At 60.5% G+C, this 57341-nt stretch carries 52 protein-coding genes and 1 pseudogene (1 of these 53 running past the window's edge); 14 read left to right on the forward strand and 39 right to left on the reverse strand.

Annotation, left to right across the window (positions count from 1 at the left end):
- Nucleotides 1-111 precede the first annotated feature (111 nt).
- Nucleotides 112-1383 carry an ABC transporter substrate-binding protein gene (locus AGR7B_RS14975; RefSeq protein WP_080857189.1) on the reverse strand — a complete coding sequence of 424 codons (1272 nt, stop codon included), beginning with the start codon at nt 1381-1383 and terminating at the stop codon, nt 112-114.
- Nucleotides 1384-1469: 86 nt separating this feature from the next.
- On the opposite strand from AGR7B_RS14975, the gene AGR7B_RS14980 reads away from it, so the two are divergent.
- Entirely contained in the window at nt 1470-2366 is an 897-nt protein-coding gene (locus AGR7B_RS14980; protein ID WP_208616057.1) for a helix-turn-helix domain-containing protein, read from the forward strand.
- Here AGR7B_RS14980 and AGR7B_RS14985 read toward each other — a convergent pair.
- Nucleotides 2363-3208: an AraC family transcriptional regulator gene (locus AGR7B_RS14985; RefSeq protein WP_080857191.1), complete on the reverse strand. Its 846-nt coding sequence runs from the start codon at nt 3206-3208 to the stop codon at nt 2363-2365. The two genes, AGR7B_RS14980 and AGR7B_RS14985, sit on opposite strands and share 4 nt — an antisense overlap.
- A gap of 123 nt (nt 3209-3331) precedes the next feature.
- Between AGR7B_RS14985 and AGR7B_RS14990 the strand changes: the two genes are divergently transcribed.
- Both AGR7B_RS14990 and AGR7B_RS14995 read left to right on the forward strand, forming a co-directional pair.
- Nucleotides 3332-4540 carry an MFS transporter gene (locus AGR7B_RS14990; RefSeq protein WP_078053639.1) on the forward strand — a complete coding sequence of 403 codons (1209 nt, stop codon included), beginning with the start codon at nt 3332-3334 and terminating at the stop codon, nt 4538-4540.
- An 85-nt stretch (nt 4541-4625) separates the two neighbouring features.
- Nucleotides 4626-5522, forward strand: coding sequence for a LysR substrate-binding domain-containing protein (locus tag AGR7B_RS14995; RefSeq protein WP_065656179.1), 897 nt, complete (start codon nt 4626-4628; stop codon nt 5520-5522).
- 24 nt (nt 5523-5546) lie between these two features.
- On the opposite strand, the gene AGR7B_RS15000 is transcribed toward AGR7B_RS14995, so the two are convergent.
- The 10 genes from AGR7B_RS15000 to AGR7B_RS15045 all read right to left on the reverse strand — a co-directional run bounded on the left by AGR7B_RS15000 (nt 5547) and on the right by AGR7B_RS15045 (nt 15886).
- Complete coding sequence (locus AGR7B_RS15000; RefSeq protein WP_020812270.1) at nt 5547-6827, reverse strand: TRAP transporter large permease; 1281 nt, start codon at nt 6825-6827, stop codon at nt 5547-5549.
- 3 nt (nt 6828-6830) lie between these two features.
- The gene (locus AGR7B_RS15005; protein WP_059757030.1) at nt 6831-7382 is read right to left on the reverse strand and encodes a TRAP transporter small permease; all 552 of its coding nucleotides are present in this window, start codon (nt 7380-7382) and stop codon (nt 6831-6833) included.
- A 129-nt stretch (nt 7383-7511) separates the two neighbouring features.
- A complete protein-coding gene (locus AGR7B_RS15010; protein WP_065656180.1) occupies nt 7512-8507 on the reverse strand; it encodes a DctP family TRAP transporter solute-binding subunit in 996 nt (331 codons plus the stop codon).
- Nucleotides 8508-8529: 22 nt separating this feature from the next.
- On the reverse strand, nt 8530-9432 hold the full coding sequence (locus tag AGR7B_RS15015; RefSeq protein WP_080857192.1) for an NAD(P)-dependent oxidoreductase: 903 nt from the start codon (nt 9430-9432) through the stop codon (nt 8530-8532).
- Between the two features lie 12 nt (nt 9433-9444).
- Entirely contained in the window at nt 9445-9747 is a 303-nt protein-coding gene (locus AGR7B_RS15020; RefSeq protein WP_080858110.1) for a putative quinol monooxygenase, read from the reverse strand.
- A gap of 17 nt (nt 9748-9764) precedes the next feature.
- Nucleotides 9765-11123 carry an NAD(P)H-dependent oxidoreductase gene (locus AGR7B_RS15025; protein WP_080857193.1) on the reverse strand — a complete coding sequence of 453 codons (1359 nt, stop codon included), beginning with the start codon at nt 11121-11123 and terminating at the stop codon, nt 9765-9767.
- Between the two features lie 262 nt (nt 11124-11385).
- The gene (locus tag AGR7B_RS15030; protein ID WP_080857194.1) at nt 11386-12399 is read right to left on the reverse strand and encodes a LacI family DNA-binding transcriptional regulator; all 1014 of its coding nucleotides are present in this window, start codon (nt 12397-12399) and stop codon (nt 11386-11388) included.
- Nucleotides 12400-12515: 116 nt separating this feature from the next.
- The gene (locus tag AGR7B_RS15035; RefSeq protein WP_080858111.1) at nt 12516-13526 is read right to left on the reverse strand and encodes a D-altritol 5-dehydrogenase; all 1011 of its coding nucleotides are present in this window, start codon (nt 13524-13526) and stop codon (nt 12516-12518) included.
- A gap of 16 nt (nt 13527-13542) precedes the next feature.
- Nucleotides 13543-14313 carry a galactitol 2-dehydrogenase gene (locus tag AGR7B_RS15040; RefSeq protein WP_065656183.1) on the reverse strand — a complete coding sequence of 257 codons (771 nt, stop codon included), beginning with the start codon at nt 14311-14313 and terminating at the stop codon, nt 13543-13545.
- A 259-nt stretch (nt 14314-14572) separates the two neighbouring features.
- The gene (locus AGR7B_RS15045; RefSeq protein WP_162934165.1) at nt 14573-15886 is read right to left on the reverse strand and encodes an ABC transporter substrate-binding protein; all 1314 of its coding nucleotides are present in this window, start codon (nt 15884-15886) and stop codon (nt 14573-14575) included.
- A gap of 312 nt (nt 15887-16198) precedes the next feature.
- On the opposite strand from AGR7B_RS15045, the gene AGR7B_RS15050 reads away from it, so the two are divergent.
- From AGR7B_RS15050 to AGR7B_RS15070, 5 genes and pseudogenes are all read left to right on the forward strand, one after another.
- Entirely contained in the window at nt 16199-17206 is a 1008-nt protein-coding gene (locus tag AGR7B_RS15050; RefSeq protein ID WP_162934166.1) for a tagatose kinase, read from the forward strand.
- Nucleotides 17203-18480, forward strand: coding sequence for a D-tagatose-bisphosphate aldolase, class II, non-catalytic subunit (locus AGR7B_RS15055; protein WP_080857196.1), 1278 nt, complete (start codon nt 17203-17205; stop codon nt 18478-18480). The genes AGR7B_RS15050 and AGR7B_RS15055 overlap by 4 nt, the downstream gene beginning before the upstream one ends.
- A gap of 66 nt (nt 18481-18546) precedes the next feature.
- Nucleotides 18547-19419 (forward strand): carbohydrate ABC transporter permease, encoded by an 873-nt coding sequence (locus tag AGR7B_RS15060; RefSeq protein WP_004445256.1) that lies wholly within the window; start codon nt 18547-18549, stop codon nt 19417-19419.
- A gap of 12 nt (nt 19420-19431) precedes the next feature.
- Nucleotides 19432-20255: pseudogene (locus AGR7B_RS15065) on the forward strand (carbohydrate ABC transporter permease).
- Nucleotides 20256-20267: 12 nt separating this feature from the next.
- Nucleotides 20268-21272, forward strand: a complete 1005-nt coding sequence (locus tag AGR7B_RS15070; protein WP_080857197.1) for an ABC transporter ATP-binding protein — start codon at nt 20268-20270, stop codon at nt 21270-21272.
- A gap of 3 nt (nt 21273-21275) precedes the next feature.
- On the opposite strand, the gene AGR7B_RS15075 is transcribed toward AGR7B_RS15070, so the two are convergent.
- The 10 genes from AGR7B_RS15075 to aztA all read right to left on the reverse strand — a co-directional run bounded on the left by AGR7B_RS15075 (nt 21276) and on the right by aztA (nt 31010).
- Nucleotides 21276-22352, reverse strand: coding sequence for an ABC transporter ATP-binding protein (locus tag AGR7B_RS15075; RefSeq protein ID WP_080857198.1), 1077 nt, complete (start codon nt 22350-22352; stop codon nt 21276-21278).
- Nucleotides 22353-22356: 4 nt separating this feature from the next.
- On the reverse strand, nt 22357-23187 hold the full coding sequence (locus AGR7B_RS15080; protein ID WP_035228147.1) for a carbohydrate ABC transporter permease: 831 nt from the start codon (nt 23185-23187) through the stop codon (nt 22357-22359).
- A gap of 3 nt (nt 23188-23190) precedes the next feature.
- The gene (locus tag AGR7B_RS15085) at nt 23191-24135 is read right to left on the reverse strand and encodes a carbohydrate ABC transporter permease (protein ID WP_121490427.1); all 945 of its coding nucleotides are present in this window, start codon (nt 24133-24135) and stop codon (nt 23191-23193) included.
- A 150-nt stretch (nt 24136-24285) separates the two neighbouring features.
- Nucleotides 24286-25545: an ABC transporter substrate-binding protein gene (locus AGR7B_RS15090; protein ID WP_078052483.1), complete on the reverse strand. Its 1260-nt coding sequence runs from the start codon at nt 25543-25545 to the stop codon at nt 24286-24288.
- Nucleotides 25546-25583: 38 nt separating this feature from the next.
- On the reverse strand, nt 25584-26756 hold the full coding sequence (locus AGR7B_RS15095; protein WP_080857199.1) for a PLP-dependent transferase: 1173 nt from the start codon (nt 26754-26756) through the stop codon (nt 25584-25586).
- Nucleotides 26753-27445, reverse strand: a complete 693-nt coding sequence (locus AGR7B_RS15100) for a FadR/GntR family transcriptional regulator (RefSeq protein WP_003525094.1) — start codon at nt 27443-27445, stop codon at nt 26753-26755. The genes AGR7B_RS15095 and AGR7B_RS15100 overlap by 4 nt, the downstream gene beginning before the upstream one ends.
- A 225-nt stretch (nt 27446-27670) precedes the next feature.
- Nucleotides 27671-28144, reverse strand: a complete 474-nt coding sequence (locus tag AGR7B_RS15105; RefSeq protein ID WP_080857200.1) for a ribonuclease H family protein — start codon at nt 28142-28144, stop codon at nt 27671-27673.
- Nucleotides 28145-28269: 125 nt separating this feature from the next.
- Nucleotides 28270-29295, reverse strand: a complete 1026-nt coding sequence (aztC, locus tag AGR7B_RS15110; protein ID WP_080857201.1) for a zinc ABC transporter substrate-binding protein AztC — start codon at nt 29293-29295, stop codon at nt 28270-28272.
- 28 nt (nt 29296-29323) lie between these two features.
- Nucleotides 29324-30190: a zinc ABC transporter permease AztB gene (gene aztB, locus AGR7B_RS15115; RefSeq protein WP_080858114.1), complete on the reverse strand. Its 867-nt coding sequence runs from the start codon at nt 30188-30190 to the stop codon at nt 29324-29326.
- Entirely contained in the window at nt 30183-31010 is an 828-nt protein-coding gene (gene aztA, locus AGR7B_RS15120) for a zinc ABC transporter ATP-binding protein AztA (RefSeq protein WP_080857202.1), read from the reverse strand. The genes aztB and aztA overlap by 8 nt, the downstream gene beginning before the upstream one ends.
- Nucleotides 31011-31306: 296 nt before the next feature.
- Here aztA and zigA point away from each other — a divergent pair, with 296 nt between their 5' ends.
- The gene (gene zigA, locus AGR7B_RS15125; RefSeq protein ID WP_080857203.1) at nt 31307-32512 is read left to right on the forward strand and encodes a zinc metallochaperone GTPase ZigA; all 1206 of its coding nucleotides are present in this window, start codon (nt 31307-31309) and stop codon (nt 32510-32512) included.
- Between the two features lie 156 nt (nt 32513-32668).
- Here zigA and AGR7B_RS15130 read toward each other — a convergent pair whose 3' ends face one another.
- The 3 genes from AGR7B_RS15130 to AGR7B_RS15140 all read right to left on the reverse strand — a co-directional run bounded on the left by AGR7B_RS15130 (nt 32669) and on the right by AGR7B_RS15140 (nt 34576).
- Nucleotides 32669-33106, reverse strand: a complete 438-nt coding sequence (locus tag AGR7B_RS15130; protein WP_003523340.1) for a YqaA family protein — start codon at nt 33104-33106, stop codon at nt 32669-32671.
- A 97-nt stretch (nt 33107-33203) separates the two neighbouring features.
- The gene (locus AGR7B_RS15135; RefSeq protein ID WP_080857204.1) at nt 33204-33473 is read right to left on the reverse strand and encodes a hypothetical protein; all 270 of its coding nucleotides are present in this window, start codon (nt 33471-33473) and stop codon (nt 33204-33206) included.
- Nucleotides 33470-34576: a CobW family GTP-binding protein gene (locus tag AGR7B_RS15140; RefSeq protein WP_236780914.1), complete on the reverse strand. Its 1107-nt coding sequence runs from the start codon at nt 34574-34576 to the stop codon at nt 33470-33472. Before AGR7B_RS15140 ends, AGR7B_RS15135 begins: the two co-directional genes overlap by 4 nt.
- Nucleotides 34577-34915: 339 nt before the next feature.
- Between AGR7B_RS15140 and ugpB the strand changes: the two genes are divergently transcribed.
- The 4 genes from ugpB to AGR7B_RS15160 all read left to right on the forward strand — a co-directional run bounded on the left by ugpB (nt 34916) and on the right by AGR7B_RS15160 (nt 39097).
- A complete protein-coding gene (gene ugpB / locus AGR7B_RS15145) occupies nt 34916-36226 on the forward strand; it encodes a sn-glycerol-3-phosphate ABC transporter substrate-binding protein UgpB (RefSeq protein WP_003523344.1) in 1311 nt (436 codons plus the stop codon).
- A 69-nt stretch (nt 36227-36295) separates the two neighbouring features.
- Nucleotides 36296-37177 carry a sn-glycerol-3-phosphate ABC transporter permease UgpA gene (gene ugpA / locus AGR7B_RS15150; RefSeq protein WP_078052474.1) on the forward strand — a complete coding sequence of 294 codons (882 nt, stop codon included), beginning with the start codon at nt 36296-36298 and terminating at the stop codon, nt 37175-37177.
- Between the two features lie 10 nt (nt 37178-37187).
- On the forward strand, nt 37188-38036 hold the full coding sequence (ugpE, locus tag AGR7B_RS15155; RefSeq protein WP_080854682.1) for a sn-glycerol-3-phosphate ABC transporter permease UgpE: 849 nt from the start codon (nt 37188-37190) through the stop codon (nt 38034-38036).
- Nucleotides 38036-39097: a sn-glycerol-3-phosphate import ATP-binding protein UgpC gene (locus tag AGR7B_RS15160; protein WP_080857206.1), complete on the forward strand. Its 1062-nt coding sequence runs from the start codon at nt 38036-38038 to the stop codon at nt 39095-39097. The genes ugpE and AGR7B_RS15160 overlap by 1 nt, the downstream gene beginning before the upstream one ends.
- A gap of 72 nt (nt 39098-39169) precedes the next feature.
- On the opposite strand, the gene AGR7B_RS15165 is transcribed toward AGR7B_RS15160, so the two are convergent.
- From AGR7B_RS15165 to odc2, 6 genes are all read right to left on the reverse strand, one after another.
- Nucleotides 39170-39613: a glyoxalase superfamily protein gene (locus AGR7B_RS15165; RefSeq protein WP_080857207.1), complete on the reverse strand. Its 444-nt coding sequence runs from the start codon at nt 39611-39613 to the stop codon at nt 39170-39172.
- Between the two features lie 209 nt (nt 39614-39822).
- A complete protein-coding gene (locus AGR7B_RS15170; protein WP_065655479.1) occupies nt 39823-40521 on the reverse strand; it encodes an OmpW/AlkL family protein in 699 nt (232 codons plus the stop codon).
- A gap of 310 nt (nt 40522-40831) precedes the next feature.
- Nucleotides 40832-42127: an MFS transporter gene (locus AGR7B_RS15175; protein ID WP_080820717.1), complete on the reverse strand. Its 1296-nt coding sequence runs from the start codon at nt 42125-42127 to the stop codon at nt 40832-40834.
- Nucleotides 42128-42216: 89 nt separating this feature from the next.
- Nucleotides 42217-42618 (reverse strand): MarR family winged helix-turn-helix transcriptional regulator, encoded by a 402-nt coding sequence (locus tag AGR7B_RS15180; RefSeq protein ID WP_020813347.1) that lies wholly within the window; start codon nt 42616-42618, stop codon nt 42217-42219.
- A gap of 147 nt (nt 42619-42765) precedes the next feature.
- Entirely contained in the window at nt 42766-43335 is a 570-nt protein-coding gene (locus AGR7B_RS15185; RefSeq protein ID WP_065655481.1) for a GNAT family N-acetyltransferase, read from the reverse strand.
- A 193-nt stretch (nt 43336-43528) separates the two neighbouring features.
- The gene (gene odc2, locus AGR7B_RS15190) at nt 43529-44662 is read right to left on the reverse strand and encodes an ornithine/lysine decarboxylase (RefSeq protein ID WP_035261035.1); all 1134 of its coding nucleotides are present in this window, start codon (nt 44660-44662) and stop codon (nt 43529-43531) included.
- 537 nt (nt 44663-45199) lie between these two features.
- Here odc2 and AGR7B_RS15195 point away from each other — a divergent pair.
- Complete coding sequence (locus tag AGR7B_RS15195) at nt 45200-46093, forward strand: LysR family transcriptional regulator (protein WP_065655482.1); 894 nt, start codon at nt 45200-45202, stop codon at nt 46091-46093.
- 56 nt (nt 46094-46149) lie between these two features.
- Here AGR7B_RS15195 and AGR7B_RS15200 read toward each other — a convergent pair whose 3' ends face one another.
- From AGR7B_RS15200 to AGR7B_RS15235, 8 genes are all read right to left on the reverse strand, one after another.
- A complete protein-coding gene (locus AGR7B_RS15200; RefSeq protein WP_020810860.1) occupies nt 46150-47103 on the reverse strand; it encodes a substrate-binding domain-containing protein in 954 nt (317 codons plus the stop codon).
- Between the two features lie 72 nt (nt 47104-47175).
- The gene (locus AGR7B_RS15205) at nt 47176-48177 is read right to left on the reverse strand and encodes an ABC transporter permease (protein ID WP_078052469.1); all 1002 of its coding nucleotides are present in this window, start codon (nt 48175-48177) and stop codon (nt 47176-47178) included.
- 50 nt (nt 48178-48227) lie between these two features.
- Complete coding sequence (locus AGR7B_RS15210; RefSeq protein WP_080857208.1) at nt 48228-49751, reverse strand: sugar ABC transporter ATP-binding protein; 1524 nt, start codon at nt 49749-49751, stop codon at nt 48228-48230.
- A gap of 201 nt (nt 49752-49952) precedes the next feature.
- Complete coding sequence (locus AGR7B_RS15215; protein ID WP_080857209.1) at nt 49953-50576, reverse strand: TetR family transcriptional regulator; 624 nt, start codon at nt 50574-50576, stop codon at nt 49953-49955.
- A 118-nt stretch (nt 50577-50694) separates the two neighbouring features.
- Nucleotides 50695-53829 carry a multidrug efflux RND transporter permease subunit gene (locus tag AGR7B_RS15220; protein WP_080857210.1) on the reverse strand — a complete coding sequence of 1045 codons (3135 nt, stop codon included), beginning with the start codon at nt 53827-53829 and terminating at the stop codon, nt 50695-50697.
- An 11-nt stretch (nt 53830-53840) separates the two neighbouring features.
- Nucleotides 53841-55031, reverse strand: a complete 1191-nt coding sequence (locus tag AGR7B_RS15225; protein ID WP_080858116.1) for an efflux RND transporter periplasmic adaptor subunit — start codon at nt 55029-55031, stop codon at nt 53841-53843.
- Nucleotides 55032-55452: 421 nt separating this feature from the next.
- The gene (locus AGR7B_RS15230) at nt 55453-56958 is read right to left on the reverse strand and encodes a sensor domain-containing diguanylate cyclase (RefSeq protein ID WP_080857211.1); all 1506 of its coding nucleotides are present in this window, start codon (nt 56956-56958) and stop codon (nt 55453-55455) included.
- A 166-nt stretch (nt 56959-57124) separates the two neighbouring features.
- A protein-coding gene (locus tag AGR7B_RS15235) for a bifunctional allantoicase/(S)-ureidoglycine aminohydrolase (protein ID WP_080857212.1) crosses the window boundary here: on the reverse strand, nt 57125-57341 show its 3' end. 608 nt of this gene lie beyond the right edge of the window; only the last 217 of its 825 coding nucleotides appear in the window; its start codon lies beyond the right edge, outside the window; it ends in the stop codon at nt 57125-57127.

The following is a 57341-nucleotide window of genomic DNA, read 5'->3' on the forward strand; positions in this document are numbered from 1 at the left end:
GATGGCTCTCGATTTATCACTAACGTCGCCCCCCCTCATCCCCGCTGCCGCGGACTTCTCCCCCCTCGGGGAGAAGAAATTTGTGGCACCCGCCCGGTCCTGGCCACCGGCTTACTGCCCGACGGGGAGCCCCGTCGCCGTTTCGATCTGCTTGGCCGCATCATCGAGCGCCGCTTTCGCATCGGGATAACCGCCGGCGAAATATTTTGTCTGCGTCGCCTTGTAGATCGCATCGGCATCCGACTGGAACGCCGTGCCGCGGCTCGGCACGATCTTCGGCAGGGTGGCGAGAATATCGGTCCACACCGCCTGTCCGCCCCAATAGGGCTGCTTTTCCTTGACGAAAGGATCGTCGATGGCGGACAGCAGCGAAGGAACGAGGCCGAAGGATTTCAGCATCGTCACCTGACCTTCATTGGTGGTGAGCGCGTAATCGATATATTTCCACGCGGCCTCCTTGTGTTCCGAGGTCGAGCTGATCGCCAGCGACGAACCGCCGAGGTTGGCGGCGTGAGGGCCATCCGACGTCAGGCTCGGCATCAGATAGACGCCCCATTTGCCGGAAAGATCAGGAGAGCCGGAACGAACCGTGCCTTCATACCAGGCGCCATACATCTGGCTGGCGGCCTTGCCGGCGGTATTGGCCTGGATTTTCTCATCCCAGATCGCCGCCGTGATGATGCCGGCGTCTTTCATTTCCTTGACCTTTTCAAGGGTCGCGACACAGGCGGGCTGGTTGATGGTGATGTTCTGGCCATCGGTCGAAAAGTAACCGCATCCCTGCTCATTGGCGATCATGCGAAACCATTCGCTATCGCCATTGAAATCGGCCTGCGCCATGACGGTGCCGGGATTGGCGGCCATGACCTTCTTGCCGGCGGCGATGAAATCATCCCAGCTTTTGATGGTGGCCGGATCGACGCCTGCCTTCTCATAGAAGTCGCGGCGATAAAATACCGCCACCGGACCGGAATCCCACGGCACCGCATAGGCGACGCCGTCAACCTCCAGTTCCGTGCGCTTGAAATCAGGGAAAAGCGCCTGTTTCTCAGGCGTATAGCCAAGCTCGGTCAGATTGGCGAAACAATCGGGAAAACGGCTCCAGAACAGTTCCGCCTCGAAATTTTCAATGGTGACGATATCAGGAAGACCATCGCCCCCGGCTGCGCAGGCAGCCAGCGTCTTGTCAAAAACCTGATTGTTTCCAAGGTCTTCAACGACGATCTTGATATCCGGATTTTGCTTGTTGAAGCCCTCTACCGTGGATTTCAGCGCGGAAGCCGCGACGTTCCAGCTCCAGATGGTAACGGTCTCGGTTTGCGCGAAAGCCGGGGCTGCGAGAAGCAGCATAGCCGTAGACGCGCCAAGAAATTTCAAGCACATTGAAAACCTCCCTTTTTCAATTGCCGTTCTTCAGCGAACATGGGCACATTAGCGGGGACAGGAAATCTGTCTCGTAAAAAGGGAACATCGATTTGGCGGAAAGTAAGATTGCCGAAAGAGCCTTCTACCAGCCGGGTGCGAGCAGCATCGAAGGCATGCCGACAACGCTTCAGCTTTTTCACAATCATCCGCCCATCATGCTCAGGCCCCACTGGCACGCGCAGGTGGAAGTGAATTATGTGATGTCGGGATCGGTGCATTACCGCATGGGCGACCATGACATGACGCTCAACGCCGGCCAGATGTGCATCTTCTGGGGCGGCCAGCCGCATCAGATGGACCACTCCTCCGACGATTCGTTTTACGCCGGCGCGCATCTTCCGCTCGTGCACTTTTTCCGCATGCGCCTGCCCGCTACCGTTTCGAGCCTGCTGATGGGCGGTGCGACGATGGTGAGTGCTGAGACGGACAAGGCAGACGCCGAAAATTTCGGCCGCTGGTTTCGCTATGTCACCTCCGGCGACCCGGCGAAAGCCCAGCACGCGGTGGAAGAATTGCTGCTCAGGGTCGAGCGGATGTTCCTCGAGCCATACTCCGTCATATCTTCCGCCGCCAGCGGCAAACGCAGAGAGAATGATGAGGGCATGGCGCCCTCCATCGGCGTGGTACGCATGTGCGATTTCATTGCCGCCAATTTCCTCGACGATATCGACGCAACCGAGATCGCCCGCGCCGCCGCGCTGCACCCGAAATATGCGATGAACCTGTTCCGCAAATCCACGGGCATGACGCTGATCAAATATCTGACCCTGCTCCGGCTTTCCCGCGCGCAGGCGATGCTTATGACCGGCAAGGACAATATATTGCAGATTGCCATGGAAAGCGGCTTCGGCTCGGTCAGCGCCTTCAACAAGGCGTTTCGCCAGATCGCAGGCATGTCGCCTTCCGATTTCCGCCGCGACATGCGGGCGACGGCGGCTTAGTCTTCATTATCGGCGAAAGCGGCGCTGCGCTGCCGCGCCGCCTGCCGATAGGCCCTTGGTGAACTGCCCAGCATTCGCCGGAACATGGTGGTGAAAGCCGGGATGTTTTCATAACCGGCATCCAGCGCCACATTCGTCACCGCCTCGCCGGCTGCCAGCCTCGGCAGGGAGGCGAAGATACAGGCCTGCTGGCGCCAGGTGACGAAACTCAACCCCAATTCCTTGCGGAACAGCCGCGTAAACGAGCGCCGGCTGATGCCCATGGCCGCCGCCCAGTCATCGATCTCCACCCGCGCCACCGGCTTTTTCAGGAAATCGCGGCACAGCGCCGCCAGCCGCTCGTTATCGGGAAAAGGCAATCCGAGCGGTCGGTCCGGCAGACGGTTGATCTCGTCCAGCAACAGCGCCCGCACCAGACCGCGCCGATGGAAAGCGGGTGGCTCATGCTCTTCGCCCAGCAGTTCGGCAATCAGGCTGGAGGCGAGATCGGTGATTTCCACCACCCGCGGCACTTCCGCCTGAAACAAGTCGGGATGCACGTAGATCGATTGCATTTCCACCGTCGATATTGTTTCCGACTCGTGTTCCAGGCCGGCGGGAATGATCAGCCCGTGGCCGGGCGGTATCATCCAGCGACCATCTCCGGTGCTGACCAGAACCACGCCCCGGCGCGCGTGCCAGATCTGCGCCCGCAGATGGCTGTGGACCGGTGCGCGATGTCCCTTGGCATAGGTGCGGGAAATCGCCAGCACCGGCTCGTTGGTGCCATCGATCAAATTCAGCATGTAGTTGTGGTCTTCGGCAGAAAAGGAGCCGAAGATCATGGAATTGTTTTTTGCCATTTGGCCCACTCACAAAGAAAATCGTCCAGAGCAAAGATGCAGGCCAGAAACAATATGAATAAAAGCGGGAAGAAATAAAGACATGTTTCCCGCCTTCCGCCGGGAACCGGAGAGGACTTCATCATGGCCACTGTCACCAGCGCCAGCACCAGCACCGGGTTCAACCCGCAACGCACGGCGTTTTCAATCATCGCAGCCGCCAGCTTCTGCCACATGCTGAACGACATCATGCAATCGCTGCTGACGTCGCTTTACCCGCTGCTGAAAGCCAATTACGCGCTCGATTTCGTGCAGATCGGCCTGCTTACCTTCGCCTTTCAGGTCACCGCCTCGCTGCTGCAGCCGGTTGTCGGCATGGTGACGGATCGCTGGCCGATGCCGTTTTCCCTGCCTGTCGCCATGCTGTCCACCTGCGCCGGCCTTATCACGCTTGCTTTTGCCCATAGTTTCGAGGTTCTGGTGATCGGCGCCTGCCTCATCGGCATCGGTTCGGCGATCTTCCATCCGGAAGCTTCCCGCGTTGCACGTCTCGCATCCGGCGGCCGCCACGGTCTGGCACAGTCCTTCTTCCAGGTGGGCGGCAATACCGGCACGGCCATCGGCCCGCTGCTCGCCGCCTTCATCGTCATCCCGCTCGGTCAGACGAGCCTCAGCTGGTTCTCGCTGATCGCGCTCGTCGGTTTTGGCGTGCTTTCCTGGGTTGGCGTCTGGTACACCCGCCACCGCCGCGCAACCGTTGGCAAGGCGCCGGCCAGCCGCACGCTTCCCCTTGCCCGTGGCACGGTGATCATGACGCTTCTGGTGCTGGTGGTTCTGACCGCCACCAAGAATGCCTATCTCGCCAGCCTGTCCAGCTACTTCACCTTCTACACCATCGACAAGTTCGGTCTTGGTGTTCAGGACGCGCAGGTTCTGCTGTTCCTCTTCCTCGGCGCTTCGGCGCTCGGCGTGTTCTTCGGCGGCCCGATCGGCGACCGTTTCGGCTCCCGCGTCGTCATCTGGTTCTCGATCCTCGGCGTCATTCCCTTCGCGCTGCTGCTGCCCTATGCGAACCTCTTCTGGACGGCCATTCTCGTCGTCGTCATCGGCTTCGTGTTCTCCTCCGCTTTCTCGGCCATCGTCGTGTTCGCGCAGGAACTGGTGCCGGGCCGCGTCGGTCTCATCGCCGGCATGTTCTTCGGTTTCGCCTTCGGTTTCGGCGGCATCGGGGCGGCGGTTCTGGGCGTTTATGCGGATAAGGAAGGCATCGAATTCGTTTACCGCATCTGCTCCTACATGCCGCTGCTCGGCCTGCTCACGGTGTTCCTGCCCAAACTGCCGAGCCACCGTTAAAAGCCTCGCGTTCAACGCTTTTCAACACGGCGGTCACCTGTGATACTCAGGTGACCGCCGTATTCCGTTGAGCAAAGCCCTACCCATGCAAATCCCGATAAAATCGATCCTCGTTTTCCACGCCGCGGCAAGGGCGGGCAGCATTTCACGGGCGGCGGAAGAGTTGAGCGTCACCCCTTCGGCCGTTTCCCAGCAGATCCAGTTGCTGGAAGGCCAGCTCGGCACGACCCTGATGGCGCGAACCGGCCGCAAGGTGACATTGACGGAAGCGGGCGAGCGCTATTTCTCGATGATCACCGCCCAGATCGAGCAGATATCGGACGCCACCGACAGTATTCGCGGCTTCCGCTCTGTCACCACGCTGACGATCCGGGCGACGCCGACCATATCCAACAAATGGCTGCTGCCGCGTCTCGGCTCGTTTCTGGAGGAGCATCCTGAACTGGAAGTGCGCCTTGACGGCACCAACGAGCCCACCGATTTTTCGCAGGAACTCGTCGATATAGAGCTGCGCCATGGAGATGGCCGCTGGCCGGGCCTCTTCGTGGAAGGGCTGGTGGAGGAGGAATTCCTGCCGGTCTGTTCGCCGAATTATAAGGGTGCGGGTAAATTTCTGCCCGAGGAATTGCAGAACCAGCGGCTGATCCATTCGGTGAAGGCGCAGGCGCAATGGAACCACTGGTTCCCTCTGGCCGGCGTGACAGCCGAAAAGCGCTGGCGGCGGGTGCTGTTCGACCGCAGCCACATGGCCATCGATGCCGCCGTTCTCGGCATTGGCGTGGCGCTGGAAAGCACCTTGATGATGGAGCGGGAGCTTCAGGACAAAATGCTGGTGCCGGCCGTGACGGACGCGCCGCGCATCAAGCTCGTCACCCAATGGATCGTCTGCCCGCATTCCCATCTGCGGCAGAGAAAAGTCATGCTGTTTCTGGAGTGGATGCGAAAACAACGCGACGAGTGGCAAGCCCGTCGCGTTGTCTGATGTTTCAGGCAATCCGTTTTCGCGTCAATAAAGCCCCATCAGCCGGATTGGCCCGAGCGTCAGCACCGGGAACAGCACCAGCGCGAAGATGGCGAGCGTCAGCACCGTCATCGGCGCCAGCGAACCGCGAATGACATCCTCGATCTTCATGTTCGCCACCTGTGCCGCCGCAAACAGGCAGACCCCCACCGGTGGCGTCACCAGCCCGAGCGTCAGCGTCATGACAGTCACGATCAGGAAATGGATCGGATCGATGCCCAGTGCTTCGACCGGCGGCATCAGCACCGGGATGAGGATAAACATGGCCGGGATCGCTTCCATGAAGATGCCGATGATGAGCAGGAACACAAAGATGACGAGCATGCCGGTCATTGGCCCGAGATTCATGGCCTTCAGGAGATCGGCGACCTGCTCCGGCAGGCCATCGAAGGTGAAGACCCAGGCGGCAAGCTGCGAGGTGGCGGCGATGAACAGGATCGTGCCGGAAATGCGCGCCGTCGAGATCAATATTTCCGGCAGTTCGCGTACCGGCAGGGTGCGGTAAACGATGACGCCGAGCACCGCGACATAAACCACCGCGATGGCAGCTGCCTCCGTTGGCGTGAACAGGCCGCTGGCAATGCCGATGATCAGGATCAGCGGGGTCAGCATCGGCAGGATGGCGCGCAGACCCGTGACGACCACCAGGCGGAAATTGAACGGTGTCGGCGGATTGTAGCCGTAATGCACCGAATAGAAGTGGTTGAAGACCAGAAAGGCGAAGGCGATGAAGAGGCCGGGCACCAGACCGGCGATCAGCAGCGTGCCGATCGACACATTGGCGATGGAACCGGCAATCACGATCAGGATCGACGGCGGAATGATCGAGGAGAGCGTGGACGTGCAGAGCGTCATGCCGACGGCATAACCCTTCGGAAAACCGTGGCGCTCCATGGCCTTGATTTCGATGGCGCCGACCGAGGCGATATCGGCGACGGACGAGCCGGAGACGCCGGAAAAGATGACCGACGAGATGACATTGACATGGCCGAGCCCGCCGGGAAGCCAGCCGACCATGGCCTCGGCGAAATCAAAGATGCGCTCCGCCACCCGCCCCCGCTCCATGACCGTGCCGACGAGAATGAACAGCGGCACGGCAACGAGCAGGAAGGAGTTCATCGACGAGAACATCGTCTGCGACAGCAGGTCCATGGGCATGGAGGTGAAGAGCCACAGCGTGCCGACACTCGCGAGCGCGAGCGCGATGGCAAGCGGCACGCCGAGCATGCTGAGACCGAAAAAAGCGACGAGAAGAAAGACCGACATGGCTCAATGTCCTGCTGAAATGGAGATATCGGCATGGGCGATCTCATCCGCCGGCAGACCAAGCTCGGGAAGCGCGATGAGCTCCCGGCGGCTGCGCAGCGATTCGATGATGGCCAGCACGGCGATGATGGCGGAAACCGGCAACACGATGCCGATGGTCCACATGGGGATCGGCAGGGTGGCGGCGGTCTCGTTCATCATGATCTGCTGGCGCACCAGGGTCAGGCCCGTCCAGCCCATCATGCCGAAGAAGAACACCGAGGAACCGACATAGATCGGCACCGCCAGCCGCCGGAAGAAGCGGTGAAACAGCACCAGAAACACCACGACACGGGCACTTTCAACGGTGCGGAAACCGGCCGCAAGGCCAAGGAAGACCATCCAGATGAAAAGAAAGCGGGTCGCCTCCTCGGTCCAGGGAAGCGGGCTGCCGGCAAGGCGGCCAATGACCTGAAGAAGAACGACGATGAGAATGCCGGCACAGGCTGCCCCTGCGGCCACATCGGCGATGAGTTTAACGATGGTGCCGAGCACCGAAGGTTTCGTATCGTTCATGACAATACCCTTCCACTGCTGAAACCGGATATCCGGTAAAACGAATGCCACCCTGCCTCTGCGGCAAAGCAACCCTTGCTGACGTTGGGGAAGGCCGGACCGAGATCCGGCCTTCCCTGCGCGAAAACGTCAGTTCGTCTTGAGGAAAGCCTGCGTCTTGTCGAAGAACGCCTGATCTTTCACCAGCGCGGAGAACTTTGCCGAAAGACCGGCCGCCACCGCCACGAAAGCCTTGCGTTCGTCGTCCGTCAGCGTGTTCACCTCCATGCCGTTCTTCTTCAGCGTTTCGAGCGACTTGTCGATATCGGCAGCGTCGTTCTGCGCTTTCCAAAGCTCGGTTTCAGTCGCCGCTTCCTTCAGCGCCGTCTTGAAGCCCTCGTCAAGACCTTCGAAGCGGGCCGGGTTCATACCCAACACCCAGGCGTCAGCAATGTGGTTGCTGATCGTCAGATATTTCTGCACCTCGTAAAGCTTGGCGCTGACAGGCACGTTGACCGGATTTTCCTGTCCATCGACGACTTTGAGCTGGAGCGCATTGTAAACCTCAGCAAAAGCCATCGGTGTCGGGGCAGCCCCCATGGCGCCGAAGAACTCGACCCAGAGCGGATTGTTCGGCACCCTCAGCTTCATGCCCTTGAGATCGGCCGGCGACTTGATCGGCGCCTTCGAATTGGTGATCTGGCGCAGCGGCCGCGACCATAGATCGAGCCCGAGAATGCCGATCTTGCTGAGATCGGTGGAAAGCTCCTTGCCGAGATCGCTGTCGAGATAGACCCTGAGCTGGTCGATATCGCGGAACTGGTAAGGAATGGCGATGGCCGTGAACTTCGGATTGAAGGTCGCGTAAAGCGAGGTCGAGTTCAACAGCATGTCCAGCGAACCGCCGGCCAGCTGCTTGACGCCCGCCGAAGGGTCGCCGCCATAAAGCGTGCCGTTCGGAAACACCTTGATCTTGAGCTTGCCATCGGTCTTTTTCGAAACGATCTCGGCAAACTTGTTGGCGGCAAGCGTGATTTCGGACGTATCCGCATCGGGCGTCGAAAGCGTCAGCGTTTCGGCCTGCGCGATGGATGCGACCAGCATGGTGGCGGCCAGAGCCAGCCCGTAAAGTTTTGAAATTTTCATGTGTTCCTCCCTTTGTTGTCTCTCAAACAGTTTCGAGCGTTCCTCCGAACGCATTCATGCGCTTAATCTCAAGGATCACACCGCTGTGATCAAGCTCGCCCGCGCCATGCTCGACCATGGAGCGGAACAGCCGGTCAACCTCCTCGCCGACCGGTAGTCTGAGGCCCCGGCTTCTGGCGAAGGCCAGCGCCGTGGACGTATCCTTCACCTGATATTTCGCCGGCCCGCCGGGACGGAAATCGCCTTCCACCATGCGTTTTCCGTGCTGGCGGAAGACGGTGGAATCGGCGAAGCCGCCAAGCAGCGCGTGGCGCACCTGCGCCGGGTCCGCTCCCCCCTCTTCCACGAGGGTCAGAGCCTCGGCGACGGCGCAGATTGTCGAGGCGACGATCAGCTGGTTGGCGAGCTTGGCCAGAGAACCGCAGCCCACCGGACCGACATGGGTGACGCGCCCCAGACAACCGAGGAGCGGCCGCAGCGCATCCACATCCTGCTGTTCGCCGCCGGCCATGATGGCGAGCGTTCCTTCGATCGCTCCCTTTTCACCGCCGGAAACCGGTGCGTCGACATATGCGACGCCATAAGCCTTGGCCACCTCTGCCTGTTCCCGTGCGCTGTCGACCGGGATGGAACTCATCACCAGCAGAATAGCACCGGGCTTCATGTTGGAAACGACACCCGAGGCACCGAGCAGAACCTCGTCACAGACCGGCCCGGAACTCAGCATGCAGATGACGACATCGGCTTCGGCCACGGCTTCGGCAGCAGTGGCCACCGGCTGCACGCCTTTTGCCGCCAGAACCGCAGCTTTTTCAGCGCTGCGGTTCCAGGCTTTGACGGAAAACCCGGCCTCCGCCAGACGCCTCGCCATGGGGGCACCCATAATACCCGTTCCGATAACGGCGATCCGGCGGATGTCTGCCATCGCTCCCATCCTTCAAAGCCATTGCCGGTTCAGGAAACGCACCGGCAGTTCTTCTTCGATAAGGGCGGGAAAGGCCTCGCGAAACCGGTCGAGATGCGGTGTCTTCAGGTGATCGTCGAAAGCCTCACGGCTGTTATAGACCTCGTAAAACACCACATTGTTCCCCGTTTCCGGCCGCACCACGTCGAATTGCTGGCAACCCGGTTCATCCTGAACCGAATGGGTGGCATCATCGCGTGCGGCGTCGAGAAAGGCATCCATCGCGTCAGGCTTCACCCGAAATTCCGCGATCACCACGAAAGCTCCTTTCGACATGTTCCGTTCTCCGTCCATTACGCAGCTGCGTCTTTTTGCGGACGGAAGCGGTTTTCCATGTCCTGACGCAACTTCACCACATCGAGATCATTGACCAGCTCCACATCGTCGAAGCTGACGATCTGGTCCTTCTTGATGGCGCGCTTCAGTTTGACATTATGGGCAAGGCCAATCGGCAGCGCCTTCATATCGAGGCTGCGGGTGGCCGGAATGGCGTTCGCCCAGACCGCGTATCCGCCCTCGCCGTCCAGCATCTCGCCCGGTGCCATATCCTTCTTCGCCGTGGCGACGGCATCGCCGCGGAACTCCTTGGAGCAACCGGTCGCTTCGTTGCGCAGCACGGCGGAAAGCACGCTGATCGAGGTTTCCAGCCCGATGATGTGGAACGGACGCCACATGGAGGCGTACCAGCCGGACGGATCCGTCAGCAGGCCATATTGCTTGAAGCAGGCGCGGGCATATTCATTGTGGGCCTTGAAGGTGACGAAAACACCATAGCGGATGTTATTGAACACCTCGCGTCCATCCGGCTCCTGGCTTGCGGCAATGTCGACGAGGCCGGAACGCGCCATGCGGCCGCCATCGGCGGCGGGACGGAAAACACGGGCGAGATCGTGCAGGCCGGCCGGCGGGAAGGCCAGACCGTCATCCGGGCAATCCAGCCCCGTGCCGTTGGCGACGGCCGCCATCTCGATGGCCGCCTTGGTGCCATCGGTGAAGGAATTATACATTTTCGGATTGAAGTCGCCCTTGGCCACTTCCTCGTCCGTCCAGCCGAAATAACCCCAGACCGTGTCCGGCGTCGAATAACGGTAACGTGGCTCGAAATTCATGCCCTTGCCGGCGGAGACGACCTCGAAGCCGGTGGCGCGCGCCCAGTCGACCAGTTCGCAGATCAGCGCCGGCTGGTCACCGTAAGCCATCGAATAGATCAGGCCCTTGGCCCGGGCCTTTTCGGCAAGGATCGGCCCGACCATGACATCGGCTTCGACATTGACCATCACGACATGTTTGTTGTGGTCGATGGCGCCGAGCGCGTGGCGCGCGCCGGCCAGCGGATGGCCGGTGGCCTCGATCACGCATTCGATCTCGCCGCAGGCGAAAAGCTCGTTCACATCGTCGGTCACATAGGTCTTGCCGCTCTTCAGCGCCTCGGCGCAGCTCTTCGCATCGTAACGCTCCTTCGGCCAGCCGACGCGATCCAACGATTCCTTCGCCTTGCCGACATTGAGGTCTGCGACGGCGACCATGTGGAAACCGGCAATGCGCTGCGCCTGCGCCAGCACCATGGAGCCGAACTTGCCGGCACCGATGAGACCCACCCGAACAGGCTTGCCGCCGGCTGTACGCGCTGACAGAAGAGAATAGAGATTCATGTTTTGACATCCTTCGCTGGGGAAATTGCTGGCGAGAATGTCCAGTCAGCCCGGCGAAGGCCATGCGACACCGAGGCAGCGAAGGCTTATCCCTCGCGGCACGGACGGCATGACGATCTAACGTTCCTCCCGGATACCGGCACGCCTTTGCGCCGGCTCTCGCGGTCGCCTCCCAAAGCAACCTTGAGAACAGAGTAGGAGCGTTCAAATATTAGTTCTATTTAGAAAATCAGATTCTTTGTTTAGCTTATCTAACAAATGATCAGGCCGATTTGCGCAGCATCAGATCGGCGCTGAGGAGAATGCGCTCGCGCATCCGCGTCGTGTCATCCGCCTCCTCGTCCAGCTTATGCAACAGAAGCTCAATCGACAGCCTGCCGATCTCGTTATAGTTCTGCGCTACCGTGGTAATCGGCGGACAGGCATAACGCGACAGCGGATGATCGTCATGGCCGGCGACCCTGAGGTCATAATCCGCACCATGGCCGACCCTGAGGCCCTTCTGGAAGGCGGCGGCGATGACGCCGAAGGCGATACGGTCGTTGGCGCATAGAATGGTGCGCGATGGCAGAGACCCCGCCCCTTCCAGCAGCCGGCCCGCCTCATCGAAGGCGAAACGCTCGAAATCCCAGGTGACAATATCCGGAACGTTGATCACCTGCGGCTCGAAACCAAGGCGCCGCATGGCCTCCTCATAGGCGGTGCGACGCGTGGCGGCATTGGTATTGACCTGCGGCATGTCGAAGAAACAGGGCGGCTCGCCCGAGCGGCAGAGATAATCCACCATCAGCCCGACACTCTGGCGGTTGTCGGTGCCAACAAAGGCCGAGGTCTCGTCGAGCGGCGAATCGACATAAACGATCGGAATGCTGGCGGCGAGTTGCTCCAGCGTGGCGCGGTGGGATTTGACGCCCAGCGGCGCGATGATCGCGCCGGCGACATTCATCGACTTGAAAGTGCGGATGGCGCGGTCTTCGATTTCCGCCTTGCCATCCGAGGACAGCACGAAGGCAAGGAAGCCCGCCTCGTTGGCGATGAGCTCGATACGGCTCGTCAGCGCCATATAGAACGGATCGGTGGAATTCGGGATGATGATGCCGATGATATTGGAGCGGCGGCGGTTGAGATTGACGGCGAAAATATTGGGCCTGAAGCCCGATTTCTTCAGCGCATCCTCGATGGCGTCCCGGGTCTTCTTGCGGACCGAGGCCGGATCATTGAAGTATTTCGAAACAGTCGGGCGCGAAAGGCCGACGAATTCCGAGAACTCTTCCATCGTCCTGATAGATTTGGCCAAAGTGCTTGCCCCCATGAAATATTACATGTGGTACTTTATATCGACCGGCCTTCGCACGAAAAGCCGGTCGACTGCGGTTATCAACCACCAAACGATCATTCGGCTGCAAATTGCACTTTCATGGTGGCCGGATCGGATGGTTTCTTCGTAAAGAACGGCAGCATCTCCGAAAGCGGCAGCCGGTGCGAGACGAGCCGCGCCATGACATCGCCATCCGTTTCCAGAATGGCGAGCGCCTGCGGTATGTTGCGGTTCAGCGAATGCGAACCGACGAGCTTGAGCTGACGCCTGAAGATTTCGAAGGGTGCGACCGAAATGCGGGCATCCGGCGCGCAGACGCCGAAGAACAGTGCCGTGCCGCCATCGGCAACCAACGGGATCATCGCTTCCGCTACGGGGGCGATACCCGTCGCATCCGCCACGACATCGAAAGACTTCTGTTGCCGCAGCAGCGCTTCCGAACCGGAAACTGCCACCTGAAGCCCGAGACCTTCGGCAAAAGCCAGCCTGCTTTCGTTGATGTCGGCAATCGTCACCGTCTCGACGCCGCGCGCTTTCAGCGACAGGGCAAGCAGCAGGCCGATGGGACCGGCTCCGAAAACCAGCGCATTTTCAGCCACCGTTCCGTTCTCGCCGATACCCGCGCTCTGCATGCCGTTGACGACGCAGGCAAGCGGTTCGGCCAATGCCGCGACATGATAGGGCATGGAGCCGATGCCATGCAGGTGATCGGCGTGTACGATGCTGAATTCCGCGAAACCGCCATTGTGGGAAACGCCATAGGCCTTCAGCGTGCTGCACAGATTGGTCAGCCCCTTCCTGCAGCTGGTGCAGGTGCCGCAGGGCAGATTAGGGTCGACCACCACCCGGTCGCCGGCCTTTATGCCCGTCACATCGGCGGCCACGGCCGCAACTTCACCGGCATATTCATGCCCCGGAATGACCGGAAAGGCGCCGTCGCCGTAACGCGCGTGGAGAACGTCGATATCGGTGTGGCAAAGCCCCGAAGCCTTGACCCGCACGAGCGCGTGGCCAGGCGGCAGATCGGCAACGGGAACTTCCGCCAGAACGGCCTGTCCCTTCTCGACGAATTGAATGGCATGCATGGTCATCTCCGGCTTTTCAGCTCATCCAGTTGCCGCCGTCGACATTATATGTCTGGGCGAGAATATAGTCGCTGTCGGAAGAGGCGAGGAAAACCGCGAGACCCTTGATGTCATCGGGCGTCGCAAAACGGCCGATCGGCACGGATTTCGCCACCGCCGCCTTCTTCTCACCCGGCTTCAGGCCTTCCCATTTGGCGAATTCCGCATCGACCACTTCCCAATGCTCGCCATCCACCACGCCCGGTGCAATGGCGTTGACATTGATGCCGTGCTTGACGAGCGCGAGCGCCGCCGACTGCGTGGCGGAAATGATCGCCGCCTTGGAAGCGCAATAAAGCGTGACGAGCGCTTCGCCGCGACGGCCGGCCTGGCTTGCCATATTGATGATCTTGCCACCGCGCGCCCGCTCGATCATCACATTGGAAACCGCCTTCATCATGAACAGCGGTCCCTTGAGATTGATGTCGAAGACCCGCTCATAACTCTGTTCGGTAATGCCATTGATCGGCGCCATGTCGAAGATCGCGGCATTGTTGACGAGAATGTCGATGCCGCCAAATTCCTCATCCACCGCCTTTACAACGGCGTCGATCTCGGAAAGATCGGTCACATCCAGCTTCACAGCCTTGACAGAAGGGCCGATGGCGGCGGCAGACGCCGTCGCGCGGGCGATATCGATATCGGCGATGATGACCTTTGCACCCTCATCGGCAAAAGCCTGCGCAAAACCAAGGCCGATGCCGCGGGCGGCGCCGGTAATCAGCGCGACCTTGTTGTTCAATCTCATGTCGATCTCCATGATGCATGGCGGGTAATCTGGCCATGCTCTTTTGTTGTTCGATGCTTTTCCTCACTCCCCTCATTCCTGCTTGTTGCAGGAATGCAGCCGACGCGGCTCTCACGCGGCAAGAGAGTTCTTCCAAACCAAGGACTTGGGCTGGCTAGATTCCTGTGACAAGCACAGGAATGAGGAGACGGGTGCGAAAGCCCCACCCATGCCGCCCGCCGCCAAAGTGACGAACGGGCGGCACGCCGGGAGGGCGCGGCTACTTGATGTAGCCCGCGCGGGTCATGTCACGCTCGACCTGTTTCTGTGCGCCTTCGAGCGCCGCATCGACGGTCTGCTGGCCGGAAAGGGCTGCCGCGATCTGCTGGCCGACAATCGTGCCGATAGACTGGAACTCCGGTATGGCGACGAACTGCACGCCGGTATAGGGCACCGGATCCTTGGTCGGCTTGGACGGGTCGGCAGACATGATCGCCTTCAGCACCGTATCCGCAAAGGGCGCCGCCTTCTTGTATTCCGGCAGCTCGTAGGTGGATTTGCGCGTGCCCGGCGGCACGGCCACCCAGCCTTCGCTTTCACCGACCGTTTTCACATAGTTCTTCGAGGTCGCCCATTTCACGAAGGACTTGGCGGTTTCGAGCTTCTTCGTGCTGTTGGGGATTGCAAGGTTCCAGGACCACGACCAGCTCGAACCGTTCGGCGTTACCTCGACCGGAGCACGCGTAAACGCGGTCTTGTCGGCAACCTGGCTCTGCTTGGGGTCATAAACGCGGCCTGCTGCAGAGGTGGCGTCGATCCACATGGCGCAACGGCCGGAGGAAAACAGAGTCTGGTTCTCGTTGAAGCCATTGGCGGCCGCACCGGGCGGGCCGTAGGAGGTCATCAGCGCCACATAGTCAGAGATCGCCTTTTTCCACGGCTCGCTCGTCAGCTGCGGTTTCCAGTCCATGTCGAACCAGCGGCCGCCATAGGTGTTGATCATGGTGCCGAGGAAGGCCATGTTTTCACCCCAGCCCGGCTTGCCGCGCAGGCATATGCCATATTGCTGTTTCGACTTGTCGGTCAGCTTGGCAGCGAAATCCTTGATCTGGTCGTAGGTCGGATTATCCGGCATCTTCAGGCCGGCTGCATCGAACAGATCCTTGCGGTAAAGCGTGAACGAGCTTTCGGTGTAGAACGGCACCGCGTAAAGCTTGCCGTCGACAGTCAGGCCCTTTTTGATCGGATCGAGCAGATCGGCGTAATCGTAATCGTCGCCGAGATCGTCGACCGACGCCAGCCAGCCCTGCTTGCCCCAGATCGGCGCTTCGTAACCGCCAATGGTCATGATGTCGAACTGGCCGCCATTGGTGGCGATATCGGTGGTGACGCGTTCGCGCAGAACATTCTCTTCCAGCACGATCCAGTTGATCTTGTTGCCCGTCTCCTTCTCCCAGGCGCTGGAAAGCTTCTGCATGATGATCATGTCGCCGTTATTGACGGTGGCGATGTTGATTTCCTCTGCCTGCGCCAGACCGGCGAAAAGGCCGATGCCAACCACGGACGATGACAGAATTCCAGTTAATTTGCTCATGAGACCCGCTCCTCCTTTACGGATGTCCACGCATAACAATACATGCGTAAATTTTTTATCTCGCAAAGTACGCTCTCTTGTCAACGTCCGAAAATAAATCGGAGCATGGAGACATCGTCGCCCGCACCAGTAACCCACTGTTTTAAAGCGGATAATATCATAAAAAATTATTTCCAAAGGCGTTCCTCTTGCTGCGATGCAACAAAATTTTCGTCATATCATATATTGACGCGCGTAAATTTTTGAATGATATCCGAAAACCAGAAGCCCTCGGGACGGCGGGATTACCTCCGCCAAAAGGACGGGAGCCGAATGCATATGGAGGAGACGATGAGGCAGACATCCGCACTGGCGCCGCACACGAATGGCCCGACCATCACGGCCGGCGAAATCCTCGTGGAGATCATGGCGACGACGGTGGGAAGCGGCTTTCTCGAGCCACAAACGCTGATCGGCCCCTTCCCGAGCGGCGCGCCGGCCATCTTCATCGATCAGGTGGCGCGCTGCGGCGGAGCCGCCGGCATCATTGCGGCGGTGGGTGACGACGATTTCGGCCGTCTCAATGTCGAGAGGCTGCGCGGCGACGGCGTCGACGTCTCAGCCATCGCCACCATCCCCGACCGGCCGACGGGCAGCGCCTTCGTGCGTTACCGGGAAAACGGCGCAAGGGACTTCGTTTTCAACATCGCCCATTCGGCGGCCAGCGAAACGCATATGACGGCTGAAGCGCAGGCTCTCATCGAAAAAGCCGGCCATGTGCATGTCATGGGATCGGCCTTCGCGATTGCCGGCATTGGCGAAATCATTCTCGAAGCCATCAGACGCGTCAAGGCGCGCGGCGGCTCGGTCTCCTTCGATCCCAACATCCGCAAGGAACTGGCGCAGGGCGATGCCGGCCGCAGACTGATCGACGATCTGCTTGGTGTTACCGATCTTCTCCTGCCCTCCGGTGAGGAGCTTCACGCGGTCTCTGGGCTGAATGACGAGGAGGCGGCGATTGAAAAGCTGCTTGCCTCCGGTATCGGCGAAATCGTGCTGAAGCGCGGCGCGGATGGCGCAAGCCATTTCAGCCGCGCCCATGGGCGCATCGACGTCCCCGGCTTGCGGGTCCGCGAAATCGACCCGACCGGTGCCGGCGACTGTTTCGGTGCGACCTATCTCACCTGCCGCCGCCTCGGCATGCATCCGCAAAAGGCGCTCACCTATGCCAATGCCGCCGGCGCGCACAATGTCACCCGCCGCGGCCCGATGGAAGGCGCCACAAGCCTTTCCGAACTCGACGCCTTTCTAGCCGCGCAACTGTCGGAGGAAATCCTGTGACCCGTATTCTCGAAAATCTCGCCGCCGCGCGCCGCTCCGGCAAGCCCGCCGGCATCACCTCCGTCTGCTCCGCCCATCCCGTGGTTCTGCGCGCCGCAATCCGCCGTGCCGCCGCCGGCAAGACACCGGTGCTGATCGAGGCGACCTGCAATCAGGTCAATCATCTCGGCGGTTATACCGGCATGACGCCACGGGACTTCGTCAGCTTCGTCAACAGTATTGCCGATGAAGAAGGGTTGCCCCGCGAACTGGTGATTTTTGGCGGAGATCATCTCGGCCCCAATCCCTGGCGCAGGGAAACGGCCGAGGAAGCGCTGACAAAAGCTGCCGCCATGGTCGAGGCCTATGTGACGGCGGGTTTTCGCAAGATCCATCTCGATGCCTCGATGGGCTGCGCCGGTGAACCGGCGGCGCTGGACGACGACACGATAGCCAACCGCGCCGCCAAACTTGCGGCCGTCGCCGAAAAGGCCGCCACGGCTGCCGGCCTGCCGAGACCGCTTTATATTCTCGGCACCGAGGTGCCGGTGCCGGGGGGTGCGGACCATGTGCTCGACACCGTCGCACCGACGCAGCCGCAGGCGGCGCGCCAAACCATCGACCTTCACCGCGAAATATTCGCGCGACACGGCCTTTCCGATGCGTTCGAACGGGTCATCGCCTTTGTCGTGCAGCCCGGCGTTGAATTCGGCAGCGACAATGTCGTCGCTTACGACCCGCAAGCGGCCACCGCCTTGAGCGCCGTGCTGGACGCCGAACCGCAACTGGTCTTCGAGGCCCATTCCACCGATTACCAGACGCAGGCCGCCCTCACGACACTGGTATGCGATGGATATCCCATCCTGAAAGTAGGCCCCGGCCTGACCTTCGCCTATCGCGAGGCGCTTTACGCTCTCGACATGATCGCCTCCGAGATGATCGGCGATTATGGTGACCGTCCTTTGGCGCGCACCATGGAGGAGCTGATGCTTTCCTCACCCGGCGACTGGCGCGGACATTACCATGGCGATGACATCACGCTGCGATTGCAGCGCCACTACAGCTACAGCGACCGCATCCGCTATTACTGGACCAGGCCGGAAGCGCTTGCGGCCGTTTCCGCCTTGCATAAGGCGCTGGATGGGAAGACAATTCCCGAACCCCTGCTGCGCCAGTATCTCGGCGAGTTGCCGCTCGCGGCAGTTGCAGGAAAGGATATGGAGGAGGTTCTGGTCGCGGCAGTGGATCAGGTGCTGGCGACCTACCATGCGGCGACGGGCGAAGGCCGCCACTAAGACAATCGTTAAATTGGGATGCCCCGGCAGGAGACGTTGCGGGTATCGGTCAGGGAGGGGAAACTCATGGCAACCCGAAACACGAGCGGATTAGCGCGGGTCATGCTTGCGCCATCGGTGCTGTTGTTGCTGGTGTGGATGATCGTGCCTCTGGCGATGACGCTCTGGTTCTCGTTCCAGAACTACAATCTCCTCAATCCGGCCAATGTCAGCTTCGCTGGTCTGTTCAATTACCAGTATTTCTACACCGACCCGGCCTTCTTCCAGTCGATCTGGAACACGCTGCTGATCGTCGGCGGTGTGCTGCTGATCACGGTCATCGGCGGCATCGCCATTGCGCTTCTGCTCGACAATGACATTTTCGGCCAGGGCATCGTGCGCATCATGATCATCTCGCCCTTCTTCGTCATGCCGCCGGTGGCAGCACTGGTGTGGAAGAACATGATCATGCATCCCGGCTACGGCGTGCTGGCCGATCTGTCGCGCTTCTTCGGTTTCCAGCCGGTCGACTGGTTCGCGCAGTTTCCGCTCTTGTCCATCATCATCATCGTCGCCTGGCAATGGCTGCCGTTCGCGACGCTGATCCTCTTGACCGCCCTGCAGTCGCTCGATGGCGAACAGAAGGAAGCAGCCGAGATGGATGGCGCCAACTTCGTCAACCGCTTCATCTACCTGACGCTGCCGCATCTGTCGCGCGCCATCACCGTCGTCATTCTGATCCAGACGATCTTCCTGCTCGGCGTCTACGCGGAAATCCTCGTCACCACCAATGGCGGCCCCGGTTATGCCTCCACCAACCTCGCCTTCCTCATCTATCGCACCGCACTTCTGGGCTACGACGTCGGCGGCGCTTCGGCCGGCGGCATCATCGCCGTCATCCTCGCCAATATCGTCGCCATCTTCCTGATGCGCGCCGTCGGCAAGAACCTCGACCGGTAAGGGGGAAACATCATGGCCCGCAAGACAACCACTCGTGCGAAGATCGGCTTTTCCATCGCGGCCTGGGCCGTGGCGCTGCTGCTGTTCTTCCCGATCCTCTACGCCTTCCTCACCTCGATCAAGACCGAGCCCGAGGCAATCGCCGGCTTCAGCCTCATTCCGTCCGGCACGCTCGAGAATTACGTGACGGTCCAGACCCAGCGCGATTACTTCAAGCCCTTCATGAACTCGGTGGTGCTGTCGCTCGGCTCGACGATCATCGCGCTGATCATCGCCATTCCCGCCGCCTGGGCCATGGCGTTCTCGCCGACCAAGCGCACCAAGGACATTTTGATGTGGATGCTCTCCACCAAGATGATGCCGGCCGTCGCCGTGCTGGTGCCGATCTATCTGATCTTCCGCAATGCCGGCCTGCTCGATACCCGCATCGGGCTCACCATCATGCTCACCTTCATCAACCTGCCGATCGTCATCTGGATGCTCTACACTTACTTCGCGAAATCCCCGGCGAGATTCTCGAAGCCGCCCGCATGGATGGCGCATCGCTGTGGAACGAGATCGTCCATGTGCTGACCCCGATGGCGGTTCCGGGCATTGCCTCGACGCTGCTCCTCAACGTCATCCTCGCCTGGAACGAATCCTTCTGGACCATCCGGCTGACGACCACCAATGCCGCCCCGCTGACGGCCTTCATCGCCTCCTTCTCAAGCCCACAGGGGCTGTTCTGGGCAAAACTCTCGGCCGCCTCGATGATGGCGATCGCCCCCATTCTCGTCATCGGCTGGTTCTCGCAGAAACAACTCGTGCGTGGCCTGACCTTTGGCGCCGTGAAATAAGGAACGACAAACATGGGCAGCATTTCCCTTCAGAACGTGTCCAAGCTCTTCGGTGAGGCGAAAGTCATCCCGTCGATCGATCTCGATATCAACGACGGCGAGTTCGTCGTCTTCGTCGGTCCCTCCGGCTGCGGCAAGTCCACGCTGCTGCGCCTCATCGCCGGTCTGGAAGATGTTTCCGGCGGCAAGATCGTCATCGACGGCAAGGATGTCACCGAAAAGGCGCCGGCCGAGCGCGGCCTTGCCATGGTGTTCCAGTCCTATGCGCTTTATCCGCATATGAGTGTCAGGAACAACATCGCCTTCCCGCTGAAGATGGCCAAGCTCGACAAGGCGATCATCGATAAGAAGGTCGAAGACGCGGCCCGGGTGCTGAACCTTACCGATTATCTCGAGCGCCGGCCCTCGCAGCTGTCGGGCGGCCAGCGCCAGCGTGTCGCCATCGGCCGCGCCATCGTGCGCGAACCTTCCGCCTTCCTGTTCGACGAGCCGCTTTCCAACCTCGATGCGGCGCTGCGCGGCACCATGCGGCTGGAAATCTCCGAGCTGCACAACACGCTGAAGACAACGATGATCTACGTCACCCACGACCAGGTGGAAGCCATGACCATGGCCGACAAGATCGTCGTGCTCAACCGCGGCAATATCGAGCAGGTCGGCTCGCCGATGGAGCTTTACCGCTCCCCCGCCAACCTCTTCGTCGCCGGCTTCATCGGCTCGCCGCGCATGAACCTGGTGACCGGCGATTATGCCCGCCAAAAGGGAGCCACCACCGCCGGTGTGCGGCCGGAGCATCTGGTGCTGTCGAAGGAACGCGGGCTGTGGCAGGGCAAGGTGACCGTCGCCGAACATCTCGGATCGGATACCTTCCTGCATCTCGAGGTGAACGGCATCGGGCCGATTACTGCGCGCACGGACGGCGAGTTCGAGTGCAAACACGGCGATACCGTCTTCATCACGCCCGATGACACCAAGATCCACAGGTTCGATGAAAAGGGTAAGGCGATATCGGCCTGAGCCTCACGCCTCTCCTATTCTGACGCCATTCCTGTCGAAGACATGCAGCTTTTCCTGCGGGAAATCGACCCGCAGGGACTTGCCCGGCTGCAACAATGCCCGGTCTGAAGAAAACAGCTTGAACGGCAATCCATGCACGGTGAGGTGCAGGATAACGCCGAGGCCGGTCGGCTCGACCAGATCGACCGTCGCTTCCACACCGCCTTCAACCGGCGCGACGGTCACATGTTCCGGGCGGATACCGAGCGTGACCGGTTCGCCATCGGCCAGCTTCACATCGCGGCCAAGCGCCAGACGCGTGCCGTCACCCAGCACGACGAAACTGCCGCCATTCTCCTGCACGAGCCGTCCTTCGAGGAAATTCATGCCGGGCGAACCGATGAAGCCAGCGACGAAAAGATTGGCGGGACGATCATAAAGATCGAGTGGCGCGCCGATCTGCTGCACATGGCCGGCATTCATAGCGACGATACGTGAGGCAAGCGTCATCGCCTCGATCTGGTCATGGGTGACGTAAATCGAGGTGGCGCCGAGATCGGCATGCATGCGCTTGATTTCGGCGCGCATCTGTTCGCGCAGCCGGGCATCGAGGTTGGACAGCGGCTCGTCAAACAGGAAGGCCTTCGGCTGGCGCACGATGGCGCGGCCCATGGCGACGCGCTGGCGCTGGCCGCCGGAGAGCGCCTTCGGGCGGCGGGCGAGATAGGGATCGAGGCCGAGCTTGGCGGAAGCGCCGGCCACCGCCGCCGCGACGGTTTCTTTCGGGCTGCGGCGCAGGCGCAGGCTATAGCTCATATTGTCGGCGACGCTCATATGCGGATAGAGCGCATAGGACTGGAAGACCATGGCGATATCGCGATCCTTCGCCCGACGATCATTGACGCGTTCGCCGTCGATTGACAGGTCGCCGGACGTTATCTCTTCAAGCCCGGCGATCATTCGCAGCAGCGTCGATTTTCCGCAGCCGGAGGGACCGACGAGGACGATGAACTCGCCATCCCTGATATCAAGATCGACGCCATGCAGCACGGCGAGGTCGCCATAGGTCTTGCCGACATTCTTCAACTCGATGGAAGCCATTGGATTATCCTTTCACCGCGCCGGCCGTCAGGCCCTGCACGAGATAACGTTGAATGAGCAGGAAGAAGAGGCAGGCCGGAATGAGCGCCAGAACGCCCGCCGCCATCATCTGCCCGAAATCGACGGAGAATTTCGAAACGAAGGTCAGAAGCCCGACCGGGAAAGTGGCGCTCTGGTTGCCGGAAATCAGCATAAGCGCAAACAGAAGCTCGCTCCACGCGGCGGTGAAAACGAAACCAAGTGTCGCGGCTATGCCCGGCAGCGTCAGCGGCAGGATGATCTGGCGGAAGGCTGTAAAACGGCTCGCCCCATCGATCATCGCCGCCTCTTCCAGATCCTTCGGAATACCATCGAAGAACGACTGCATGAGGAAGGTGGCGAAGGGGACGTTGAAGGCGGTGTAGACGATGACGAGGCCAGTCAAACTATTGGTGAGGCCGAGGGGCGAGAGCATCTTGAAGATCGGCGCGACCAGCATGACCAGCGGAAACATCTGGGTGATCAGCATTAGCGCCACAATCCAGTATTTGCCCTTGAAACGGAAGCGTGACAGCGCGTAACCCGACAGCGAGGAGAGTATCGTTACGGCAATTGCCGTGGAGCCCGCGACGATGACGCTGTTCTTAAAAAACGTCGGGAAGGCACTGTTTTCTATTACGAAACGATAATGATCCCATGTCGCCCGCGATGGCCACATCCTCACACCTTCGCTATAGAGCAGATCATTCGGCGTCACGGACACCTTGAGGAGCCAGAACAGTGGGAACAGTGCAAAGGCGATATAGGCAAGGATCGCCAGACGATGGGCAAGGGTGAGAAATATCCTTGAGGTCATCGGTCAGTCCTTCTCGATCAGACGCTGGCGCAGCAGCACGATCAGCATGGAATAGGCAAGCAGCAGCACCAGCAGCACCAGCGCGATGGCCGAGGCATAACCGAAATCCAGCCGCCTGAAGGCCTGGGTGAAGATGTAGCTGGCGACGATCTGCGTGCGGTCGGCCGGCCCGCCATTGGTCATGACGATGATGAGATCGGCGAAATTGGCGATCCAGACGGTGCGCAACAGGATGGTGATGGCGATGGTGGGCGCCAGAAACGGCAGGGTGATGGAGGTGAAGCGCTGCAGCGGGTTTGCCCCGTCAATTTCCGCCGCCTCATAAAGATCGCGCGGGATGGCCTGAAGTGCCGCAAGCAAAGTGATGGCGAAGAAGGGAATGCCCCACCAGACATTGGCGATGATCGGCCCCCACATGGCAAGCTGCGGATCGGCGAGGATATTGTTGGGTGCGGATAACAGCCCGACCGAGACCATCCAGTGCGGCAGCGGCCCGATGACCGGATTGAACAGCCACGCCCAGTTGAGACCGGCAAGGAAAGTCGGCACGGCCCATGGCAGGAATACCAGCGCCTGCGCCAGCCCCCTGCCCGCAAAGGGTTTATCGAGCAGCAGCGCCAGAATGAGGCCGAAGAAGAATTGCAGGAACACGGAAGCGCCGGTCCACCACAACGTATTTTTCAGCGCCCGGTAAAAGGCCGCATCCTGCGAGAGCGTCTCCAGATGTTTGAGGCCAACGAAACCGCCGGAAAACGGATTGAGCAGCTGCACATCGCGAAATGCATAGGAGAGGCCAAGCACCAGCGGCACCAGCATGACGGCGACAATGAGCACCAGCACGGGCGCGCTGTAAAGCCACGGTTCGGCCCAATCGGCAAACCGCCGCATCGCGGGCTTGCCAGCCGGTTTGCGCGCAGCCACCGGCCCGGCGCCATGGGCATAGGACATTGTATCGCTCCCTGATCGGACGACGGAACGGACGGGTTTTCCAGCCTCTCGGCTTACCGATCCAAAAAATTTCTATGAAAAGGCCTGTCGCAGCGAAGGCCGGCAAGACCGCCGCACGGGCATGTGCGCCCGCACGGCCGATCAATGTCGTTACTTCGAGGCCAGGAACTTCTGCTGCGCCTTGGTCATGTAATCAGCCCATTGCTTGGCAAGGTCTTCCGGCGTGATATCGCCGAGAAGCGCTTCCTGCGACGTCTTGATCACAAGCGAATCCTTGAAGAAAGCGAATTCCTCAAGATAGGTCGGCATCGTCGTCGGCACGGCGTTCTTGTCGGCCAGCTCGTCGAACCAGCCCTTGAACTGCTCGCTGGCATAGAAGGGGTCCTTCTCCGCCGACTTGTGCACCGGCAGCGCACCGGTCTTCTTATTCCACTCGATATTGCCTTCCGGCCCTTCAAGCGTCTCGATCAGCTTCCAGGAAAGGTCCTTGTTTTCGGATTTCGACATCATCGACCAGCCAGCAAAACCGATCGTCGGGAAGGTCTTGCCGTCAGGTCCCTTCGGCATGGTCATGACGCCGAAATCTTCCGGCTTCATGCGCTGGGCAATGGCGATCAGCGCATCCGGGTCCTGATCGAGGAAAGCGCAGGTGCCGGAATAGAAGCCGGCAACGATTTCGTTGAAGCCCCAGTTGACGCTGTCCTTCGGCGCCAGTCCGTTCTTGTAGAGATCGATCACATAGGTCAGGCCCTTCACCCAGCCGGGGCTGTCGAAGGTGGAGGTGCCATCCTTGGTGAAGAACTCGTTCGAACCGGCCATGGATGCGCCGAACATGACCCAGCCGTTGAGGCCGCCCGGGCCGCCGCGAAGGCAATAGCCATATTTGCCGGGAAGGGCCGCGACCTTCTTCGAGGCGTCGGCGAATTCGTCGAGCGTCTTCGGCGGCTCCTTCACGCCTGCCTGTTCCAGCAGTTTCTTATTGTAGAACATGGCGCGGAGATAGAAGCCGTAGGGCAGCATATAGGCCGTGTTCTTTACGTCGCGACCGAGTTCGAGCGTGCGCTCGCTGAGCCCTGCCGTGTGTTCCCATTTGGCGAGGTAGGGCTCAAGGCTTTCGAGCATGCCGTTATTGGCGTAGAGCGACAGCCAGGTATCAGGCATTTCCATCACATCGGGAATATCGCCCGCAGAGACCATGGTGGCGAATTTCTGGAAAGCCTCGCTCCATGGAAGCGAGATGATTTCAACCTTGGTGCCGGGATTGGCCGCTTCGAATTTCGAAACGATGCCTTTCAGCGTTTCGGTGCGTTCCGGGCTGGTGATGACTTCCACCAGCTTCAAGGTCGTGTCCGCCAGCGCCGTTCCGGTCATCAGGGCGGTGAAGATTGCTGCTGTTACCAGTTTTTTCATGTCGTTCTCCCCTTTTTTGTCGTCAGTTTAAAAATGCGTCAGGCGGCGGTAGCCGCCTTGATCGCGGGTTCGAGATCGTTCCAGAGGGCTTCCGTGCCCTCCAGCCCGACATGCAGGCGCACCGAACGCGCGCTGATGCCGAAGGTGTGGGCGGAGTTTGGCTGCGCCTTCTGTTCAAGCACCACTTCGCCGGGGACGATCAGGCTTTCATGCCCGCCCCAGGAAACACCCAGTTTGAAAAGCTTCAGCCGGTCGGCAAAAGCGCGCACATCCACGCCTTCCTTGAAGATGAAGGAAAACAGGCCCGACGTGCCGTTGAGACCCGGCGGCAGGCGGTTCGCCAGCCCGGGATGGCAGACGGTTTCCACGACATCGAGCGCGTGAAGACGCGTTGCGATATCCAAAGCCGAGGCCTGATGCGCCTTCATGCGCAGTGGCAGGGTGCGTAAGCCACGGATGAGCAGCCAGGCATCGAAAGGCGACATCTTACCGCCGAGATAGGGATAGGTTTCCGCACGGATGCGGTCGATCATCGCCTTCGAACCGGCAACCACGCCGGAAACCACGTCGCTGTGGCCGCCGAGATATTTCGATGCCGAATGCACGACGAGATCGACGCCGAGCGAGATCGGCTGCTGGAAGACCGGGCTTGCCCAGGAATTGTCGATGACGGTGACGGCGCCGTGCCGCTTGGCAATGGCCGCCAGCGCGCCGACATCATGCGCCTCCATCACCCAGCTCGTCGGGCTTTCCATGTAAAACAGCTTCGCGCCCGGCATCGCCTTTTCAATCGCCGCCTCGTCGCGGCCGTCGACATAGACCACCTCGATATTCATGCGCTGCATGAAGGTGCCGAACAGGCGGAACGCATCGGGATAGACATGGCGCACCGCGACGATCCGGTCGCCCGGCGAAACGAAGGAGAGCACGGTGGAGGAAATGGCCGACATGCCGCTTGCAAAACCGAGCGCATCTTCCGCCCCTTCCAGCTTCGCCAGCATCTCCTCAAACAGCCGCACGGTGGGGTTCAGCCCGCGCGTATAGACCGGCCGCACCTTTTCGCCGCGATAGGTGGAGACCATCTCGTCATAGCTGGAAAAGGTGAAAAGCGAAGTCTGCACGATGGGCGGCACCACGGCCTCAAAGGCGTGGGCCTCGTCATGCGCAACGATAAATGAGGCGGGATCGAAGAGATCGTTGCCATGGTTCATTTCGACATGTCCTTGATATCTTCCTCGACGACAGCGAGGATTTTCAGTGTTTCTTCCCGCGCCGTCTCCGCATCCCCGGCGGCGATCGCGTTGAACAGCGTGCGGTGAAAGGGAAAGGAGCGGCTGGCGAAATCCGGCCGGTCAAAGGGTTTCGACCAGAAGCGTTCGAAACCTTCACGCATCTGCTCCAATAGCTGCTTGAACAGCGAATTATGCGTGGCGTCATAGATAGAGAGGTGAAAGGCGAGGTCCGCCTTGCCAGAGGTTCCCTCGGCCAGATGCACCCGCTCCATCTCATCGAGCCGCGCTTCCATGGTGGCGATATCCTCGGGCGTGCGACGGCGCGCGGCGGCCATGGAGGCCTCGACCTCGATGCCGCGCCGTACTTCCAGCGTCATCAGCAGCGCATCGCGCAGGCTTTCGGCATCGATGGAAATCGGCATATGCACGGTGGCAGCGGAAATCGGCTTCAGCAGATAATTGCCGCTGCCCTTGCGGCTGTCGATAACGCCGAGCGCCTGAAACTTGCGAATGACTTCACGGATGGTGGAGCGGCCGACACCCAGCGCCGCCATCAGCTCCCGCTCCGCCGGCAGCCGGTCTCCAGCCTTCAGCCCTGCCCGCTCCACATAGTCGGAAAGCGCGGCCTCGACCTGGCGCACGCGGTCGCTTGGCGGAATCGGCTGCATGAGTTCCCGGCTGGACCTGTCCAAGACGCACCCTCTAAATTGGTCTGACATCTTACCATTTCAAACGGGATGTCGATTGTCAACCGGCAGGCGGCCGTGCGTGCACACCATTCGGTTGGAGTGGCGAAAGAGTACCGTCGCAAGCTAGATACGGGAAAAGGTCAAGACGGGATGGCTGAAGTGAAGAGGTTAAAGCGCCGAATCACGACGACTGATGGCTGCCGGCTAAATCACCGTCGCATGGGAAACGCCACGCGCCAAAGCATCGGCATACTCGTTGCCGACGGTGCCGGAATGCCCTTTGCACCATTCTACAACCACGTGGGGATGCCGCTCCAGCAGGCTGTCGAGCTGCTGCCAGATGTTCCTGTCGGGGATTGGTCTTCGGCGGGTACGCTGATTAGGCGTAATCCGCTTCCAGCCATTGTTGCGCCAGATCGCCCTATATCGGTGGCAGCCTTCGATGACATGAACGGCATCCGTCCAGAGCGTGACTGCCCGCGTTGGCGCCTCGGCGGCGATCCAGGATAGTGCGTTGAGAACAGCGAGGACCTCGAACGTATTGTTCGATATGCCGACAGTCCTGCCTGAAGCGGAATGGACTTGGTGACCCGCTTCATGAACCACGAACGCCCATCCTCCGGATTTGGAAGCATCGTCGAAGGAGCCGTCGGTGAAGATGTGAAGCGCATCGGACATGAAGAGGCTTTTTAGCACCAATATGGAAATCGCTAAAGGAAGAGTTCCAGGGCCATTGCACGAACACAAAAGCAGAGAGGGCGGCACAAGCCACCCTCCCCGAACTCACAGCGATATGGTCCAACTTACTGGCCGAGCACGGCCGCCGTGATCGTCTCGATATTGTGGTTGATCATGTCGATATAGGTCGCAGCCGGGCCGTCGGCAGTCGAAAGCGCGTCGGAATAGAGCGTGCCGCCAACCTTCAGGCCGGTTTCGCTGGCGATCTGGTCGATCAGCCGCTTGTCGGTGATGTTTTCGACGAAGATCGCCGAGGCCTTGTCGTGCTTCACCTGATCCACCAGCTTGGCGACATCGGCGGCCGAGGCTTCGGATTCCGTCGATACGCCTTCAGGTGCGAGGAAATTCAGGCCATAGGCATGCTCGAAATAACCGAAGGCGTCATGCGAGGTGATGATGACGCGCTTTTCCGGCGGGATGGCGGCGATCTCGGTCTTCACCTTCTCGTTCAGAGCGGCAAGCTTGGCGATATAGGCATCCGAATTGGCGGCGTAGGTCGCGCAACCGGCCTTGTCGACCTCGCAAAAGGCGCCGGCAATGTTCTTCACGTAGATTTCGGCGTTCTTGATCGACTGCCAGGCATGCGGGTCGAACTCGCCGTGATGGTGATGTCCCTCATGGCCGTGGTCGTGATCATGGGCCTCAGCGGTCTCATGGCTGTGGCCGGCTTCCTCTGCCTTGTGGTCGTGACCTTCCTCTTCCTCGGCTTCCGGATGGGCGTGACCGGCCGGCTCTTCGGAAAGCTTGAGCGGCTCAACACCCTTGGTCAGTTCCACCACCGGCGCCTTGGTGCCGCTGGTGTCGATCAGCCGCTTCAGGAAGCCTTCGAATTCCAGACCGTTGACCAGCACCACATCCGCCTTGCTGACGGCGACGGCATCGGCCGGACGGGGTTCATAGACATGGGCATCGCCATCCGGCCCGACCAGCGCGGTGATTTCGACGCGGTCGCCGCCGACGTTCTTCGCGAAATCGGCGATGATCGAGAAACTGGCAACGACCTTGAGTTCGGCGGCGGACGCCTGCGCCATCAGAACCGGGGAGAGGGAAAGAAGGCTGGCGCAGGTGGCCAGACGGACGGTTTTGAACATGAAGGTTCTCCTTTTTCGAACGCTGTTTTCAGGCCGTCCTGTGACGGCCGGAACCGAGAAGATCGCTGAGCACGCCGCGCGTGCCGATGAGGATGGAGAGCGCATAAATGACGCCCGCGGAAAGGATGATCGCCGGGCCGGATGGCAGCGACGCGTGATAGGACAGAAGCAGGCCGGCAAAGCAGGACGCCATGCCGATGCCGATGGAAATGAAGCACATGGGCGCGACACGGTTGGACCAGAAGCGACTGGCGGCGGCGGGCAGCATCATCAGCCCGACCGAGAGCAGCGTTCCCAGCGCCTGAAAGCCGCCGACCAGATTGAGCACGACAATGGCAAGGAAGAGGAAATGCACCGGGCTGCCCCAATTGCTGACCGAGCGCAGAAACAGGGGGTCGAGGCATTCCGCCAGCAGCGCCCGCCAGAAGGTTATCATCACCACCAGCGTCACGATGCAGATGCCGCCGATCAGGCCAAGCGCCTCATTGTTCAGCGCCAGCACCGTGCCGAACAGCACATGCATGAGATCGACGCTGGAACCGCGCCACGAGACGAGCAGCACGCCGAGCGCCAGCGAAATGAGATAAAAGGCGGCAAGCGAGGCGTCTTCCTTCTGGATGGTGAAGCGTGACACAGCGCCTGCACCCAGCGCGACCAGAAGGCCGACGGCCAGCCCGCCGATGGTCATGGGCAGGATTTCCAGCCCGTAGAACAGAAATCCGACCGCCGCTCCCGGCAGGATGGCGTGGGACATGGCGTCGCCCGTCAGGCTCATGCGGCGCAGCATCAGAAACACACCGACCGGGCCGCAGCTGATGGCAAGGATCAGCGCACCGGCAAGCGCACGCTGCATGAAGACATATTGGACGAAGGGTTGGATGAAGATATCAGCCATGGACATTCGAATTCGCGTGGGAGTGGGCATGGGAATGGGCGGATGCCGCCTGCGGACTTGCCCCGACGATCTGCAGCGAAGGCGCCTCGGCCGGCTCGCACCAGGGCGCATTCTCCTCCCACGCCTCGTGGAAATGCCGCGCCTGTCGGATGTTTTCCGCCTTCAGGATATCGGCCGTCGGACCCAGCCCGACGAGCTTTCGGGCAAGGAACAGGGTCTCCGGAAAATGCTGCCGCACGAGCTGGAAATCATGAAGGACGACCAGAACCGTGCGCCCCTCCGCCACCCATGATTTGATGAGGACCATAAGGTCGGAAACGGTGCGCTCGTCGACGGCGTTGAAGGGTTCGTCGAGCAGGATCAGCTGCGCATCCTGCAACATGGCGCGGGCAAACAGGGCGCGCTGCATCTGGCCGCCGGACAGCGAGTCGATATTGCGCTTTTCAAAACCGGAAAGCCCGACCGCCTCCATCACGCGGCCCATCGCCGCCCGGTCTTCGGGACGGTGGCGGCCAAGCAGGCCGCGTTTCGGCCAGAGACCAAGCGCCACCAGATCCCGCACCTGCGCCGGAAAGGAGCGGTCGAGTTCCGATTGCTGCGGCAGATAAGCGACGGACAGATCTGGGCTTACCCGGCATTCGCCGCCGAGCGGCTTCAAAATGCCGGCAATGCCTTTCATCAGCGTCGATTTTCCCGAGCCATTGGCGCCGACCACCGCAGTGAGCGAGCCTTTGGCGATATCGCCATTCAGATGATGCACGGCCGCGCGGCCGGCATATCCAAGCGTCAGGTTTTTGAAGGCGAGGCACGGATCGCTCATCGATCCCTCCGGGGCAGGATGTCATTCGATGGCCCTTGATATGTAATGTTATTACATTCGTCAAACGAATATGTAATGAAATAACATTAACTATCGGAAAGATACGTTGCTCTTCGCGTAAGCCACAGCCCCCACATTGCGGAACGCTTTTTTTCTGTCGCCCGTTGACAGACGGCCAATATGTAATGTTATTACGTTACAAAACTAAGACGGGGCAGCATCGAACCCGTCATTTCCAGATCGTGTCCGTGGCCGCCATGAGGTCGACGCGAGCGTTGCCAAAGAACGAGGTCCATATGTCGCAAAAACTTCCCGTCACCGTACTTTCCGGCTTTCTCGGCGCCGGCAAGACGACGCTTCTCAACCATATTCTCGCCAATCGCGATGGTCTGCGCGTGGCGTTGATCGTCAATGACATGAGCGAGATCAATATTGACGCCGCACTGGTGCGCGATGGCGGCGCCAACCTCTCCCGCACGGAGGAGCAATTGGTGGAAATGACCAATGGCTGCATCTGTTGCACGCTGCGCGACGACCTCCTGACGGAGGTGCGGGCGCTGGCCGAACAGGGCCGTTTCGATTACCTTCTGATCGAATCCACCGGCATCGCCGAGCCGCTTCCGGTCGCGGCGACCTTCGATTTTCGCGATGAAAACGGCCGCAGCCTTTCCGATGTTGCGCGTCTCGACACCATGGTGACGGTGGTGGATGCCGCCAATCTTCTCAACGATTACGGCTCGTCCGATTTTCTCGCCGACCGGGGCGAAACGGCGGGCGATGGCGACAACCGCACCATCGTCGACCTTCTGGTGGAGCAGATCGAATTCGCCGATGTCGTCGTCCTCAACAAGATCGGCACCGCGACGCCGGAGGAGCGGGACGCCGCCCGCAAGATCATCGTCGGGCTGAACCCGGATGCGAAGCTCATCGAGGCCGATTTCGGCAAGGTGGCGCTGAAGGAGGTTCTCGGCACCGGCCGTTTCGATTTCGCCAGGGCCGAAGAACACACCCTGTGGTTCAAGGAATTGCACGGCTTCAAGGACCACATTCCCGAAACCGAGGAATATGGCATCCGCTCCTTCGTTTACCGCGCCCAGAAACCCTTCGACCCCGTGCTGTTCCAGCGTTTCATCGACCGCGCCTGGCCCGGCGTGGTGCGCGCCAAGGGCTTCTTCTGGCTGGCGACGCGTCCGCGTTATGTCGGCGAGATCAGCCAGGCCGGCGCGTTGGTGCGCACCGGCAAGATGGGCCTGTGGTGGTCCGCCGTGCCGAAGGAGCAATGGCCGCGCGAAAAGCAGTTCCTCGATATGATGAAGCCCTATCTCGATCCGGTCTTCGGCGACCGCCGACAGGAAATCGTCTTCATCGGCTCCGACCCGATGAACGAGGCGCGCATCCGCGCGCAGCTCGACGCCTGCCTGATCGATACCGAGGCATTCACACCGGATGCATGGCGGCACCTACCAGATCCTTTCGCAAGCTGGGACAGGCAGGCGGCTTGATCGATAGCTACCGATGCGAAGCATCTGTAAGCCGTCACCCCGGACTAGGTCCGGGGTCCAGCGCGATCAAGTACCTGATCGCGAGAGACTCTTTTCACGGCGCAGACGCGCCGTGGCTGGATGCCGGATCCAGTCCGGCATGACGGAGGAGAGGCTTTATAGAAAATTCAGCGTCACCAGCGCCAGAACGAGATAACGCCCGACCTTGGCGATGGTGACCAGCAGCAGGAAGACCGGCAGCGGTTCCTTCATGATGCCGGCGGCGACCGTCAGCGGATCGCCGATCAGCGGCGCCCAGCTGATGAGCAGGGACCATTTGCCGTAACGACGATACCAGTTCTGGGCGCGCTCCAGCGCCGCCTCCCCGACCGGAAACCAGCGTTCATGCCGAAAACGCTCGATACCGCGGCCAAGCAGCCAGTTCGCAAAGGAACCGGCGACATTGCCGGCGCTGGCCACGGCGACCAGCAGCCAGACGGGCTGTGATTTCAGAACAATGAGGCCGGCTAGTGCGGCCTCCGACTGCATGGGCAGAATGGTCGCCGCGATAAACGCCGTCAGGAACAAACCCGCATATACCGCCAGATCGGCCATCGCCCGCCCTTCATCATCCGTGAATCCTGTCGCTGCCCCTGAAGTGGCGGATGAGGGCGTCAGCGGTCAAGCGCATCTTGAGCCTGAAAACGGGTTCTCAAGCCGAATTCGCAGCGATGGCGTGCACGATATCGTCATGATCCACCGCGAGAAGCGGCTTGTGGATGGATAGTTGCCGGCTTGTACCGGAAGCCGCCAGGATGACGATCACCGTTTCGCGCGGCGGGCAATCCGGCAGGGCGCAGGAAAGCTCACTGACGGTGATAATGTCTTCGGGGCGGAGATGCAGCAGATCGCGGGACCATTGCTTCAGAAGTCGGGCCCGCGAGACGATTGCCGAGCCGCTGCGCGCAAGCGGATTGTTCATGCCCTGCCCTTTCGCCCCGCCTGCGAGGCCAATGTCTCGAAGAGAGCGCGGATCGGCTGCTGCGGCATGTCCATGCCGATCAGCACGATGCGCGTGGAACGATTGCCATCCGGCCAGCGCTCCAGGCGGGTCAATGGATAAAGCCGGTGCTGCACCGCATGGGCGACAACCGGCCGCTCCGGATCATCCGTCGCGCCGAAAATTCCCTTGAGCCGCAGCAGGCCGGAATGCACATTGCTGGTGACGAGTTCCAGAAACGTGACGATCGCCTGCGGATCGAAAGCGCCTTCAAAGGTCAGATCGAAAGCCTCGATCCCGACACCATGGCGGTTGATATCGTGCTGGTGGGCGGCATGAAGGCTCAGCCTGTCGGCCGCAAGCCACCCCGGCGCATCCTCCGGCTTGCCACTAAGCGAATAATCCGAGGCTGCAAACAATGACATCAGATCGAAATCGACGGCATTACGGTCATGAAACGAGGCCGCAGGATTGAGATCGGCGAGGCTATCCCGGTCCACGGCAGCGGCATCGGCAAGATCGGTTTTCGTCAGAACGATATGGTCGGCAAAGGCAAGCTGTTTCCAGCCTTCGATAAAGCTGTCGAGCATCGCCGGGCCGGCGACAACGTCGAAAGCCGTGACCACGCCTGAAAGGTGGAAATGCCGGGCCACGATGTGATCGCGCAGGCCAAGCGCCGGCGTGCCGCCGGCGATCAGGCTGTTGATGATCGGCGCGGGATCGGCAAGGCCGGTGGTTTCGATGACGACCCGCGATACTTGCGGCATCATCCCCTCCAGAAAGGCCTGATGCAGCTCGTAAAGCGAGGTGCGGATATCGCTGGTGGCCGTACAGCAGATGCAGCCCGTCGTCGTTCTGAAATATCGTTCAGAACCCGTTCGCACCAGACCGTGATCAATGGGCACCGAGCCGAATTCGTTGACGATGACCGCGGCATCGCGCATGGCCGGCTCAGTCAGAAGCGCGTTCAGCAACGTCGTCTTGCCCGCGCCCAGAAAACCGGTCAGCAGGGTAACCGGCACCGTGCGGACAGGTGGCGCGACGGCCGAATCGTCCCTGGAATCGACCGCTTTCTTCCGCTTCATTCCGAACACATCCGCACCTTCGACATTCATAAATTCGCCGAACCATAATACGTAATGTAATAACATATCAATGGCGATTATTGGATTTCCGGCGGGAGCTGATCCTGCGCCTGTATGCCCCTGAGGGGCGGGCGCATGAAAAAACCATGGAACGAAGGAAATGGAATAATAAATCCGTTTCCTTCACTTTCGTTTTAATCGTTCCACGTTCTCTTGCATTTTCGTTAGAGTTCGCTTTTAATCAGTAATGCTAATACAGAGAAGATCGCCCGCAGCCGGATCGAGGAGGAACCACTGCAATAAGGGGCTGTATCTTTTACTGTTTTCATAATGGGAGGAATGACCTTGAAAAAACTCAGCTACCGCCTCGCCGCGGCATCCGCGCTTTCGTTTTTTGTCACATCGAATGCATATGCAGTAACGGACATTCAATGGTGGCACGCCATGACCGGCGCCAATAACGAGGTCGTGGATACGCTTGCCAAAGAATTCAACGATAGCCAGAAAGAATACAAGATCACGCCCGTCTTCAAGGGCACCTATCCGGAAACGCTGAATGCCGGTATCGCGGCGTTCCGCGCCAAGCAGCCGCCGGCGATCATTCAGGTCTTCGACGCCGGTTCGGGCGTGATGATGGGTGCTGCCGGCGCCATCAAGCCAGTGGCCGACGTGCTGAAGGAAGGCGGCTACACCTTCAACAAGGCCGATTATCTGGCCGGCATCGTGGCCTATTATTCCAAGCCGGACGGCACCATGCTGTCCTTCCCTTACAATTCATCCTCGCCGATCCTCTATTACAACAAGGATGTCTTCCAGAAGGCCGGCCTCGACGCCGCCAACCCGCCGAAGACCTGGCCGGAAGTTTTCGAAGCTGCCAAGAAGATCAAGACCAGCGGTGCCGCGCAGTGCGGTTTCACCTCCACCTGGCTCACCTGGATTCAGACCGAAAACTTCGCCGCCTGGAACAACGTCTCCTATGGCAGCAATGAAAACGGCCTTGGCGGCACAGATGTGAAACTTGCGGTCAATGCGCCGCTCTTCGTCGAGCATTTCCAGGCGATTGCCGATCTCGCCAAGGACGGCACCTTCCGTTATGGCGGCCGCACCTCCGAAGCCAAGCAGCTGTTCATGTCCGGCGAATGCGGCATCCTGACCGAATCCTCTGGCGGCCTTGGCGATATCGTCAAGACGGGCATGAATTACGGCATCGGTCAGCTTCCCTATTATGAGGGCCATGGTCCGCAGAACACCATTCCCGGCGGCGCCAGCCTCTGGGTTTTCGGCGGCAAGAGCGATGCCGAATATAAGGGCGTGGCCGAGTTCTTCCACTTCCTCTCCCAGACCAAGATTCAGGCGCGCCTGCATCAGGTCTCCGGCTATATGCCCGTGACCATCGCGGCCTATGAGGAAACCAAGAAATCCGGTTTCTATGACAAGAACCCCGCCCGTGAAACGCCGCTGCTGCAGATGATGGGCAAGCCGCCGACAGAAAACTCCAAGGGCGTGCGTCTCGTGAACCTGCCGCAGGTGCGCGACATCATGAATGAGGAATTCGAGGCGATGCTGGCCGGCAAGCAGGACGCGAAAGCCGCCCTCGACAAGATCGTAGAGCGCGGCGATGCGGCCATCAAACAGGCTGCCGGCAACTAAACGATCCCCTGCCCCGCCCGCATCCTCAACAGGATGCGGGCGGCATTCCCATCTCATCAGGAGATCGCCGTGCAAAGCGTCGTATTCCCCAACAAGATCCTGCCCTATCTGCTGGTCGCGCCGCAGATCATCCTCACGGTGATCTTTTTCTTCTGGCCGGCAAGCCAGGCGCTCTACCAGTCGACCATGCGCGAGGACGCCTTCGGGCTGAGCAGCAATTTCGTCGGGCTGGCCAATTTTTCCGCCGTGCTCTCGGATGAAAGCTATCTGAACTCGCTGCAGGTCACGGTCATTTTCAGCATCCTGACCGCGCTCGTCTCCATGGGACTGGCGCTGCTTCTGGCGACGGCGGCGGACCGCGTGGTGCGCGGCAAGGGCTTTTACCGCACCATGATGATCATGCCCTATGCCGTCGCCCCTGCGGTAGCCGGCATGTTGTGGCTCTTCATGTTCAACCCTGCCATGGGCACGTTCTCCTACATTCTGCGCCGCAACGGCATCATGTGGGACCCGCTGCTCAACGGCGATCAGGCCATGCTGCTCGTCGTCGCGGCTGCTGCGTGGAAGCAGATAAGTTATAATTTCCTGTTTTTTGTCGCAGGCTTGCAGGCAATTCCTAAATCATTGCTGGAGGCGGCCTCCATTGATGGCGCGCGCGGTTCGCGGCGCTTCTGGACCATCGTTTTCCCGCTGCTTGCGCCGACAACCTTCTTCCTTCTGGTCGTCAACACGGTTTACGCCTTCTTCGATACCTTCGGCATCATCCATGCCGTCACCGGCGGCGGCCCGGCCAAGGCGACGGAAACGCTGGTCTACAAGGTCTATAATGATGGCTTCGTGAACCTCAATCTCGGCTCTTCCGCCGCGCAGTCCGTGATCCTGATGGTGATCGTCATCGCGCTCACCGCCTTCCAGTTCCGCTTCGTCGAGAAGCGCGTGCATTACGGCTGAGGATTTCACAATGATTGAAAATCGCCCGGTCGCCCGCGTGATCGCCCATCTGATGCTGGTACTCGGCATCATCATCGTGGCCTTCCCGATCTATTACACCTTCGTCGCCTCCTCCATGACGTCGACGGATATCATCCGCCCGCCCATGTCGCTTTTGCCCGGCGACCATCTTGGCGCCAATTACACCGAGGCCATGGTCGGCGGTGTCGAAAGAGTGGTCGGCGTCAGCCTCGAACGGCTGCTGTTCAACAGCTTCGTCGTGGCGCTCGCCATCGCCATCGGCAAGATCGTCATTTCGTTCCTGTCGGCCTTCGCCATCGTCTTCTTCCGCTTTCCCTTCCGCATGGGCTTCTTCTGGATGATCTTCATCACGCTCATGCTGCCGGTGGAAGTGCGCATCCTGCCCACCTACAAGGTCATCGTCGATCTTGGGCTGATCGACACCTATGCGGGACTGACGCTGCCGCTGATGGCATCTGCGACGGCAACCTTCCTGTTCCGGCAGTTCTTCCTGACTATTCCCGGTGAACTGGTCGAGGCGGCGCGCATCGACAACGCAGGGCCGTTCCGTTTCATGCGGGATATTCTGTTGCCGCTGTCGAGAACCAATATCGCCGCCCTTTTCGTGATCCTGTTCATCTATGGCTGGACCCAGTATCTCTGGCCGCTGCTCGTGACCAACGACGCCAAGATGAACACGATCATCATCGGCTTGAAGCGCATGGTGGATTTCACCGACGCCTCGACGCCCTGGAATTATGTGATGGTGACGGCGATCCTCGCCATCATCCCCCCGATTATCGTTGTGGTGCTGATGCAGCGCTGGTTCGTCAAAGGTTTGGTGGAGACCGAAAAGTAATGGCAAAAATTGCGCTGAAAGACGTCCGCAAGGTTTATGGCGGCAATGTCGAGGCCATCAAGGGCGTATCGATGGATATCGCCGACGGCGAAATGATCGTGCTCGTCGGCCCCTCCGGCTGCGGAAAATCCACCCTGCTGCGCATGATCGCCGGGCTGGAAGGCATTTCGGGCGGCCAGATCGTCATCGGCGACCGCGTCGTCAACGATCTCGAACCCTCCGACCGCGATATCGCCATGGTGTTCCAGAACTATGCGCTTTATCCGCATATGACGGTGCGCCAGAACCTTGCCTATGGCCTGAAGAACCGCAACACGCCGAAGGAAGAAATCGAGCGGCGCATCACCGAGGCGGCCAAGGCGCTAGAGATCGAGCAGTTCCTGGAGCGCAAGCCGCGCCAGCTTTCCGGCGGCCAGCGCCAGCGTGTGGCCATGGGCCGCGCCATCGTGCGCAAGCCGGCAGCCTTCCTGTTCGACGAGCCGCTCTCCAATCTCGATGCCAAGCTGCGCGTGCAGATGCGTGTGGAAATCCGTCGCCTGCAGCGCTCGCTCGCCACCACCAGCGTTTATGTCACCCACGACCAGATGGAGGCCATGACGCTGGCCGACCGGCTGGTGGTGCTGAATGCCGGCCGCATCGAGCAGATGGGCACGCCGATCGAGCTTTACGAAAAGCCGGCGACCACCTTCGTCGCCACCTTCATCGGCTCACCCTCCATGAACCTGCTGAGCCACGGCGCGACATCGGCAAACGGCTCTTCCGGCTGGTCGGTGCGGGGAACCGCAGCACTGCCGCAGGGCGTCGCCACGCTCGGCATCCGCCCCGAAGACATCACCCTTGCCGATGAAGCCCCCGCAGACGCCGCCTTCACCGGCACCGTGCAGGTGGACGCCGTGGAGCTGGTGGGGGCGGAAAGCTATGTGCATGGCTCCTTCGCAGACGGCACCACCATCGTTTTCCGCGTTCACGGCCGCTCACAGCTGCGCATCGGCGAAACACTGAAGATCGCCGCCCAGGCGAGGGATTTCCATCTGTTCGATTCGTCGGGAAAAAGGATCTAAACTTGCCGACGAAAAAGGGACACCCGCCACTCGGCGGGTGCTCGCACTATCGCAAGAATGTCCGGCGGCCCGTTACCAGACGAGTTCCACCTGCGGCCGGCCATTAGAGGTTTTCTCCACCGTACGGCCGGATGTGTCGACATTGCAGTGGACGCGCTGGCGAAAGGCGGGAAAGCTTTCGAAAGTCACCACATCCACCGGATCGTCGAGATGCAGGGTCAGCCGGTAGCGTTCGGGATCGCCGCCAAGCGCCTGCACGCCCAGCACCGAAGCCACGAAGGGTTGGCCGAGGTAAAAGCCTTCTACCCGTGAACCAAGAAGATAAGGATTGAAGGCAGGGCGATTGCCGGCTGATGCGTGGAGGGTGTTCCAGTCGCGGAAGCCATATTGCGCGGCGATGAGTTCCAGCGCCTTCGAATGGGTGATTGCCTGCCCCTCACCTTCAAGGGCGGCGCGCAGGCGTTTTGCCTGTTCTTTCAGCCCCTCAAGTGCGGGAAGCGGTTTGGACACGTTCATAACGGTTCTCCAACATGCGCATGCCGACTATTCCGAAGGGGGTCCGCGTTGCCATCGACGACATGCAAAACATGGGATGACCGTTATTAAAGAAAGAGCTTCACCAGGGGCGCAAACGCCTGCGGACGGCCGGGGCTCTTATGCCCGTGGCCGTCCCTATAGCTTAGAAAGCGCCGCCCGTCAAAGGCGGCGCTTAACCGATCCCCTAATCAGAAGCGATAGGTGATACCCGCGCCGATCAGCCAGGGATCGAGCTTCGCCTTGCCGCTGATCGGCGTGCCGCCGAGTTCCGCCGTCCAGTCGGTCTTGAGGAAGATCTTCTTCACGTCGAAGTTCACGCCCCAATGCTCGTCCAGCATATAGTCGAAACCGACCTGCACGGCTGCACCGACCTTGTTCTTGACGTCGAGATTGCTGAAACCGGGCTTTTCCGTCTGGTTATAGAACAGCGAATAGTTCACGCCCGCGCCGATATAGGGCTTGAAAGCACCGAAATCGGTGAAGTGATATTGCAGCGTCAATGTCGGCGGCAGCAGCCACGTCTTGCCGACCGGCGTGCCGGCCAGCACACCCTCGCCATTGATCTTGGCATAGGTGGTGCCGAGGATAAGCTCCGCGGCGAAGTTTTCGGTGAAGAAATAGCTGATGTCGAGTTCCGGGATCACGGTGTCCGAATAGGACAGGCCCGCTCCCGGCACACCGTCGACGCTGCCGCTGTCATGGGTGATGACGCCGAGGCCGCGCACGCGCAGCATCCACGGGCTTGCTGCCGCAATCGCCTCTTCGGCGGTGGGGGCCGGCGCTGCCTGGGCCAGATCGGCAGCCATCGCATTGGCGGATACCAGCATGGCCGCAACACCCACTGCGACACTGGCAAGCAAGGCGGTTTTTTTGTTTCCGTTCGTCATTCCATCTCTCCTATAGCGCACCGCAGCCGGGCAAGTCCCCGGAACCGGCTGATGACGGCGGGCTTTCGCGAATCTTCGCCTGCCGCAACCGCTTGGGGCCACTATGACGAAGGGAGAGGCGGGCCGATTGAGATGGATCAAACCGGGACGCCGATCATGGATCGGAACGATTTACCAGCAAGCATTGTGACAATTACGCAACAAGTGCCGTCCGGCGATCGTGGAGCTCGTGCACAACGCGCCCGGCAGATGCCGGAAAAATACGAAAAAGGCCTGCAAATGCAGGCCCCCTTCCAGTGCATCACGTCTATCAAGCGGCCTGGGGCGTCAGGGTTGCGGAGCCCGGCTTGCGCAGAAGCAGAACCGAGACGGCCGCGATCATGCACATCAGACCGGCAATCTGCAGCGCGGGCATATAGGTATCGAAGTCGCTTTTGAAGAAACCGGCGCCAAAGGCGGCTGTGGCGGCTCCCAGCTGATGGCCGGCAAACACCCAGCCGAAAACGAGACCGGCCTTTTCGCGGCCGAAATTCTCGGCAGCGAGCTTCACCGTCGGCGGCACCGTCGCCACCCAGTCCAGCCCATAAAAGACAGCGAAGACCGAAAGCTCCACGAAGCTGAACCCTGAGAATGAGAGATAAAGCAGGGACAGCCCGCGCAGACCGTAAAACCAGAACAGCAGAAAGCGATTGTCGAATCGGTCGGAAAGCCAGCCGGCGAAAATCGTGCCGAAGAAATCGAAAATGCCGATCACCGCCAGCGTACCCGCCGCCGTCACCGCAGCCATGCCGAAGTCGCCGCAGATCGAAATCCAGTGTGTCTGGATGAGACCATTGGTGGAAAGCCCGCAGACAAAGAAGGTGCCGAAAAGCACCCAGAACACCGGGTTGCCCGATACGCTCTTCAGGGTCACCAGCGGCGATACCAGTGTGGCGAGAAGATTGTGATCCTGCTTGACCGGCTTCGCCACCGCCGTCTCGCCATAGGCCGGCAGGCCGACATCGGCAGGATGGTCACGCATCAAAAGCAGGACGAGAACCATGGCGGTGGCGATTACCGCAACGGACAGGGTCAAGGCGGTTCGCCAGCCGTATGCTTCCGTCAGCGCCGCGAGCAGCGGCAGGAAAACCAGCTGGCCGGTGGCGTTGCTCGCCGTCATGAGGCCGATCACCAGTCCGCGACGCTTGGAAAACCAGCGTGTCGCCACGGTCGCGCCCAATACCAGTGCGGTCATGCCGGTGCCGACGCCGATCACCACGCCCCAGAGCAGCAGCAATTGCCACACCTCGGTCATGAAGAAGGAGGCGACAATGCCGCCCATGATCAGGGCAAGCGCGGTCGAAACCACCTGCCGGACGCCGAAATGATTCATGAAGGCGGCGGCAAAAGGTCCGAGCAGGCCAAAAAGCACCAGCCTGACGGCCATTGCGGAGGAAATATCGGCGATATCCCAGCCGAATTCCTGATGCAGCGGCTGGATCATCACCCCAGCGGACCCCATAGCACCGGCGGTGGCCAGCATGGTCAAAAAGGTGGTTGCAGCAACGAGCCAGCCATAATGCAGATTTCTGCCGGCCATCCAGCTGGCGAGGCGTGTGGAGAGCATGTTCAAATTCCCTTTCCAGCGGCCGCGGCCGATATTTTGCGGGTATATACCCCGTATTGCGGGCAGATACCCGCTTATGTCCCCAAAAATCACAGGGCTGCGAGCAGTTCCTGCAATTGCGCTGTCTTCTCAGGCCCAAGCCGGGCCTCGATTTCATCCTGCACCCCATCCCAGAGCGGCGCGCCCGCTTTCAGGATCGCGTGGCCTTCCTTCGTCACCGTCAGCATCGCTTCCCGCTGATCCTCGCCGTGGCCGATGGCCACCAGACCCATGCGAGCCAGCACCTTGGCATTGCGGCCGACGGTGGAACGATCCAGCTCCACCCGCGCGGCCAGATCGGTCAACGAAACCGGCGCCGTGCGATTGATGTTCCGCAACAGGCTGAACTGACCGATATTCACGCCGAGCGGCGCCAGGGCCTCGTCATAATAGGACGAAACCTTGCGGGATGCTTTGCGCAACAGGATGCAATGGCAACTATCGTTTGGCATTTGTCTCGGGTATATACCCGTAAATTTCTGTGCGCAAGAGGCGCTCCGAGAAATTATCGGCGGGCAACGGCCGACCCCAAAGCCATAGAGCAGAAACAATAAACCCCGGCTTTGGGCCGGGGTTTGATATCAGCAGCGAGGCCGGCCTCAGGCAGACAGCCTGCGCCCGCTTGCCACCAGCAGGCCGGCAGCGCCTTCAAGCCAGCCGGCTTTCAGTTCCAGCGCCAGGAAACGGCTGCGCTCGAACGGGCCGGGCATGATGAGGTGCTGGGCCTTGTCGGCGAAAAAGCCGAAGCGCTCGTAATAGGGTGCATCGCCCACCAGAAGAACGGCGCCGTGGCCGCGCTTGGTGGCTTCGGCAATGGCGGCGCGCATCAGCGCCGAGCCGATGCCCTTGCCTTCATGGGCGGCATCGACGGCCAGCGGGCCGAGCAGCAGCGCTTCTACGGCGCGGCCTTCGCGCGAGATGCCGGCCTCGACGTTCCATAGGCGCACCGTGCCGATGACATGGCCGTCCTCATCGCGGGCGACGAGCGCCAGGCCTTCGGCCGGAATGCGACCCGCGCGCAGCTTTTCGGAAGACTTGCGGCGGCGGCCGGCGCCCATGGCGCGGTCCAGCAGGTTCTCACGGGCGACGACATCGCCCGGATTTTCCTGATCGACTTGAAATGTCTGCGGCGTGAAAAATGCCCGTACCGAATTCAAAAGAGCGGCCATCCTTGGCCTCCCGTCACACTACCGCCCACACGCGGCCCTTGATGAAAAATTGGTGGAGCCGTTCCGGCCCGCCGACACGCTTTCCTCGGCTGGAAGAGGTGCAGCAAGCAGGGATTTGCGCATCAGCACAATCGGCAAAGCCGGAACGGAAGCTTGGTCGAGACGCCGCCCTGCTCAGCGGGCGGCGATCGGATCAGATGACGTAGGCCTTCAGCGGCTCGAAACCGTTGAACGCGACCGCCGAGTAGGTCGTCGTGTAAGCGCCCGTGCCTTCGATCAGAACTTCGTCGCCGATGGTCAGCGAGACCGGCAGCGGGTACATGTTCTTTTCATACAGCACATCGGCGCTGTCGCAGGTCGGGCCGGCCAGAACGCAGGGCTCCATCTCGTCCTGATCGCGTGTCGTGCGGATCGGGTAACGGATAGCCTCGTCCATCGTCTCGGCGAGACCGCCGAACTTGCCGATGTCGAGGAACACCCAGCGGTGGTTGTCATTGTCGGACTTGCGCGACACGAGAACGACTTCCGCCTTGATGACGCCGGCATTGCCGACCATGCCGCGGCCCGGCTCGATGATCGTCTTCGGGATCTGGTTGCCGAAGTGCTTGCGCAGCGCCGTGTCGATCGCCTGACCGTATTCTTCGGCAGCCGGAACGTCGCGCAGGTACTTGGTCGGGAAACCACCGCCCATGTTGACCATCTGCAGGTGGATGCCCTGCTTGGCGAGCGAAGCGAAGACGCGCTTGGCATCGGCCAGCGCCGCATCCCATGCGTCGAGGTTCATCATCTGCGAACCGACATGGAAGGATACGCCGTAGGACTCGAGACCGAGCTGGTGTGCGTAAACCAGAACGTCGACCGCCATCTGCGGCACGCAGCCGAACTTGCGCGACAGCGGCCATTCGGCGCCTTCGCCATCCGTCAGCACGCGGCAGAAGACGCGCGCGCCGGGAGCGGCACGGGCGACCTTCTCGACTTCCTCATGGCTGTCCACGGCGAAGAGATCGATGCCGAGCGCGTGGGCGCGTGCAACATCGCGTTCCTTCTTGATGGTGTTGCCGAAGGAGATACGGTCAGCCGTCGCACCGGCATCGAGCGCCATCTGGATTTCAGCCACGGAGGCGCAATCGAAGTTGGAGCCGAGCGAAGCGAGCAGCTTCAGGATTTCGGGAGCCGGGTTTGCCTTGACGGCGTAATAAATGGCGCTGTTCGGCAGGGAATGCCGGAAAGCGTTGAAATTGTCGCGCACGACGTCGAGATCAACCACGAGGCAAGGGCCTTCGGGACGTCGGGTCTTGATGAAGTCGAGAATGCGTGCAGTCGTCATCGATGTATTCCCTGTTAAACCGGCTCCGGAAAAATCCGGAGGACAAAGGACGCTCGAGATATGCATTCGAATCAGCCGGTGGAGGCGCAGAATCGATAGCATACGCTCAAGGCGCGAATGTGAACGATGCCCTGCCAGAGCATCATTCGGCTTTGTCTGCCATGGATTGGAGGGAATGACCCGACCGCACTTCAGGCAATGATGGTGTGCCTCTTTAGTACCCCGGCTGATGGAAAGCCGGCAGAGAACCAGAAAGGCCCGCACCGTCGTTGCTTCGTATGTCCTCGCATTTTCCGGTTGGCCGGAATAGCGACTGGAGGGGTTAGTTCCAGGTACCTTACCTAAATCCTCACCACATCGAGGAATCGGCGGACACACATGGGCACGTGCGACTTTGGGCAGCACGGGAGATAAGAATATTCGCAGTCATAATCAAGAGGATTTTTTCACCAAAGAGCGGATTTTTTCGGCAGTGAATTAAGGGTTGAACAGTCCGCGCTCGCCGTTCAATTATATGGAACGAACTGGAGGATTTTCATGGACACGCTCACCCGCATCCGCGCCTTTATCGATGTCGTCGAAGCGGAGGGTTTTTCCGCCGCGGCGCGCAAGACGGGGCGTTCCAAGGCGCTTCTGTCCAAATATGTCCGGGAACTGGAGGACGATCTCGGCGCGCTGCTCCTCAACCGCACCACCCGGCAGTTTTCTCTGACGGAAGCCGGGCACACCTATTACCGCACCGCTTCCGATATTTTGAAGGAGATCGATAACCTTGCCGATCTGGTGCGCGAAAAGAATGCCGATCTGAAGGGCAAGCTGAGGATTTCCGTTCCCCGCACCTTCATCGATGCCGATGTCGGCCAGAGTCTGATCGATTTCGCCAAGGAAAATCCGGAACTGTCGCTGGAGATCGTCGCGGAAGACCGATTCGTCGACCTGATCGAGGAGGGTTTCGATCTTGCGGTTCGCATAACCCGGCTGGAGGATTCCGGTCTCATCGCCCGCAAGCTTTCCGATTTCCGGGTCTATGCGGTGGCGACGGCGGATTTCGTGGCGCAGCACGGGCCGCTCGACGGGCCGCAGGATTTCTCCCGCGTTCCCTTCATCATCGACACCAATACGCGGTTTCACAATACGGTACGGTATCTGGAGCCGGATGGCGGTTCGAACTCCGTCACCATCAGCGGACCGATCGAGGTCAACAGCCCGCAGGCGACGCTGCGCGCCGCCCGCGCCGGGCTCGGCATTGCGCTCGTGCCCGATTTCATCGCCAGACCCTATATCCAGTCCGGCGAGCTGGTGACGCTGTTCGACGATTATATTTCCAAGGACAGGGGTATCTATGCGGTCTATCCGCATCGCCGTTACCTGCCCGCCAAGGTTCGCAGCTTCGTGGATTATCTCTCGGCCTGGTTCAGGAAGAACGGGTGAGCCACAAAATGAAACGCCCGCCTTGCGGCGGGCGTCGGTGTTAGCGGAAAATCAGATCAGAACGGCGAATCCGGGAAGTAGAACTGCTCGGCATTGTCCTTGGTGATGAGCGTCGCATCGAGGATATATTCACCCGCAACCGGCACCTGATCGTAGAAATGCCCGGCCGTCAGCTGCATGGCGGTCGCCACCATCGCCGGCGGATAGAGCACGTCGACCGGCACCAGCTTGTCGCCGTCCATGACCTTCTTGATCATGTCCTTGGAACCGGCGCCCGCAACGATATACTGGATATCGGTGCGTTTCGCCTGCTGGATCGCCTCCAGCACGCCGATAGCCATATCGTCGTCCTGACACCAGACCACGTCGATCTTTTTGTACTTGGTCAGATAGTCCTGCATCACGCGGAAGGCGTCGTCGCGGTTCCAGTTGCCGTACTGGCGGTCGAGAACCTTGACGCTGGAACCGGCGATACCCTTGTCGAAACCATCCTGACGCTGCTGGTCGATCGGGATCGGCAGACCGCGAATGACCACGACCTCGGCGTCAGGCGTCGTCTTCTTGATGTATTCGCCGGCCACCTGGCCAAGTGCGGGGTTGTTGCCGGCAACATAGAGATCGCGGATCGAATTGTCGTTGACGCTCGGCGCGCGGTCGACCAGCGCGACGAAGGTGCCCTTGTCCTTGATCTCCTTGATGGCGTTGACCAGCGGATCTGGATCGGACGGCAAGACGACCAGAGCATCGAGCCCCTGCACGGCAAGGTCCTGCAGCGCATTGGCCTGATTGGCGGCGTCCGGCGACGTCTTGACGATGACGTTGAGCCCCGGATGTTCCTGCATCAGCAGCTTCGCCACACGCTCGGCATGGTAGACGACGCCCGCCGTCCAGCCATGGTCGGCCGCTGGAATGGATACGCCGATGGTGACCTTCTTGTCCTGCGCATGCGCTGAAGCGGCAAGTACCGTGGCCAGCGCGGCAAAGGCCACGCCGATGAATTTACTACGCATAGTCTCTTTCCTCCCAAGACCGGGGCGTTCCTCCTTCGACCGCGCCTGCCCCACATGGCGCGGCGTGATACGTCACCTGCGGCTGAGCGAACGCTGCACCAGCATGGCGATGATGATGATGGCCCCCTGAATGGCGCCGATCAGATATTCGCTGACGAAGTTCGACAGGATCATGATGTTGCCGACGATCTCCAGAATGAAAGCGCCGCAGATCGTCCCCCAGATGCGCCCTACCCCGCCCCTCAGCGCCGTGCCGCCGACAACGACGGCGGTGATGGCCTGCAACTCCCACAACATGCCTGTCGTGGCCGAAGTGGAAGCGAGGCGCGGCACGTAAAGCAGCACCGCAACGGCAACACACAGCCCCTGCACCACATAAGCGATGGTGCGCACCCGCGCGACCGAGATGCCGGAATAACGCGCCACATCCTCGCTCGACCCTACTGCGGTCAGATGCCGCCCGTAACGGGTGCGGTAAAGCACGAAGGCGGCTATCGCGGCGGTTACGAAGATAACGATGACCGGCACCGGCACGCCCAGGACGTTGCCGAAATAGACCGGACGATAAAGCGTCTGGATTTCCGGATTGCGCAGCGTGATCGCCCCACCCTGCGACAGCCATGTGGTCAAGCCGCGATAAATGCCCATGGTGCCGAGCGTGGCGATGAAGGGCTCGATGCGGCCAATGGTGGTGATGAGGCCGTTCGTCAGCCCGCAGGCAGCCCCGATGGCGAGCGCCAGCGCCATGGCGGTAAGCAGCATTAAAAGCGGACTGGCGATGGCGCCGCTATTCATGAACAGGATCATCAGGCTGGCGACGAAAGCCACCATTGCGCCCACCGAAAGATCGAGCCCGCCCGATGTGATGACGTAAGTTGCGCCGAGCGCGATGATGGCGATGAAGGCGCTGCGGGTGATGACGTTCAGGAGATTATCGATGCCGATGAAATTGGGATTGGCGATGGTTCCGAGAACCAGCAGCAGGGCCAGCGCCACGAAAGGCGCGACGGCGCGCAGATCCCAGTCCTTCGAGGTCTTCGGCGTTTTGCCGTTGTCAAATGCGGCCTCAGTCATGTTTCCCCTCAGTCTCTTTTGTCAGGCCATGTTTCCCGGCACACGGGCGCTCAGGCGGGTTCCTGCGTATGAACGCCAGTCGCCAACGCCACGATGTCGTTTTCGGTCATGCGCTCACCTGTCACCTCGCCGACGATCCCGCCCGACCGCATAACCAGAATGCGGTCGCAGATGCCGATCAGCTCCGGCATTTCCGAGGAAACGACGATGATCGAGCGCCCCTCATCCGCGAGCCTGGCGATGAAGCGGTAAATCTGTTCCTTGGTGCCGATATCGATGCCGCGCGTCGGTTCGTCGATGATGACGATGGACGGATCGATGAGCATCATCTTGGCCAGAAGCAGTTTCTGCTGGTTGCCGCCGGAAAGCTGGCCCGCCAGCAGATCCTTGCGTCCGGTACGGATGTCGAAATCCCGGACCGCATCATCGAGCGCCGCCGTTTCCCGGCGGGTATCGATCTGAAACAGCCGGCTGAATTTCTTCAGCGAAGCAAGCGTGAGATTGACACGCAAATCCTTGGTAAGCAGCAGGCCCTTGCCCTTGCGGTCCTCGCTCAGATAAACGATGCCGGCTTTCAGGCTGTCTTCCGCCTTTGCGAAATGCACCGGCCTGCCATGATGTCGGACCGTTCCCCGGCCGGCGCGCAGGCCGAGTATTCCTTCCATGAGCTCCGTTCTGCCCGCGCCGACCAGACCGGCGAAACCGAGAATTTCGCCCCTGCGCAGGTTGAAACCGGCATCCTGAGCATAACCCGGAACAGTAAAATGCTCCACCTGCAGAACCGGCTCGTGCTCGCCGCCGGCGGCGCGGTCTGGATAAAGCTTGGCGACATCGCGCCCCACCATCAGCCGCGCCATATCGGCAGGCTCCAGCACCGATGCCGGATGGGAGGCGACCAGCCTGCCGTCTCGCAGAACCGTCACCCGGTCGGCGATCTCCTTCACCTCCGGCAGACGATGCGAAATATAAAGCACGGCCACGCCTTTCGCCCGGATGTCCCTGATGACATTCAGCAGCGCATCCGTTTCGATGGGCGTCAGGCTCGCGGTCGGTTCATCGAAAATGACCACACGATGCGGCACCAACAGAACGCGGGCGATCTGCACCAGCTGCCGCTGGGCAATCGACAGGCTGCCGACAATGGCGTCCGGATCGATCGTACCGCCGAGATCGGCGATTGCCTTGCGGGCGCCGGCGCGCATGGCGCGATCGTCCACCATGGCGCCCCGACCCACTTCGCGACCGAGATAAATGTTCTGCGCCACCGTCAAATCCGGGGCCAGCAATATTTCCTGATGCACGAGAACGATGCCGCGATGTTCGGCATCCACCGGACCGCTCAGCGTAACGGCTTCGCCATCGATGCGGATTTCGCCGCCCGACGGCTTTTCATTGCCGGCCAGCAGCTTCATCAGCGTCGACTTGCCGGCGCCGTTCTCGCCAATGATCGCGTGGACCTCACCGGCGCGCACCGCGATCTCTATATCCTTGAGAACCTGTACCGGCCCGAAAGACTTGGACAGCCCAACCGTCCGGATAAGGGCGTGGTCTGGAGATTCGTCAGCAAAAGCCATGTGCCGTCACCGGTATCCGGTGTGAACGGACGGCATTTGCCCCTTGATTTTATCTGAAACGACCATCTGCGAACTCCTCCCAAAGCTCGAGGAAGAAGCTAGCGTCCGTTTTGAGGTACGTAAAGCAAATTTCGCTGGTGTTTTAGAATACACTCAAATTTGACCACAGGAACCGCAAGCCAGAAGGTCGCGAAAGTCCCGTCATGACGCGGAGGAGCGCTGGAACCCCTTCATCAGACGGTGCACGGCTTCAGCGCCCTCCTTGGCCAGATCGAAGCGCTTGCCGAACAGCAGCCAGTCGGAGCACATGCCTTTCAGCAACCAGTAGAGCGCATCGAGCGCAGAGTCCGCCGTCCAGTTGTCGTTGAATGCGCCTTCCGCCTGCGCCCGCGCGAAAGCGCCCTCGAGCCGATCCTTGTGATACCGGTCCAGTTCCTCCTGCGCGTGCAGCACCGGGGCGAACTCATCAGAGTAATTGGTGCGCAGGCTGATGGTCATGATGCGCTGGCGTTGCTCATCTTTTGAAAGAAGCGTCAGCCATTTGCAGGCCGCTTCCTCGATCTTGGCCAGCAGAGCCAGGCCCTTGACGTCGGGGTCGCCGAAATCGAGCAGATCCGATTCCGGCAGGGAAACCGATTGATAGAGGCCGATAAAGAGATCGCTCTTGCTGGAAAAATGCCAGTAGATCGCCCCGCGCGTAACGCCGGCCGCAGCCGCCACCTCATCCAGAGAGCTGTTGGCCACGCCCTTCTTGAAGAACACCCGCTCGGCAGCGGCAAGGATCGCCTGACGGGTCTCTTCTGCCTCGGCCTTGGTTCGGCGCATGCTGATGTCTCCTTCCAGTCGCGGCACGGCGCTTTCGCACCGTGCCTTGTTTGCGGTGCCAGGCTGTCAGTCAGATGAACGCATTCACGTGACTTTTCGCCCAGCCGTCACACCCGTTTTATTCCGCCGGCGATACGGCGTCAGCAGCAATCTCATTCTCCTTCTTCCGATCCCCGAAAATCTTCATGACGAAGACGAAGAAGACGGGAACGAAGAAGATCGCAAGGATCGTCGCCGAGATCATGCCGCCGAGCACGCCGGTGCCGATGGCGTTCTGGCTCGCCGCGCTGGCGCCCGAAGCAATCGCCATCGGCAGCACGCCGAGCGAGAAGGCGAGCGACGTCATCAGGATCGGCCGGAAGCGCAGATGCGCCGCCTCCACCGTCGCATCATAGGTGGATTTTCCTTCCGCCCGCAAATCCTTGGCGAATTCGATGATCAGGATCGCATTCTTGGCGGACAGACCGATGATCGCGACGAGGCCTACGAGGAAATAGACGTCGTTCGGCATGCCGCGCAGCATCACCGCCGCCACCGAGCCAATGACGCCGAGCGGCACCACCAGCATGACGGAGAGCGGAATGGACCAGCTTTCGTAAAGCGCTGCCAGCAGCAGGAAGACGAACAGAACGCTGAGCCCGATCAATGCCGGCGCCTGCGAACCGGACTGGATTTCCTGCAGCGACTGGCCGGTCCATTCGAAACCGAAGCCGCTCGGCAACTCACCCGCTAAGCGCTCCATTTCGGCAATGGCGTCACCCGACGAATAACCAGGTGCGGACTGGCCGCCAATACGGACCGCCGGATAGCCGTTGTAACCGACCACCTGCGAGGGACCGCGCACCCATTCCACCGTGGCGAATGAGCTCACCGGCACCATGCCGCCATTGGCATTGCGGACGTTGAGGTTCAAAAGATCCTCCGTCTTCATGCGCTGGCCCTGTTCCGCCTGCACCGTCACGCGCTGCATGCGGCCGGCATTGGGGAAGTCGTTGACGTAGGACGAACCCATATTGGCCGAGATGGTGGCGTTGATGTCGCTGAAGGTGACGCCGAACGTATTGGCCTTCTCACGGTCGATGATGAGATTGACCTGCGCCGCATCCGGCATGCCTTCGATGCGAAGACCGGCAAGGATGGGGCTCTGACGGGCGGCGGCGATCAGTTGCGCACCAGCGGCGCTGAGAGCCGCCTGTCCCGCGCCCGAGCGATCCTGCAGACGGAAGGTGAAGCCGCTGGAATTGCCTAGGCCCTGGATCGGCGGCGGCGACAGCGCAAACGACATGGCGTCCGGAAGACCCCACAGCTTGGCGTTGACGCGCGCCGATATGGCGGCGGCGGAATCGTTCGGTCCGCGTTCGCTCCAGTCCTTCAGGGTGGCGAAGGCGAGACCCGCATTCTGGCCGGAGCCGGAGAAGGAGAACCCCGAAACTGCAATCACACGATCCACCGCCGGCTCTTCCATGAAGATCTTTTCGATCTGCTGGATGGATTGCAGGGTGCGGTCGCTGCTGGCTTCCGCCGGCGCCTGAATGTCGACGATCAGGTAGCCCTGATCTTCGTTCGGAAGGAAAGAGCTCGGCAGTTGCATATACGCCCAGCCAAGACCCACCAGCAAAGCCGCGTAAATGACCATGAAGCGGCCGGAACGCTTGATGATGCTGCCGACGGACGAGGAATATTTGTGCGATGCCTTGTCGAAGCCGCGGTTGAACCAGCCGAAGAAGCCCTTCTTCTCATGGTGCCCGGCCTTGATGGGCTTCAGGAACGACGCGCAGAGCGCCGGCGTGAGCGACAAAGCAAGGAAGCCCGAAAACAGGATCGACACCACCATTGTCAGGCTGAACTGCTGATAGATGATGCCGACGGCGCCCGGGAAGAAGGCCATGGGCACGAACACGGCGGTCAGCACCAGCGTGATGCCGATGATCGCGCCGGAAATCTGGCCCATCGCCTTGCGGGTGGCCTCCTTGGGCGACAGATGCTCTTCCGCCATGATGCGCTCGACATTCTCAACGACGACAATCGCGTCATCCACCAGAATGCCGATGGCGAGAACCATGGCGAACATGGTCAGAACGTTGATCGAGAAACCCGAGACATACATGATGGCGCAGGTGCCGAGCAGCGCCACGGGCACCACCAGTGTCGGGATGATGGTGTAGCGGATATTCTGCAGGAAGACGAACATCACCACGAAGACGAGGATGATCGCCTCGATCAGCGTGTGAATGACCTTTTCGATCGAAATCTTGACGAAGGGGCTGGTGTCATAGGGAATTTCATATTCCAGACCCGGCGGGAAATATCGGGACAGCTCTTCCATGGTGGCGCGAACGCCCTCGGAGGTCTGCAACGCATTGCCGGTGGGCGAAAGCTGCACGCCGATGGCGGCGCTCGGCTTGCCGTTCAGGCGGCTCGAGAAGTTATAGCTTTCGCCGCCCACTTCCACCCGCGCGACATCGCGCAGCCGTACGGACGAGCCGTCCGGATTGGCGCGCAGCACGATGGAGCCGAATTCTTCCGGCGAGGTGAGCTGGCCCTGCACGTTGACGGTTGCGGAAATCTGCTGGCCGATGGGATTTGGCGATGCACCGATGCGGCCGGCAGCAACCTGCGAATTCTGCGCCTGAATGGCGCCGATGACGTCGTTCGAGGTGAGGCTCAGGCCCAGCATCTTGTCCGGGTCCATCCAGATACGCATGGAGCGCTGGGTGGCGAAGAGCTGCGCGCTGCCGACGCCGGGAACGCGGCGCAATTCGCCTAGCACGTTACGGCTGAGATAGTCGCCGAGACCGATGGCGTCCGTGTTGCCGTCGACGGAGGTGAGCGCCACCATCATCAGGAACGACGTGCCCGCCTGCTCCACGCGCAGGCCCTGCTGCGTCACCGCCTGCGGCAGGCGGGGTTCGACGCGCGCAATGCGGTTCTGAACCTCCACCTGGGCTTCACCGATGTTGGAGCCCGGCGCAAAGGTGACGTTGATGGAAATTCGACCCGAGGATTCCGACGTCGATTCGAAATAGATCAGGCCTGGAACGCCGTTCAGCTCTTCTTCGATGGGACGCGTGACGCTCTGGTAAATATCCTCAGGCGACGCGCCCGGATAGGTCGTCGAAACGGAGATCTGCGGCGGGGCGACATTGGGATATTGCGCAATCGGCAGCATGGGAATGGCGAGCAGACCCGCCAGCATGATGAAGATGGCGACGACCCAGGCAAAAATGGGCCGATCGATGAAAAAACGTGCCATGAAATCGGTCCTTATTGCTTCGCAGCCGGAGCCGCGCTCTCGCTGTCAGCGGCGGTTGCGACATCGGCCTCATCGGACCACGGTTCCGGCTTCACTTTCGCGCCCGGAGCGGTCTTCTGGAAACCTTCGGCCACGACGCGGTCGCCGTCCTTCAGACCCTCGGAAATCACCCAGCGATCGCCGATGGAGCGGCCGACGCTGACACGACGCTGCTCCACCGTGTCTTCGGCATTGACGACAAGCACGCTCGCCTGACCGCCGGCATCGCGCTGAACCGCCTGCTGCGGCACGGCGAAGGCCGCTTTCTGGATACCCTGCTGGATCTGCACGCGGACATACATGCCCGGCAGCAGATCGCCGTTCGGGTTGGGGAATTCACCGCGCAGCGTCACCTGACCGGTGGTTTCATCCACCGCCGCTTCGGAAAACAGCAGGCGGCCGGGCAGCGGGTAACGGCTGCCGTCATCGAACAGCAGGTTGACTTCGGCTTCGTTCGGGCCGGTCATCAGCTTGCCATCCTGCAGGGCCTTGCGCAGGCGGATAAGATCGGCTGCCGGCTGGGTGAAGTCGGCATAGATCGGATCGAGCTGCTGGATCGTCGCCAGATTTTCCGAGCCGGTGGCGCTGACGAGGGCGCCTTCGGTAATGCGCGCACGACCGATGCGGCCGCTGATCGGGGCTTTGACTTCGGCATATTGCAAATTGAGCTTCGCTTCCGCGACACCGGCTTCGGCCACGGCCACCTCGGCATCGGCCTGCGCCAGCTGGGCGATGGCGTTGTCGAATTCCTGCTGCGAACCGACGTTTGAACGGCGCAGCTGCTGCTGCCTGTCGGCCGTCTGCCGCGCCTGAAGCTGCGCGGCCTGCGCCCGGCGCAACGTGCCCTCGGCGCTGTCGACACGCACCTGGAACGGCGCGGGATCGATCCGGTAGAGAACATCGCCCTCCTTCACCAGCGAGCCCTGTTCGAACACCCGCTCCACGATAATGCCGGAGACACGCGGGCGCACTTCGGCAAGCCGCGTCGGCGCAATGCGCCCCGGCAATTCGTTGGTGATGGGCAGTTCTTCCTGGCTCACCGTCACGACCTTCACCGCACCGGGCGGCGGCGCGCCGGGCGCGGACGCCTGCTCATCGCTACATCCGACCAGAACGATGCCCGTCAACAACACCGCCGCGATCTGCCCCAATCTCTTCGCCATACTGCGCTCCGAATCCATAAAAAATGTCACATTTACATACATACTAAGACGTATGTAAAATTTCAGCAATGAAATTGTTGCAGTGCAAAAGCCGTCTCACGCGCTTGTGAAGGTGCGTGAGACGGCTTGCGGAAAGCGCTGTAATAGGGGAATGGAGGACTAACTGGCGTTCGAGGCAGGACATATCGCGGCGAGCCGGAGGCGACAGCCGGACGGATGAAGCTTTCCGCTGTTTCCGTCGCGACCGAACCACCACTGCGCGGTTTAGATTCCGGGATAACATTCTCTCGACGTCATCCTCGGGCCTGTCCCGAGGATCTGCAACCGATTGATTTTATTGGACGTGAGTAAATCCTCGGCACGGGGCCGAGGATAGCGTCGGGGCTGAGGGAATGCCCCACGACGCCCTCACTACCCCCCTTTAGGACAGACGCTTCAGTGAGGAAGCTTCCGCCTGCGAGCCGGGTTTCGTCGTGTCGTTATTGTCGGCGGATCTGTTGCGCAGCGCCGCATAATAGGCGTTCTTCTGCTCGTACATGTTCATATCGGCGCGGCGTACCAGCGATTCCATCGTCTCTCCGACCTCGCTGGTGGCCACGCCCAGTGACAGGCTGAGCGGCGCGCTGGAATAGAACTGGTTGTTGATCTTCAACAGCTCATAAACGGTTTCGACCATGGCGGCGGCCACCTGCCTGTCGGCGCCGGGAAGAAGGATGGCGAATTCGTCGCCGCCGATGCGCGCGGCATGGTTCGGCGCGGTCACCACGCCATTCAGCACCTCGCCCACACGCCGCAACAATGCGTCGCCGGCATCGTGTCCCAGCCTGTCATTGGCGTCCTTCAGGCCGTTGAGATCGATGACGATGGCTGAAACCGGCCTGAGCGCGCTGCGCTCCAGCCGGTTCAGCTCGTCCGAATAGAAGGCACGGTTGTGCAGCTTGGTCAGTACATCGTGCTTGCCGAGATATTCGAGATAGGCTTCCGCCTTCTTGCGCGCGGTAATGTCCGTCAACGCCACCTGCACCAGCGACCAGTCGCGCTCATGGCCGGGGAAGACGGAAAAGTGCAGGAGCACATGCCGCTCCGAACCGTCAAGCGCGTAATTCACCACCTCGCGATGGTGGGTGAGATTGCCGTTCCAAAGCTCCATCAGCTGTTCCCGGAACGGCTTTTCCATCTCGCCACGGAAAATATCGCCGAGCCGCTGCAACAGAACCTGCCGGTCCGGCGCGCAGAACAGGTCGAGCGTGGCGCGGTTGACGTCGATGACGCGGATTTCGCTCATGCATTGCCGCACGAATTCGGGATGGACATCCATGAACACGCGGAAATCGATAATGCCGCGCTCCCTGACCTCCTCGATCAGCCGCCGCACCCGGCTGAAATCCTCCACCCACAGGGAAACGGGCGAATGTTTGAACATGCCTTCGGCGTAACGGCGGTTGAGAAGCTCCTTGCGGCGCGCCTCCTCCCGCTCCGTCACATCCTCGGTGGTCAAAAGCAGCCGCCCGAGGGTTTCTTCATGGCCGGGTATGACCGCGCCGCGCAACTGGATATCCAGCCGCTTGCCGCCGATTGAATAATTGACCGCGTTGCTGGTGAATTCCGTCTTGCCCGCCCAGAGCTCGGAAAGCTCGTTCACATGGCTCTCCAGCATGTCGTCACGAAAAATCCGGTGTAGATTGTCGACGAGATGCGCCTGATCGCGAGCCTCGAACAGTTCCAGCGTCCTGGCGTTGACCTTGATCACGCGGATTTTCTGCGAGCAGGCCGCCACCCTCGATAAATCTTCCAGAAGAAACGCCCGGATATCCTCGACGCCTTGCGATCGCCAGATATCGAACTGGCTTTTCACCTCGCTGAAATCCTCGATCCACATCGCCACGGGGGCAAGATTGAAGACATTGGTATCGATTATCTCATTCATACGGGAGGTCTTCTCAAGGATAGCAGGCGAATGCCGAAACGGTGCGCAACGGCGATAGCCGTCCGCATAACCGGATTTATTAGTGATATTCGATCTAACGCAAGCATTTATCGCGCAATCCGGCGGTTTGCGCGATAATTCATGGGTTTTGCCGATATGACGCCCGTTACCAGAGCTTCACGTGCCGGTTCACATCCTTATAGAGCAGGTAACGGAAGCGGCCCGGCCCGCCCGCATAGCAGGCCTGCGGGCAATAGGCGCGCAGCCACATGAAGTCGCCCGCCTGCACTTCCACCCAGTCCTCGTTCAGCCGGTAGACGGCCTTGCCTTCCAGCACATAAAGGCCGTGTTCCATCACATGGGTTTCCATGAAGGGAATGGTC

The organism is Agrobacterium deltaense RV3, assembly GCF_900013505.1.
Taxonomy (GTDB): domain Bacteria; phylum Pseudomonadota; class Alphaproteobacteria; order Rhizobiales; family Rhizobiaceae; genus Agrobacterium; species Agrobacterium leguminum.

Excerpts from the sequence above, each read along its gene's own strand:
- odc2 (WP_035261035.1), bottom strand. The coding sequence starts at position 44,662 with ATGACGACTGCACGCATTCTCGACTTCATCAAGACCCGACGTCCCGAA.
- AGR7B_RS15035 (WP_080858111.1), bottom strand. The coding sequence starts at position 13,526 with ATGCATGCCATTCAATTCGTCGAGAAGGGACAGGCCGTTCTGGCGGAA.
- AGR7B_RS15165 (WP_080857207.1), bottom strand. The coding sequence starts at position 39,613 with ATGAACGTGTCCAAACCGCTTCCCGCACTTGAGGGGCTGAAAGAACAG.
- AGR7B_RS15025 (WP_080857193.1), bottom strand. The coding sequence starts at position 11,123 with ATGAATCTCTATTCTCTTCTGTCAGCGCGTACAGCCGGCGGCAAGCCT.
- ugpE (WP_080854682.1), top strand. The coding sequence starts at position 37,188 with ATGATTGAAAATCGCCCGGTCGCCCGCGTGATCGCCCATCTGATGCTG.
- AGR7B_RS15230 (WP_080857211.1), bottom strand. The coding sequence starts at position 56,958 with ATGAATGAGATAATCGATACCAATGTCTTCAATCTTGCCCCCGTGGCG.
- AGR7B_RS15170 (WP_065655479.1), bottom strand. The coding sequence starts at position 40,521 with ATGACGAACGGAAACAAAAAAACCGCCTTGCTTGCCAGTGTCGCAGTG.
- AGR7B_RS15080 (WP_035228147.1), bottom strand. The coding sequence starts at position 23,187 with ATGACCTCAAGGATATTTCTCACCCTTGCCCATCGTCTGGCGATCCTT.
- AGR7B_RS15030 (WP_080857194.1), bottom strand. The coding sequence starts at position 12,399 with ATGGAAGAGTTCTCGGAATTCGTCGGCCTTTCGCGCCCGACTGTTTCG.
- AGR7B_RS15130 (WP_003523340.1), bottom strand. The coding sequence starts at position 33,106 with ATGGCCGATCTGGCGGTATATGCGGGTTTGTTCCTGACGGCGTTTATC.
- AGR7B_RS15075 (WP_080857198.1), bottom strand. The coding sequence starts at position 22,352 with ATGGCTTCCATCGAGTTGAAGAATGTCGGCAAGACCTATGGCGACCTC.
- AGR7B_RS14990 (WP_078053639.1), top strand. The coding sequence starts at position 3,332 with ATGGCCACTGTCACCAGCGCCAGCACCAGCACCGGGTTCAACCCGCAA.
- AGR7B_RS15140 (WP_236780914.1), bottom strand. The coding sequence starts at position 34,576 with ATGAAGCGGAAGAAAGCGGTCGATTCCAGGGACGATTCGGCCGTCGCG.
- aztC (WP_080857201.1), bottom strand. The coding sequence starts at position 29,295 with ATGTTCAAAACCGTCCGTCTGGCCACCTGCGCCAGCCTTCTTTCCCTC.
- AGR7B_RS14975 (WP_080857189.1), bottom strand. The coding sequence starts at position 1,383 with ATGTGCTTGAAATTTCTTGGCGCGTCTACGGCTATGCTGCTTCTCGCA.
- AGR7B_RS15020 (WP_080858110.1), bottom strand. The coding sequence starts at position 9,747 with ATGTCGAAAGGAGCTTTCGTGGTGATCGCGGAATTTCGGGTGAAGCCT.
- zigA (WP_080857203.1), top strand. The coding sequence starts at position 31,307 with ATGTCGCAAAAACTTCCCGTCACCGTACTTTCCGGCTTTCTCGGCGCC.
- AGR7B_RS15185 (WP_065655481.1), bottom strand. The coding sequence starts at position 43,335 with ATGGCCGCTCTTTTGAATTCGGTACGGGCATTTTTCACGCCGCAGACA.
- ugpB (WP_003523344.1), top strand. The coding sequence starts at position 34,916 with ATGACCTTGAAAAAACTCAGCTACCGCCTCGCCGCGGCATCCGCGCTT.
- aztB (WP_080858114.1), bottom strand. The coding sequence starts at position 30,190 with ATGGCTGATATCTTCATCCAACCCTTCGTCCAATATGTCTTCATGCAG.
- AGR7B_RS15160 (WP_080857206.1), top strand. The coding sequence starts at position 38,036 with ATGGCAAAAATTGCGCTGAAAGACGTCCGCAAGGTTTATGGCGGCAAT.
- AGR7B_RS15010 (WP_065656180.1), bottom strand. The coding sequence starts at position 8,507 with ATGAAAATTTCAAAACTTTACGGGCTGGCTCTGGCCGCCACCATGCTG.
- AGR7B_RS15060 (WP_004445256.1), top strand. The coding sequence starts at position 18,547 with ATGGCAACCCGAAACACGAGCGGATTAGCGCGGGTCATGCTTGCGCCA.
- AGR7B_RS15000 (WP_020812270.1), bottom strand. The coding sequence starts at position 6,827 with ATGTCGGTCTTTCTTCTCGTCGCTTTTTTCGGTCTCAGCATGCTCGGC.
- AGR7B_RS15085 (WP_121490427.1), bottom strand. The coding sequence starts at position 24,135 with ATGTCCTATGCCCATGGCGCCGGGCCGGTGGCTGCGCGCAAACCGGCT.
- AGR7B_RS15225 (WP_080858116.1), bottom strand. The coding sequence starts at position 55,031 with ATGGCGAAGAGATTGGGGCAGATCGCGGCGGTGTTGTTGACGGGCATC.
- AGR7B_RS15220 (WP_080857210.1), bottom strand. The coding sequence starts at position 53,829 with ATGGCACGTTTTTTCATCGATCGGCCCATTTTTGCCTGGGTCGTCGCC.
- AGR7B_RS15050 (WP_162934166.1), top strand. The coding sequence starts at position 16,199 with ATGCATATGGAGGAGACGATGAGGCAGACATCCGCACTGGCGCCGCAC.
- AGR7B_RS15200 (WP_020810860.1), bottom strand. The coding sequence starts at position 47,103 with ATGCGTAGTAAATTCATCGGCGTGGCCTTTGCCGCGCTGGCCACGGTA.
- AGR7B_RS15205 (WP_078052469.1), bottom strand. The coding sequence starts at position 48,177 with ATGACTGAGGCCGCATTTGACAACGGCAAAACGCCGAAGACCTCGAAG.
- AGR7B_RS14985 (WP_080857191.1), bottom strand. The coding sequence starts at position 3,208 with ATGGCAAAAAACAATTCCATGATCTTCGGCTCCTTTTCTGCCGAAGAC.
- AGR7B_RS15100 (WP_003525094.1), bottom strand. The coding sequence starts at position 27,445 with ATGCAGCCGATTCCGCCAAGCGACCGCGTGCGCCAGGTCGAGGCCGCG.
- AGR7B_RS15135 (WP_080857204.1), bottom strand. The coding sequence starts at position 33,473 with ATGAACAATCCGCTTGCGCGCAGCGGCTCGGCAATCGTCTCGCGGGCC.
- AGR7B_RS15215 (WP_080857209.1), bottom strand. The coding sequence starts at position 50,576 with ATGCGCCGAACCAAGGCCGAGGCAGAAGAGACCCGTCAGGCGATCCTT.
- AGR7B_RS15105 (WP_080857200.1), bottom strand. The coding sequence starts at position 28,144 with ATGTCCGATGCGCTTCACATCTTCACCGACGGCTCCTTCGACGATGCT.
- AGR7B_RS15095 (WP_080857199.1), bottom strand. The coding sequence starts at position 26,756 with ATGAACCATGGCAACGATCTCTTCGATCCCGCCTCATTTATCGTTGCG.
- AGR7B_RS15090 (WP_078052483.1), bottom strand. The coding sequence starts at position 25,545 with ATGAAAAAACTGGTAACAGCAGCAATCTTCACCGCCCTGATGACCGGA.
- aztA (WP_080857202.1), bottom strand. The coding sequence starts at position 31,010 with ATGAGCGATCCGTGCCTCGCCTTCAAAAACCTGACGCTTGGATATGCC.
- AGR7B_RS14995 (WP_065656179.1), top strand. The coding sequence starts at position 4,626 with ATGCAAATCCCGATAAAATCGATCCTCGTTTTCCACGCCGCGGCAAGG.
- AGR7B_RS15210 (WP_080857208.1), bottom strand. The coding sequence starts at position 49,751 with ATGGCTTTTGCTGACGAATCTCCAGACCACGCCCTTATCCGGACGGTT.
- AGR7B_RS15195 (WP_065655482.1), top strand. The coding sequence starts at position 45,200 with ATGGACACGCTCACCCGCATCCGCGCCTTTATCGATGTCGTCGAAGCG.
- AGR7B_RS15180 (WP_020813347.1), bottom strand. The coding sequence starts at position 42,618 with ATGCCAAACGATAGTTGCCATTGCATCCTGTTGCGCAAAGCATCCCGC.
- AGR7B_RS15015 (WP_080857192.1), bottom strand. The coding sequence starts at position 9,432 with ATGGCAGACATCCGCCGGATCGCCGTTATCGGAACGGGTATTATGGGT.
- AGR7B_RS15045 (WP_162934165.1), bottom strand. The coding sequence starts at position 15,886 with ATGAGCAAATTAACTGGAATTCTGTCATCGTCCGTGGTTGGCATCGGC.
- AGR7B_RS15005 (WP_059757030.1), bottom strand. The coding sequence starts at position 7,382 with ATGAACGATACGAAACCTTCGGTGCTCGGCACCATCGTTAAACTCATC.
- AGR7B_RS15040 (WP_065656183.1), bottom strand. The coding sequence starts at position 14,313 with ATGAGATTGAACAACAAGGTCGCGCTGATTACCGGCGCCGCCCGCGGC.
- AGR7B_RS15175 (WP_080820717.1), bottom strand. The coding sequence starts at position 42,127 with ATGCTCTCCACACGCCTCGCCAGCTGGATGGCCGGCAGAAATCTGCAT.
- AGR7B_RS15070 (WP_080857197.1), top strand. The coding sequence starts at position 20,268 with ATGGGCAGCATTTCCCTTCAGAACGTGTCCAAGCTCTTCGGTGAGGCG.